At 54.2% G+C, this 53,413-nt stretch carries 60 protein-coding genes, 5 tRNA genes and 1 pseudogene; 10 read left to right on the forward strand and 56 right to left on the reverse strand.

Annotated elements, in window-relative coordinates:
- Positions 1-239: 239 nt before the first annotated feature.
- Complete coding sequence (locus ACP3PW_RS16815; RefSeq protein ID WP_426417898.1) at positions 240-1,034, reverse strand: SDR family oxidoreductase; 795 nt, start codon at positions 1,032-1,034, stop codon at positions 240-242.
- Positions 1,035-1,311: 277 nt separating this feature from the next.
- On the opposite strand from ACP3PW_RS16815, the gene ACP3PW_RS16820 reads away from it, so the two are divergent.
- The 3 genes from ACP3PW_RS16820 (at position 1,312) to ACP3PW_RS16830 (ending at position 2,957) form a co-directional block, all read left to right on the forward strand.
- The gene (locus tag ACP3PW_RS16820; protein WP_426417899.1) at positions 1,312-2,016 is read left to right on the forward strand and encodes a GNAT family N-acetyltransferase; all 705 of its coding nucleotides are present in this window, start codon (positions 1,312-1,314) and stop codon (positions 2,014-2,016) included.
- Positions 2,000-2,449, forward strand: coding sequence for a GNAT family N-acetyltransferase (locus ACP3PW_RS16825; RefSeq protein ID WP_426417900.1), 450 nt, complete (start codon positions 2,000-2,002; stop codon positions 2,447-2,449). The genes ACP3PW_RS16820 and ACP3PW_RS16825 overlap by 17 nt, the downstream gene beginning before the upstream one ends.
- Positions 2,450-2,603: 154 nt before the next feature.
- Positions 2,604-2,957, forward strand: coding sequence for an antibiotic biosynthesis monooxygenase family protein (locus tag ACP3PW_RS16830; protein ID WP_426417901.1), 354 nt, complete (start codon positions 2,604-2,606; stop codon positions 2,955-2,957).
- A gap of 26 nt (positions 2,958-2,983) precedes the next feature.
- Here the strand turns inward: ACP3PW_RS16830 and ACP3PW_RS16835 are convergent, their stop codons facing one another.
- A complete protein-coding gene (locus ACP3PW_RS16835) occupies positions 2,984-3,841 on the reverse strand; it encodes a LysR family transcriptional regulator (RefSeq protein WP_426417902.1) in 858 nt (285 codons plus the stop codon).
- Between the two features lie 112 nt (positions 3,842-3,953).
- On the opposite strand from ACP3PW_RS16835, the gene ACP3PW_RS16840 reads away from it, so the two are divergent.
- Positions 3,954-4,883, forward strand: coding sequence for a DMT family transporter (locus ACP3PW_RS16840; protein WP_426417903.1), 930 nt, complete (start codon positions 3,954-3,956; stop codon positions 4,881-4,883).
- 79 nt (positions 4,884-4,962) lie between these two features.
- On the opposite strand, the gene ACP3PW_RS16845 is transcribed toward ACP3PW_RS16840, so the two are convergent.
- Positions 4,963-5,415: an Lrp/AsnC ligand binding domain-containing protein gene (locus ACP3PW_RS16845; RefSeq protein ID WP_426417904.1), complete on the reverse strand. Its 453-nt coding sequence runs from the start codon at positions 5,413-5,415 to the stop codon at positions 4,963-4,965.
- A gap of 479 nt (positions 5,416-5,894) precedes the next feature.
- Between ACP3PW_RS16845 and putA the strand changes: the two genes are divergently transcribed.
- From putA to ACP3PW_RS16860, 3 genes are all read left to right on the forward strand, one after another.
- Positions 5,895-9,521: a bifunctional proline dehydrogenase/L-glutamate gamma-semialdehyde dehydrogenase PutA gene (gene putA / locus ACP3PW_RS16850; protein WP_426417905.1), complete on the forward strand. Its 3,627-nt coding sequence runs from the start codon at positions 5,895-5,897 to the stop codon at positions 9,519-9,521.
- A gap of 319 nt (positions 9,522-9,840) precedes the next feature.
- Positions 9,841-11,034: a YbfB/YjiJ family MFS transporter gene (locus ACP3PW_RS16855; protein WP_426417906.1), complete on the forward strand. Its 1,194-nt coding sequence runs from the start codon at positions 9,841-9,843 to the stop codon at positions 11,032-11,034.
- Between the two features lie 15 nt (positions 11,035-11,049).
- Positions 11,050-11,250, forward strand: a complete 201-nt coding sequence (locus ACP3PW_RS16860) for a 2-hydroxymuconate tautomerase family protein (RefSeq protein ID WP_426417907.1) — start codon at positions 11,050-11,052, stop codon at positions 11,248-11,250.
- Between the two features lie 29 nt (positions 11,251-11,279).
- Here the strand turns inward: ACP3PW_RS16860 and ACP3PW_RS16865 are convergent.
- Positions 11,280-11,762 (reverse strand): annotated as a pseudogene (locus tag ACP3PW_RS16865) (thioredoxin family protein); the annotation flags it as partial.
- Between the two features lie 70 nt (positions 11,763-11,832).
- Here ACP3PW_RS16865 and ACP3PW_RS16870 point away from each other — a divergent pair.
- Positions 11,833-12,105, forward strand: coding sequence for a hypothetical protein (locus ACP3PW_RS16870; RefSeq protein WP_426417908.1), 273 nt, complete (start codon positions 11,833-11,835; stop codon positions 12,103-12,105).
- A gap of 98 nt (positions 12,106-12,203) precedes the next feature.
- Here the strand turns inward: ACP3PW_RS16870 and ssb are convergent, their stop codons facing one another.
- Together ssb and ACP3PW_RS16880 are read right to left on the reverse strand one after the other, a co-directional pair.
- Positions 12,204-12,803 (reverse strand): single-stranded DNA-binding protein, encoded by a 600-nt coding sequence (ssb, locus tag ACP3PW_RS16875; RefSeq protein ID WP_426417909.1) that lies wholly within the window; start codon positions 12,801-12,803, stop codon positions 12,204-12,206.
- A 25-nt stretch (positions 12,804-12,828) separates the two neighbouring features.
- Positions 12,829-14,184, reverse strand: coding sequence for an MFS transporter (locus ACP3PW_RS16880; protein WP_426417910.1), 1,356 nt, complete (start codon positions 14,182-14,184; stop codon positions 12,829-12,831).
- Positions 14,185-14,344: 160 nt separating this feature from the next.
- On the opposite strand from ACP3PW_RS16880, the gene uvrA reads away from it, so the two are divergent.
- Together uvrA and ACP3PW_RS16890 are read left to right on the forward strand one after the other, a co-directional pair.
- On the forward strand, positions 14,345-17,170 hold the full coding sequence (gene uvrA / locus ACP3PW_RS16885) for an excinuclease ABC subunit UvrA (RefSeq protein WP_426417911.1): 2,826 nt from the start codon (positions 14,345-14,347) through the stop codon (positions 17,168-17,170).
- Between the two features lie 82 nt (positions 17,171-17,252).
- Positions 17,253-17,705, forward strand: coding sequence for a CBS domain-containing protein (locus tag ACP3PW_RS16890; protein WP_426417912.1), 453 nt, complete (start codon positions 17,253-17,255; stop codon positions 17,703-17,705).
- Here the strand turns inward: ACP3PW_RS16890 and ACP3PW_RS16895 are convergent.
- The 50 genes from ACP3PW_RS16895 to birA all read right to left on the reverse strand — a co-directional run bounded on the left by ACP3PW_RS16895 (position 17,702) and on the right by birA (position 53,210).
- Complete coding sequence (locus ACP3PW_RS16895) at positions 17,702-18,574, reverse strand: diacylglycerol/lipid kinase family protein (protein WP_426417913.1); 873 nt, start codon at positions 18,572-18,574, stop codon at positions 17,702-17,704. The genes ACP3PW_RS16890 and ACP3PW_RS16895 overlap by 4 nt on opposite strands.
- Before the next feature lie 85 nt (positions 18,575-18,659).
- A complete protein-coding gene (gene rplQ, locus ACP3PW_RS16900) occupies positions 18,660-19,046 on the reverse strand; it encodes a 50S ribosomal protein L17 (RefSeq protein ID WP_426417914.1) in 387 nt (128 codons plus the stop codon).
- 43 nt (positions 19,047-19,089) lie between these two features.
- Positions 19,090-20,091 (reverse strand): DNA-directed RNA polymerase subunit alpha, encoded by a 1,002-nt coding sequence (locus tag ACP3PW_RS16905; protein WP_426417915.1) that lies wholly within the window; start codon positions 20,089-20,091, stop codon positions 19,090-19,092.
- Positions 20,092-20,121: 30 nt separating this feature from the next.
- Positions 20,122-20,742 (reverse strand): 30S ribosomal protein S4, encoded by a 621-nt coding sequence (gene rpsD / locus ACP3PW_RS16910; protein ID WP_426417916.1) that lies wholly within the window; start codon positions 20,740-20,742, stop codon positions 20,122-20,124.
- Between the two features lie 15 nt (positions 20,743-20,757).
- On the reverse strand, positions 20,758-21,153 hold the full coding sequence (rpsK, locus tag ACP3PW_RS16915) for a 30S ribosomal protein S11 (protein WP_426417917.1): 396 nt from the start codon (positions 21,151-21,153) through the stop codon (positions 20,758-20,760).
- A gap of 65 nt (positions 21,154-21,218) precedes the next feature.
- Positions 21,219-21,575 carry a 30S ribosomal protein S13 gene (rpsM, locus tag ACP3PW_RS16920; RefSeq protein WP_426417918.1) on the reverse strand — a complete coding sequence of 119 codons (357 nt, stop codon included), beginning with the start codon at positions 21,573-21,575 and terminating at the stop codon, positions 21,219-21,221.
- A gap of 151 nt (positions 21,576-21,726) precedes the next feature.
- Positions 21,727-21,843 carry a 50S ribosomal protein L36 gene (rpmJ, locus tag ACP3PW_RS16925; RefSeq protein WP_249696454.1) on the reverse strand — a complete coding sequence of 39 codons (117 nt, stop codon included), beginning with the start codon at positions 21,841-21,843 and terminating at the stop codon, positions 21,727-21,729.
- Between the two features lie 28 nt (positions 21,844-21,871).
- Positions 21,872-23,206 carry a preprotein translocase subunit SecY gene (gene secY, locus ACP3PW_RS16930; RefSeq protein ID WP_426417919.1) on the reverse strand — a complete coding sequence of 445 codons (1,335 nt, stop codon included), beginning with the start codon at positions 23,204-23,206 and terminating at the stop codon, positions 21,872-21,874.
- Positions 23,207-23,641: a 50S ribosomal protein L15 gene (rplO, locus tag ACP3PW_RS16935; RefSeq protein WP_426417920.1), complete on the reverse strand. Its 435-nt coding sequence runs from the start codon at positions 23,639-23,641 to the stop codon at positions 23,207-23,209.
- A gap of 2 nt (positions 23,642-23,643) precedes the next feature.
- A complete protein-coding gene (rpmD, locus tag ACP3PW_RS16940; RefSeq protein WP_426417921.1) occupies positions 23,644-23,829 on the reverse strand; it encodes a 50S ribosomal protein L30 in 186 nt (61 codons plus the stop codon).
- Between the two features lie 4 nt (positions 23,830-23,833).
- Positions 23,834-24,337: a 30S ribosomal protein S5 gene (gene rpsE / locus ACP3PW_RS16945; protein ID WP_426417922.1), complete on the reverse strand. Its 504-nt coding sequence runs from the start codon at positions 24,335-24,337 to the stop codon at positions 23,834-23,836.
- A gap of 10 nt (positions 24,338-24,347) precedes the next feature.
- Entirely contained in the window at positions 24,348-24,698 is a 351-nt protein-coding gene (rplR, locus tag ACP3PW_RS16950; RefSeq protein ID WP_426417923.1) for a 50S ribosomal protein L18, read from the reverse strand.
- 14 nt (positions 24,699-24,712) lie between these two features.
- The gene (gene rplF, locus ACP3PW_RS16955; RefSeq protein ID WP_426417924.1) at positions 24,713-25,246 is read right to left on the reverse strand and encodes a 50S ribosomal protein L6; all 534 of its coding nucleotides are present in this window, start codon (positions 25,244-25,246) and stop codon (positions 24,713-24,715) included.
- A gap of 9 nt (positions 25,247-25,255) precedes the next feature.
- On the reverse strand, positions 25,256-25,648 hold the full coding sequence (rpsH, locus tag ACP3PW_RS16960; protein WP_426417925.1) for a 30S ribosomal protein S8: 393 nt from the start codon (positions 25,646-25,648) through the stop codon (positions 25,256-25,258).
- 30 nt (positions 25,649-25,678) lie between these two features.
- Entirely contained in the window at positions 25,679-25,984 is a 306-nt protein-coding gene (gene rpsN / locus ACP3PW_RS16965; RefSeq protein ID WP_426417926.1) for a 30S ribosomal protein S14, read from the reverse strand.
- Positions 25,985-25,998: 14 nt separating this feature from the next.
- Positions 25,999-26,538, reverse strand: a complete 540-nt coding sequence (rplE, locus tag ACP3PW_RS16970; protein WP_426417927.1) for a 50S ribosomal protein L5 — start codon at positions 26,536-26,538, stop codon at positions 25,999-26,001.
- Positions 26,539-26,556: 18 nt separating this feature from the next.
- Positions 26,557-26,871, reverse strand: coding sequence for a 50S ribosomal protein L24 (gene rplX, locus ACP3PW_RS16975; protein WP_426417928.1), 315 nt, complete (start codon positions 26,869-26,871; stop codon positions 26,557-26,559).
- 15 nt (positions 26,872-26,886) lie between these two features.
- Positions 26,887-27,255, reverse strand: a complete 369-nt coding sequence (rplN, locus tag ACP3PW_RS16980) for a 50S ribosomal protein L14 (RefSeq protein WP_426417929.1) — start codon at positions 27,253-27,255, stop codon at positions 26,887-26,889.
- 47 nt (positions 27,256-27,302) lie between these two features.
- Positions 27,303-27,569: a 30S ribosomal protein S17 gene (rpsQ, locus tag ACP3PW_RS16985; RefSeq protein WP_426417930.1), complete on the reverse strand. Its 267-nt coding sequence runs from the start codon at positions 27,567-27,569 to the stop codon at positions 27,303-27,305.
- A 1-nt stretch (position 27,570) separates the two neighbouring features.
- The gene (gene rpmC / locus ACP3PW_RS16990; protein ID WP_426417931.1) at positions 27,571-27,762 is read right to left on the reverse strand and encodes a 50S ribosomal protein L29; all 192 of its coding nucleotides are present in this window, start codon (positions 27,760-27,762) and stop codon (positions 27,571-27,573) included.
- Entirely contained in the window at positions 27,762-28,175 is a 414-nt protein-coding gene (gene rplP, locus ACP3PW_RS16995; RefSeq protein WP_426417932.1) for a 50S ribosomal protein L16, read from the reverse strand. The genes rpmC and rplP overlap by 1 nt, the downstream gene beginning before the upstream one ends.
- An 11-nt stretch (positions 28,176-28,186) precedes the next feature.
- Entirely contained in the window at positions 28,187-28,870 is a 684-nt protein-coding gene (gene rpsC / locus ACP3PW_RS17000) for a 30S ribosomal protein S3 (protein ID WP_426417933.1), read from the reverse strand.
- 12 nt (positions 28,871-28,882) lie between these two features.
- The gene (rplV, locus tag ACP3PW_RS17005; protein WP_426417934.1) at positions 28,883-29,218 is read right to left on the reverse strand and encodes a 50S ribosomal protein L22; all 336 of its coding nucleotides are present in this window, start codon (positions 29,216-29,218) and stop codon (positions 28,883-28,885) included.
- Between the two features lie 12 nt (positions 29,219-29,230).
- On the reverse strand, positions 29,231-29,509 hold the full coding sequence (gene rpsS / locus ACP3PW_RS17010; protein ID WP_426417935.1) for a 30S ribosomal protein S19: 279 nt from the start codon (positions 29,507-29,509) through the stop codon (positions 29,231-29,233).
- A gap of 19 nt (positions 29,510-29,528) precedes the next feature.
- Positions 29,529-30,356, reverse strand: a complete 828-nt coding sequence (gene rplB, locus ACP3PW_RS17015; RefSeq protein ID WP_426417936.1) for a 50S ribosomal protein L2 — start codon at positions 30,354-30,356, stop codon at positions 29,529-29,531.
- 11 nt (positions 30,357-30,367) lie between these two features.
- Complete coding sequence (gene rplW, locus ACP3PW_RS17020) at positions 30,368-30,664, reverse strand: 50S ribosomal protein L23 (protein WP_426417937.1); 297 nt, start codon at positions 30,662-30,664, stop codon at positions 30,368-30,370.
- On the reverse strand, positions 30,661-31,263 hold the full coding sequence (gene rplD / locus ACP3PW_RS17025) for a 50S ribosomal protein L4 (RefSeq protein WP_426417938.1): 603 nt from the start codon (positions 31,261-31,263) through the stop codon (positions 30,661-30,663). Before rplD ends, rplW begins: the two co-directional genes overlap by 4 nt.
- 12 nt (positions 31,264-31,275) lie before the next feature.
- Positions 31,276-31,914 (reverse strand): 50S ribosomal protein L3, encoded by a 639-nt coding sequence (gene rplC / locus ACP3PW_RS17030; protein ID WP_426417939.1) that lies wholly within the window; start codon positions 31,912-31,914, stop codon positions 31,276-31,278.
- Between the two features lie 118 nt (positions 31,915-32,032).
- The gene (rpsJ, locus tag ACP3PW_RS17035; protein WP_426417940.1) at positions 32,033-32,344 is read right to left on the reverse strand and encodes a 30S ribosomal protein S10; all 312 of its coding nucleotides are present in this window, start codon (positions 32,342-32,344) and stop codon (positions 32,033-32,035) included.
- 174 nt (positions 32,345-32,518) lie between these two features.
- Complete coding sequence (gene tuf, locus ACP3PW_RS17040; RefSeq protein WP_426417941.1) at positions 32,519-33,745, reverse strand: elongation factor Tu; 1,227 nt, start codon at positions 33,743-33,745, stop codon at positions 32,519-32,521.
- A gap of 39 nt (positions 33,746-33,784) precedes the next feature.
- A complete protein-coding gene (gene fusA, locus ACP3PW_RS17045) occupies positions 33,785-35,875 on the reverse strand; it encodes an elongation factor G (RefSeq protein ID WP_426417942.1) in 2,091 nt (696 codons plus the stop codon).
- An 18-nt stretch (positions 35,876-35,893) separates the two neighbouring features.
- Entirely contained in the window at positions 35,894-36,364 is a 471-nt protein-coding gene (rpsG, locus tag ACP3PW_RS17050; RefSeq protein ID WP_426417943.1) for a 30S ribosomal protein S7, read from the reverse strand.
- 91 nt (positions 36,365-36,455) lie between these two features.
- Positions 36,456-36,827, reverse strand: coding sequence for a 30S ribosomal protein S12 (rpsL, locus tag ACP3PW_RS17055; RefSeq protein ID WP_426417944.1), 372 nt, complete (start codon positions 36,825-36,827; stop codon positions 36,456-36,458).
- A gap of 187 nt (positions 36,828-37,014) precedes the next feature.
- Positions 37,015-41,229 carry a DNA-directed RNA polymerase subunit beta' gene (rpoC, locus tag ACP3PW_RS17060; protein ID WP_426417945.1) on the reverse strand — a complete coding sequence of 1,405 codons (4,215 nt, stop codon included), beginning with the start codon at positions 41,227-41,229 and terminating at the stop codon, positions 37,015-37,017.
- A 67-nt stretch (positions 41,230-41,296) separates the two neighbouring features.
- Entirely contained in the window at positions 41,297-45,370 is a 4,074-nt protein-coding gene (gene rpoB / locus ACP3PW_RS17065; RefSeq protein WP_426417946.1) for a DNA-directed RNA polymerase subunit beta, read from the reverse strand.
- Between the two features lie 238 nt (positions 45,371-45,608).
- Positions 45,609-45,980, reverse strand: a complete 372-nt coding sequence (rplL, locus tag ACP3PW_RS17070) for a 50S ribosomal protein L7/L12 (protein ID WP_426417947.1) — start codon at positions 45,978-45,980, stop codon at positions 45,609-45,611.
- A 71-nt stretch (positions 45,981-46,051) separates the two neighbouring features.
- The gene (rplJ, locus tag ACP3PW_RS17075) at positions 46,052-46,546 is read right to left on the reverse strand and encodes a 50S ribosomal protein L10 (protein WP_426417948.1); all 495 of its coding nucleotides are present in this window, start codon (positions 46,544-46,546) and stop codon (positions 46,052-46,054) included.
- Between the two features lie 188 nt (positions 46,547-46,734).
- Entirely contained in the window at positions 46,735-47,430 is a 696-nt protein-coding gene (gene rplA, locus ACP3PW_RS17080) for a 50S ribosomal protein L1 (RefSeq protein ID WP_426417949.1), read from the reverse strand.
- Positions 47,431-47,862: a 50S ribosomal protein L11 gene (rplK, locus tag ACP3PW_RS17085; RefSeq protein WP_426417950.1), complete on the reverse strand. Its 432-nt coding sequence runs from the start codon at positions 47,860-47,862 to the stop codon at positions 47,431-47,433.
- Positions 47,863-47,981: 119 nt separating this feature from the next.
- A complete protein-coding gene (gene nusG / locus ACP3PW_RS17090; RefSeq protein ID WP_426417951.1) occupies positions 47,982-48,515 on the reverse strand; it encodes a transcription termination/antitermination protein NusG in 534 nt (177 codons plus the stop codon).
- Between the two features lie 11 nt (positions 48,516-48,526).
- The gene (gene secE, locus ACP3PW_RS17095) at positions 48,527-48,898 is read right to left on the reverse strand and encodes a preprotein translocase subunit SecE (protein ID WP_426417952.1); all 372 of its coding nucleotides are present in this window, start codon (positions 48,896-48,898) and stop codon (positions 48,527-48,529) included.
- Positions 48,899-48,932: 34 nt separating this feature from the next.
- A tRNA-Trp gene (locus ACP3PW_RS17100) sits at positions 48,933-49,008 on the reverse strand.
- 43 nt (positions 49,009-49,051) lie between these two features.
- A complete protein-coding gene (tuf, locus tag ACP3PW_RS17105; RefSeq protein ID WP_426417941.1) occupies positions 49,052-50,278 on the reverse strand; it encodes an elongation factor Tu in 1,227 nt (408 codons plus the stop codon).
- A gap of 70 nt (positions 50,279-50,348) precedes the next feature.
- Positions 50,349-50,424 (reverse strand) — tRNA-Thr (locus ACP3PW_RS17110).
- A 16-nt stretch (positions 50,425-50,440) separates the two neighbouring features.
- Positions 50,441-50,515: transfer RNA gene (locus tag ACP3PW_RS17115), tRNA-Gly, on the reverse strand.
- 26 nt (positions 50,516-50,541) lie between these two features.
- A tRNA-Tyr gene (locus tag ACP3PW_RS17120) sits at positions 50,542-50,625 on the reverse strand.
- Between the two features lie 96 nt (positions 50,626-50,721).
- Positions 50,722-50,797: transfer RNA gene (locus tag ACP3PW_RS17125), tRNA-Thr, on the reverse strand.
- Between the two features lie 36 nt (positions 50,798-50,833).
- The gene (locus ACP3PW_RS17130; protein ID WP_426417953.1) at positions 50,834-51,532 is read right to left on the reverse strand and encodes an SPOR domain-containing protein; all 699 of its coding nucleotides are present in this window, start codon (positions 51,530-51,532) and stop codon (positions 50,834-50,836) included.
- A gap of 9 nt (positions 51,533-51,541) precedes the next feature.
- Positions 51,542-52,252 (reverse strand): type III pantothenate kinase, encoded by a 711-nt coding sequence (locus ACP3PW_RS17135; protein WP_426417954.1) that lies wholly within the window; start codon positions 52,250-52,252, stop codon positions 51,542-51,544.
- Complete coding sequence (gene birA, locus ACP3PW_RS17140; protein WP_426417955.1) at positions 52,242-53,210, reverse strand: bifunctional biotin--[acetyl-CoA-carboxylase] ligase/biotin operon repressor BirA; 969 nt, start codon at positions 53,208-53,210, stop codon at positions 52,242-52,244. Before birA ends, ACP3PW_RS17135 begins: the two co-directional genes overlap by 11 nt.
- Positions 53,211-53,413 lie beyond the last annotated feature (203 nt).

Consider the following 53,413-nt stretch of genomic DNA (forward strand, 5'->3'; position numbering starts at 1 on the left):
CTGAAAACGCTTTTTAACAAAGCTTCCCGGACAACGAGGCGCGCATTCTACAGCGTTCAATATCGCTGTCAACACACCCTTAAAAGTTCTTCTCAACTCCAGATATCCCCCGCCTGAGCGGTGCCTTGTCGTCGAGAAGGAGGCGCATTATATAGCGATCGACACCATCGTCAAGCGCCTTTTCGAGACTATTTTGAAGATTAGGTATATCTACCTACTCTGCCATTACAGCGCCTCGCTCACGCGCGAGCCACCAGCCGGTAAACCAGGCCCGGCATAAACCGTTTGAGCCACAAAACTTTCATTTCAGCCCCGTCGCCGACCACAATTTCGCGCTTCCGCGCTGCCAACCCCGCGACAACAACTTTAGCGCACCGTCCAACCTCCATTCCTCCATCGACATCACTGTCGCTTTTGCCACAGGATTCACCACGCCCGGTCAGCGCATTGCGCGCCACATCGGTACGAATAAAGCCCGGTACGATCGTCGATACCGACACCCCCTGCGACTCCACCTCTGCGCGCAGTGCATCAAAAAAGCCCAGCACCGCATGCTTGGCTGCGCAATATCCGGTTCGGTATTTCACCCCAACCTTTCCCGCCACTGAGGAGGTAACCGCCAGCTGGCCCTCTCCCCGCGCCAACAGAAAGGGAAGTAACGCCCGGGTGAGTGCTATCTGTCCCAATACATCCACATCCAGCAGACGCCGATAGACCGAGATATCCGTATCCTGGCACAACGACCGTTGTGAAACGCCCGCATTATTGATCAGCAGATCGATGCTGCCACACTCATGCCACACCCGATCAACGATTCCCGGCAAGCTCTCTACCTCTGACACATCCAGCGGCACTACCCAGACCCGATCTGCACTCGCTCCTCTATCTATACACTCCAGGCGCACCCGCTCCAGCTCACCCTTACGCCGCGCCGATAACACCAGGCCGTAGCCCTGCACGGCAAATTCATAACCTAGAGCCTCACCTATTCCGGATGAGGCCCCGGTAATCCATACGATTTTATTGTTATACATAACAGGTTCTCCGCTTATTATGTCGCACGGGTCCATGCTGCTTGGATAGAGCAGTTTCTCTCCTTTATGGTCGACAGCGCCACCTCTGCTAGCGGGGCCATTCGCGAGACTTATAACCACTGTCTCTTTTTTAGCTAAATCCGACTATTTTAAACAGGCTACCCAGCATAACAGCGGATGCCAATAAGCCGTGCCGGGTATGGCGCACAACCAACACCCCACCGAAGGATAGAAAACGATGGCGGAGCGAGTAAACAGCCTGGGTCAAGAGATCGGTATGGCGATCCCGCAGTGGACGGCTAAGCAGAGGCCACAACAGATCGATATGCGGGGCCAATACTGCACCCTGACCCCCTTGAAAATGAATGAGCACGCGGCATCGCTTTATCAAGCATTTTGCGAAGATGCCAAAGGTGCCAACTGGACCTACCTCCCCTACGGCCCGTTCCAGGACTTTGACGGGTTCAACGAATGGCTTTCGGGGTGCACGACAAAGGACCCGCTTTTCTATGCCATAGTCGACAAAAAAACCTCGACGGCCATTGGCCTTGCCAGCTACCTGCGCATAGAGCCGTCGGTCGGCGTTGTAGAAGTGGGCCATATCCACTTTTCGCCGCAGCTGCAAAAAAAACCAATGGCGACCGAATCGATGTACCTGATGATGAAGTACGTTTTTGATCAGCTGGGCTATCGCCGCTATGAATGGAAGTGCGACGCCCTCAATGTTGCGTCCCGAAAGGCGGCACTGCGATTGGGTTTTAAGTTCGAAGGAATATTTCGCCAAGCCACCATCTATAAAGGACGAAACCGGGATACGGCGTGGTTTTCAGTTCTCGACTCAGAGTGGCCCGCTTTGAAAACCGCATTCGAACACTGGCTGAACACCGATAACTTCAGCGCCGAGGGATTGCAAAAACACAGCCTGCAGGACTGCGTGAACGCAACAAAACTGTCGAGGAGAAAACATGAAGATCACAATTAGCACGCTCAGCACCGATGACAAAGAGCTGTGGCAGCGACTCTATCGCGGGTACGCCGATTTCTACCAGATGCCAATGACCCAGCAGACGCTGGACCAGGTCTGGGCATGGATATTCGCCCCCTCACCCCGACTATTCGCGCTCATCGCAAAGGATGAGAACCATAACGGGGTTGGTTTGATGCACTACCGGGAAATGGTATCTCCCCTTCGTGGCAAGCCCGTGGGATTTCTCGACGACCTGTATGTGGTTCCCGACAGTCGTGGGAGCGGCGTCGTCGATAAGCTGTTCGATCGTCTGCAACTAGAGGCACAGCAACAGAACTGGCCCTATGTACGCTGGATTACCGCCGACGATAATTATCGTGGCCGCGCGGTTTACGACCGTCTGGCCGATAAAACCCAGTGGGTGACTTACCAATTGCCCGTGAGCTGATGATCGAACCCGCGTTCGCGGGCAGGGCCTCCTGCCGGTGGTGCCCGGCGGATAAGACCCCGTCAGCTAGCGAGCCACTATAATTGCTACGGCTGCAACCGATGACGGCGCACCTCTTTTAGCCCAAAGCAAGACCAACACCCAGGAACCTTTTATGATCGCAGTGATTTTTGAAGTATCCCCGGCCGAAGGAAAGGCACAGCAATACCTGGACATTGCTGCCAGCCTTAAACCCATGCTGGAGACGATCGATGGCTTTCTCTCTATAGAACGCTTTTCAAGCCTGACCGTAGAGGGCAAGGTGCTCTCACTGTCGTTCTGGCGCGATGAGGCCGCCATCGAAGCCTGGCGAAATCTTGAGGCGCACCGATTCGCGCAGGAGCAGGGGCGCGGGGGTGTTTTCAAACACTACCGCTTACGCGTTGCCAACGTCTGCAGGGATTACGGAATGGAGCACCGTGAGCAGGCTCCCACCGACAGTCGAAAAGCCCATGGCGATAGTCCGTAGGGATTTCGCCATAAATAACATTCAAGCTACAGCGCGGAAAAACCCTGACGGATATATTTAGCCAACTCTCTGGCGATCAGGGAACCGCCCGAATCCGGCATCCGCAGGTTGATATGGTAAGGCGGCAGCGATGGCAATCCGGCTTCCGGACTTATAATGGTCAATCCTTCGGGCACCAGGCAGGAGAGATAGGGGGCAACCGCCATATCGGCTTCAACGGTTGCCAGAATCGACTCCAGATTACCCACACCACAAACCGCAAGCCAATCGATTTCAGCCCGGTTCAAGACCTCCAGGGCGGGAACCCGGAATGCGCAAAATTCAGAACCCAAAGAAACCGGCAAGGGAGCCTTGTAACAGGCCTCACCATTTTTCGCCCCCATCCACACCAGACGATCGCTGAGCAAGTGCCCATCCTTCTTACCGGGCTGACCCTCCGTCGTCAGGGTGAGATCAATTTCACCGTTTTTCAAAGCCACCAGCAGGGTTTCAGTCATATCACTGACGAGAGTTAGCTGTATCTTGGGGTGCTCCCGACTAAAACGTCGCATGATGGGAGGCATCATGGGTCGGATGATATCAAGGGGGACCCCCAGCTTGATCTCACCCGTAAACGCCGGCTGAGTCATCAGTTGCCAGGTTTCATCATTCAGCGATATCAGTCGGTAGGCTCGTGCCATCAGGCGGTCCCCCTCCGGCGTCAGGCAGATCGTTTTGTTACGACGCTCAAATAGCGGGGTGTCGAACAGCGCTTCCAGCCGCCTGATTTTTTGGCTGACTGCCCCTTGGGTAAGATTCAAGGCATGGGCGGCGGAGGTCATGCTCCCGGTTTCAAAAACCGCGATAAAGGTCCGAACAAGACTGATATCAATATTGCGAGCCATAATCATCCATTAGACATTCTAATCATACAAATAAACAAAATTCGTTTTGATAATACATCTTGGGAGCGTATAACAGCAATTTCCAATCCCAATACCCTTAGGTCACCCGCCGATGTTGATGCACACCACCACCCTTTACCTTTCAACGGTATTTATCTGGGGCTCGACCTTTTTTGCGATCAAGTTTCAGCTGGGAGAGGTTGCCACCGAGGTATCCATCGCTTACCGCTTTGCCATTGCCGCGTTCGTCCTGATGCTGTGGTGCCGCCTTATGCGAATGCCGATGCGATTTGGGCTGCGACAACACCTGTGGATGCTGCTACAGGGGCTGACGCTTTTTGGGTTCAATTATATGGTGGTCTACTGGGCGACCTCCGACCTGACCAGCGGACTGATCGCGGTGGTTTTTTCCACCATCGTGTTGATGAACATCGCCAACGGCGCTCTCTTTTTTGGCAAACGCCCCGCCCCCTCGGTGCTGGCTGGCGCGCTGATAGGCCTGGTCGGAATCTGCTTGGTATTCCTGCCCGAATTTGCCTATTTGGACGCCAATGGCGCCGCTCTTAAAGGGATACTATTGAGTGTACTGGGCACCTTTATCGCATCGCTGGGCAACATGGTGTCGGCTCGCAACCAGCTGGCGAACCTGCCCGTCGTGCAGACCAACGCCTATGGCATGGCCTACGGAGCGGCGGCACTGGGGCTCGTCGCGTTGGCCCAGGGAATCCCATTCTCCTATGAGCCGACCCTCGCCTACACCGGCTCGCTGATCTACCTGGCGCTGTTCGGATCGGTGCTGGCATTCGGCGGATACCTGACCTTGCTGGGCCGCATAGGTGCCGAGAAAGCAGCCTATGCCATGGTACTGTTCCCTATTGTCGCGTTGGGCATTTCCACCGCATTCGAGGGTTATCAGTGGTCACTCGAGGCGCTTCTGGGGGTAGCCCTGGTATTTGCGGGCAATGTACTGATCCTTATGTCACGGGAGCAGCTCGCTCGCCTGTACCAACGAGTACGCCCCATGGGCAGAAGCGCCCTGTAGCCCCCACAGGCTAATAGCAAACTGACGGGGTTCGGAGCTGGCGCAAAGCGAATTCGTTGATCACAGTCTGTGGATCCGCCTAGAACCCCGTATCCTTAACATTCTCCATAACAACGAACGTACTGGATTGGAGCACATGGGGTAACTCGGAGATCTGCTCGCCCAGAACCTTGCGGTAGTCCGCCATATCTCGGGTCCGAACCTTCAGCAGGTAGTCGAAGCTCCCCGCTATCATGTGGCACTGCTCCACTGCCGGAATTTTTCTTGCGGCCGCGTTGAAAGCCGACAACGCCTTGCTACTGGTATCGCTCAGCGTCACCTGGGCAAAGGCGATATGGCTCAGGCCAAGCTTGGTTTGATTGACCAGCGCAACGTATCCCATGATATAGCCCTGCTCCTCAAGACGGCGCATACGCACCTGACAAGGGGTCTTGGACAACCCGACCCGGGAAGCGAGTTCGGTGACCGTGATGCGAGCGTTTTGCTGCAACTCGTTGATGATCGCAAGATCCAGCTTATCCAAATCGGCCATACCCCTCCCTAATGAGATCTCTTTATTATGCTCGTGGGCGTCAAATATAAATCATTGTCCTGCAAACTTGGATACCGATAGCCAAAGCGCCTATCTACCCAGCAAGCCACTATAAAGCCTTTCCTGGACAAAAGGTCGCTGAAGTAACCCACACACACACCTTCAACCCTCCATAGACCAAGAGCTGGGCTATAGTATTAGCGATACCCGGTTGCGGGAATGGTGATAACTATCCGACCCCAACCCTCCCTACCGATGCCGACCCGCCTCATCTCCTTGGGTCCAGAAGCCGACCCCACCCCCGGCCGCGATAAACATGAAAGCCAATTTACCCTCTACCACAGAAAATAATTAACAAACAGTCCTGACAGTAAGACAAATATAGACAAAATTATTATTGGATTACAAATCAACAGGAAAATCGTCTTCCTTGATGCCAGTAGAATAATCCAACAATAACCTATAAGGAGGACGAGTAAATGGGACAGTTGCAAGCAGCCGCACCGACAACAACCGAATGCCGAACAGCGATCCGCGATAACTACCTTGCAGACGAATACGTCGTTATCAGCGAGCTCATTGCCAACGCCCGCCTTTCTCAAGCTGATCGCGATGCGATCTCTCTCCGTGCCGCTGACCTGATACGCCGGGTACGCAGCAACTCCAGCCCTACCATGATGGAAAAATTTCTAGCCCAGTACGGCCTGACCACCAAGGAGGGGGTAGCATTGATGTGCCTGGCCGAAGCGCTGCTGCGGGTACCGGATAAGACCACCATCGACGCCCTGATCGAAGACAAAGTGGTCTCGGGCAACTGGGGGGAGCACCGTGGCCAATCCAACTCATCGCTGATCAACTCATCAACCTGGGCACTCCTGATTACCGGCAAGCTCATTGGCCCGGTTGACGGTCATGGGTTACCCCAAACACTGAGAGCGATGATTAAACGTCTGGGAGAACCCGTCGTGCGCACCGCCGTCGCGCAGGCCATGAAGGAGCTGGGGCGCCAGTTCGTTCTCGGCAGGGAGATCAACGAAGCCCTCGGCCGAGCCAAGCGTTACGAGTCCAAAGGCTACACCTACTCCTACGATATGCTGGGCGAAGCCGCCCGCACCGGCGCGGATGCGCTGAATTATCACCAAGCCTATTCCGCCGCCATTAGCGAACTGGCTCCGGCCTGCGGCCATGACGATATCCGCAAAAACCCGGGAATCTCGGTCAAGCTCTCGGCCCTCCACCCCCGCTACGAATTCGGCCAGCGCGAGCGCGTGATGGACGAATTGGTGCCTCGCACCCTCGCACTAGCGAAACAGGCCAGGGACGCCAACATGGGTTTTAACATCGATGCCGAGGAAGCGGATCGCCTGGATCTCTCGCTCGACGTCATTGAGGCGGTTCTGTCGTCCCCCGAACTGGCAGGCTGGGACGGATTTGGCGTGGTGGTACAGGCGTTCGGCCAGCGGGCGTCCCATGTACTGGATTGGCTCTATGCCCTATCCACGGGTCTCGACCGACGCATCATGGTGCGCCTGGTGAAAGGTGCCTACTGGGATGCCGAGATAAAGCGCGCACAGGTGATGGGTCTCGACGGTTTCCCGGTATTTACCCGCAAGGCCAGCAGCGACGTCTCCTATATCGCCTGCGCCAAGAAACTATTGGCCATGACCGACCGCATCTACCCCCAGTTCGCCACCCACAACGCCCACTCGGTGTCGGCCATACTCCAACTGGCTGGCAGCCGCGACTGTTTCGAATTCCAGCGATTGCACGGCATGGGCGAGTCCCTGCATGAAGCCGTGGTCAGCGAAGGGCAGGCCCGCTGCCGAATCTACGCCCCGGTCGGTGCCCACGAGGATCTACTGGCCTATCTGGTACGCCGCCTACTGGAAAATGGTGCCAACAGCTCATTTGTAAACCAGATCGTCGATGATCGCATCGAGCCCGAAGAGATTGCTCAAGACCCCTTTGCTGCAGTGCAGGCGCTGGGCGACAAGCTCTCAAGCCAAGTCATTGCCCGACCGGCAGCACTCTATGGGAAGGGTCGCCGCAACGCCAAGGGATGGGATCTCACCAACCCGGTGGAGGTCGAGGCGATCGAGCAGGCTCGCAACGCCTTCCGCAACCATCGCTGGAACGGAGGGCCTGTACTGGCCGGAACCGTCACCGGGACCGACACTCACGAGGTGCGCAACCCCGCCATTCCCAATGACTTAGTCGGGCAGGTGATTCAAGCCTCAGCCGACGATATTGAAACGGCGATCGCATCCGCGCAACAGGGATTCAAAACCTGGTCATCATTCTCGGCAGAGGAGCGAGGCGCCTGCATCCGCCGGGTGGGTGAACTGTTCGAAACCCACGCACACGAACTCTTCGCACTGGCCACTCGCGAGGCCGGAAAGACCCTGCTCGATGGGGTAAGCGAGATCCGGGAAGCGGTAGATTTCGCGCTTTATTACCCCAACGAAGGGATTCGCAACAAGGATGCCGGAACGCCCCGTGGCGTCATCGCCTGTATTTCACCCTGGAACTTCCCGTTGGCCATTTTTGCCGGTCAAGTACTGGCCGGGCTGGCCGCGGGTAATGCGGTCATCGCCAAGCCCGCAGGGCAGACTGCACTGATTGCCACCCGCGCCGTTGAGCTGATGCACGAGGCGGGCATCCCCAAGGCGGCGATTCAATTGCTGCCCGGCGGCGGTTCGACGGTCGGGACCGCACTCACCTCTGACCCCCGTATTGCCGGAGTCTGCTTTACCGGATCGACCCCGACCGCGCAACGCATAAGTCGGGTCATGGCAGAAACCATGGCACCCGATGCCCCCCTGGTGGCAGAGACCGGTGGCCTCAATGCCATGATCGTCGATTCGACCGCGCTTCCTGAGCAGGTGGTCCGTGATGTGTTGGCGTCCTCCTTCCAGAGTGCCGGCCAACGCTGCTCGGCACTGAGGATGCTCTATGTTCAGAAGGACATTTCCGATCAACTGCTGGAGATGCTGTTCGGTGCAATGGATGAGTTGAAGGTCGGAAACCCATGGGAGCTGTCCACCGACGTCGGCCCCGTCATCGACCTTGCAGCCAAATCAGGCATTGACGCCCATTGCCGGAAATTCGAAGGCATGGGGCGCGTGATCAAGCAGCTTGAGACTCCCGAGGAGGGGTTATTTGTGGCGCCAACGGTCATTCGCCTGAATGGCATTGAGGAGCTCGAAGAGGAAATTTTTGGCCCGGTACTGCATGTCGCGACGTTTGAAGCCCACCAGATCGACCAGGTCGTCGACGCAATCAACGATAAGGGTTTTGGCCTGACGTTCGGCCTTCACACCCGGGTCGACACCCGCGTTGAGCGCATTATAAGCCGCGTCAAAGTCGGTAATATCTACGTTAACCGTAACCAGATCGGCGCCATCGTGGGCTCGCAGCCCTTCGGCGGCGAAGGCCTGTCCGGTACCGGCCCCAAGGCGGGCGGCCCCCAATACGTGCGCCGCTTTATGAAAGAGGAGTCCGCTCCACAGCAGGCCACCCTAACCGAGCCCTCCGTGACCGCTGATCAGCTACAGCAGGCTCTCAGCCGTTTAAGCGCAACAGACTGGGCTAACCCGGAACAGCGCAGCGACAAACTGGCCTCCACATTCGGCCCGGTGCCCCCGGCGCTGGATGCATCCTATAGGGAGATGCCAGGACCCACCGGCGAGCTGAATCGACTCTCCTGCTGCCCTCGCGGTGTCATCCTCTGCCTGGGCCCCGATACGCAATCGGCCCTGACACAAGCGGGCATCGCATTATCCCAGGGCAATTACGTGGTGGCGGTGGCGCCAGGTATCGAGGCGGCCATCGCCTCCGCGACGGAATCCGGGGTACCGGTGATCGGCATCGACGGCCTACTGCAGCCGAGCGCGCTGGCAACCAGTGTCTGTTTTGAGGCAGTAGCCAGCGCAGCCGACCCCCAAACCCTGCGCGAATACCGCATCGCCCTTGCCAAAAGAGAGGGCGCCCTGCTGCCGCTAATTACCGAGCACAACAGGCCTGAACGATTCGTGATTGAGCGTCACCTATGCATCGACACAACCGCCGCCGGAGGTAATGCCAGCCTTATCGCAGCATCCGAATAGGCCACCGCGACCACATTGCCCGGCACCGCCGGGCAATCTCTTCAAGCGCTACGGGTGCCCCTCAGTTTTTGCTTGATCAAGCCCATAAACAGAAACCTGACCTCGGCCTTTGAGTCAGGCCCCGACGATCCCTTTATCATTTTGTTCATGCCAGCAACATGCTGGCATGCCTCTGTTCGCCCCCGGAAAAAGAGGAACAGTGAGTTCACTGGCAAAAAAATCAAAATTCTAAAAAATAGAATGCTTTGTCCTTTAACATTCTATTGAATAGATACCCACCTGCATTCACCTTCCACTCGCGACACTCCAGAGACCCTTTATGAGCGACCCGGTACAACGACTCAAGGTACTTAGTGCCGGGGTGCTGAGCCTGATATTGATGCTGGGGATCGCTCGCTTTGCCTACACCCCGCTACTCCCCATCATGCAACAGCAGGCCGGCCTGGGGATATCCGAGGGCGGTTGGCTGGCAGCCATCAACTATCTGGGCTATCTGTGTGGCGCCCTCATCGCGGCGTTTATCAGCAACCTGGTCCTTAAAGACCGCCTTTACCGTCTTGGCCTGGTGGTCGCACTTCTCACCACCGCCGGCATGGGGTTGACCGACAACATCTGGCTCTGGTCCGCGCTACGGTTTCTGGCGGGGCTCAGCAGCGCCGCCGGCATGCTGCTGGGTTCCGGATTGATTCTTAACTGGCTGATTCGCCACAATCATCACAGTGAGCTGGGAATCCACTTCAGCGGCATCGGCCTGGGCATTGCCCTGTGCGCGATCGCCGTGGAGTTAATGAGCCAGTACATCGACTGGAGCCAAATGTGGCTGCTACTGACCTTGATCGGCGCGCTGATTCTGATCCCTGCGTGGGCGTGGCTGCCCCCACCCGACACGGCGGCGGTGACCAGCAGCGGCAAGATGATGGTAGACACTCCCCCCAGCCGAGCCTTTATGCGCCTCTTTACTCTCGCCTATTTCTGCGCCGGGGTAGGCTATGTAGTCAGTGCCACCTTTATTGTCGCCATCGTCGACCAGCTGCCCGGCCTGGAGGGAAAAGGTGCCTGGACCTTTATGGTGGTCGGGCTAGGGGCTGCACCCGCCGCGATTTTGTGGGACCTCGTCGCGCGCAAACTCGGCAACCTGAACGCGCTGATTAGCGCCAGCGTGCTGCAGATTGTTGGCATCCTGCTACCGGTTATCGAGCCCAATCTCATCTTGTCGATGATCGGTGCGCTGCTGTTTGGTGCCACCTTTATCGGCATCGTCAGTTTAGTGCTCACCATGGCGGGCCGCTATTATCCTACCCGGCCCGCCAAAATGATGGGCAAAATGACCCTCTCATACGGCGCTGCCCAGATTATCGCCCCCGCCATTACCGGGCTTCTAGCCGAGTACAGCGGAAGCTATAGTGATGGCCTCTACCTTGCCGCCGCAATGATGGCATTGGGTAGCGTACTACTGCTGATGCTCAAGACCCTTGAGCGCAATGAATCCCGGGCGCCAGCACCCGACCACTAACCCTGGAGAAAAGCGATGCCTTACGTCAATATCAAAATCACCCGCGAAGGTGCAACCCCCGAGCAGAAAGCAACCCTTATTCAAGGGGTTACCGAACTGCTGCGCGACACTCTTGGGAAGAACCCGGCCACCACGGTGGTGGTCATCGACGAAGTAGACACCGACAACTGGGGCATCGGTGGAGAGGTGGTAACCGAGCTTCGTAAACGAAGCTAGCGATTGCTCCACTCGATGAAGGGGGTTCGTTAGGATCGCCATTTGATAGAGCAGCCCATACTGGGAAGCTGAACCGTCGGACCTCGGTTCGTTGCTGCAATCAGCTCCATGGCATTGACCAGTTCCGGCACTCGATTGGTAGCGTCGTCCATGGGGGCATCATCCAGCCGCCCTCGATACTGCAGCTCGCCTTTACGGTTAAATCCAAAAAAATCCGGCGTGCAGATCGCACCATACTGCTTACCGACCGACTGATCCTCATCGATCAGGTAGGGAAAGGTAAAGCCATACTGACGGGCAAATTTCTTCATATTTTCTGGTGAGTCCGCCTCCACCCGAGCGTAGTCGTTCGACATGATCGCCAACACATTGATACCTTCGTCCATCAACCGTTGGCTATCCTCTGCGAGGCGCTGTCCGATACGCTGAACATAGGGGCAGTGGTTGCAAATAAAGGCAATTAGTAGCCCTTTATCTCCCAGATAGTCACTCATGGTAAAACTGTCACCATGGGCATTTTTAAGAGCGTTAAAATGTTAGGCATCATAGAGTGATATAAGAAACATTCCAGCAACCGCTCTAATGCTTTTATCGGCAAACCCCTTAGCTGAAGAGTACTCCCTTGAAATACACAAGACATGCTCACCTACTGGTAACGACCTTGAGTTTTCGTATGAAGCGAAAGAGGGCGAGCGTAAACTCGACACTGCCAGGGAGCTTTCCGTCGTAAAGAGTGACCTGACTATTCTTGTGTTAGAAAACAGGGTTTATTTCAGCGGCACTGATCGGCTACACCTGCTGCAAGCTACGGGGAGTCTCTATTGGTCCCAGTTCGCTTATTCCGGTGTGCTTTAAGGAAAGTGAAGCGACGGTAAAATAATATGGAATCATAAAAAAGCCCCGCAGGGCGGGGCTTTCAAGGATATTCTTTACTCTTTAACCTAAGGTAACCATCAGAACGGGATATCGTCATCGAAATCATCAAAGCCACCGGGAGCCGGCTGCTGGGCTGGCGCGGGCTGCCCTTGGGGCTGCTGATATCCACCTTGGGGCTGCGGTTGGCGCTGCTGGGGAGCCGGTTGCTGGTACCCTCCCTGAGGCTGGTTCTGCTGGGGCGCGGGCTGCTGATAGCCGCCCTGAGGTTGATTCTGCTGGGGCGCTTGCGGCTTAGCCGGCTGCTGATACCCGCCACCCTGGGATGCATTGTCACCACGCCCGTCCAGCATCTGCATCTGGCCGTTGATATCGACCACGACTTCGGTGGTGTAACGATCCTGGCCCTGCTGATCCTGCCATTTGCGAGTCTGCAGCTTACCCTCCAGGTACACCTTGGATCCCTTTTTCAGATACTGACCTGAGATCTCCGCCAGTTTGCCGAACATCACCACTCGGTGCCACTCGGTCTTCTCCTGCGGCTGCCCGGTAGTTTTGTCTTTCCACTGCTCGCTGGTTGCTACACTGAGGTTGGCAACCGCATTTCCGTTGGGCATATAACGCACCTCGGGATCCGCCCCCAGGTTGCCGACGATAATGACCTTATTTACACCACGCATGAAACTCTCCTGATACTCCAATCACTTATTCCACAGCCACACCAAGCGCCACTAGCGCTTCGGTATCCAACTGCTCGTTATCTACCTTGAGATAGGCTGCCGATTCATCACGAATAACAACCACCTCAACTACTCCCAATACCTTCGCCAAGGCCGCACCGATACTGTCCGGGTCGTCATCCATGCCATCCAAACCTACCACCATACTGCTCAGGTAGGGGGGCTGATCCATGGTAGCACTGAATACCAGCCAAAGCGCCGACCCAATCGCGGCCAAGACAAACACACCATCAAAGCCATAGGACTGGAAAATCACGCCCCCGGCCATTCCTCCCAGCGCCGCCCCCAGAAACTGGCTCGTGGAGTAAACGCCCATGGCAGTCCCTTTGTTACCGGCCGGCGCGAGTTTGCTAATCAACGAGGGCAGCGTCGCCTCTAACAAATTGAACGCCATAAAGAACAAAAACAGGCTGCCTATCATGGGCCAAAGCGAAGTATGACTCCATAGCAGACTCAGCTCACTCAGTGTTAGCAGGGCAACGGCGCCGACAAAGACGCTTTTTAGCTTGCGCTTTTTCTCACCGATAATGATGAAAGGCACCATAGCCACAAACGCGGTCAGCAAGCACAGGAGGTAGACCCACCAATGCTGCTCCCGAGGTAGCCCCGCCTCTCCTTGCAGCGCCAGCGGCACAGCAACAAACAGCGCCATCAACACGCCATGCAATACAAAGATGCCAAAATCCAACCGCAGCAACTGCCTATTGCCCAGGGTTGCCCACACCTGACTGGTTACGGTCAAGGTATCGCTGTGAGAGCGCAAAACACGTGGCGTGGGCACGACCCAGAGAATAATCCCCAGCGCCACCAGCGATAACAGCGCCGTGACCATGAAAAGCCCCGTCAAACCAAACCAGTCCGTAATCAATGGTCCGACCACCATCGCTACACAAAAGGAGAGACCGATACTCATCCCAACGGTTGCCATGGCCTTGGTACGGTTTTGCTCCCGGGTCAGGTCTGAAAGCAGTGCCAGAATGGTACTGGCGATTGCGCCGGCCCCCTGAAGGCAGCGCCCGGCAATGACGCCGTAGATACTCTCGGCTCCTGCGGCTAGCAAACTGCCCGCAGCGAAGATAATCAGGCCCGCAATAATGACCGGCTTGCGCCCGACGCGATCGGAGATCATACCGAAGGGAATCTGTAACAGCGCCTGGGTCAACCCATAGCCCCCTATCGCCACCCCGATCAGGGCGGGGGTTGCACCCTTGAGGTCACCACCGTAGACCGCAAGCACCGGCAACACCATGAACAGACCCAGCATCCGAAATGCAAACACGGACGCTAGCGAGGCCGTCGCCTTGAGTTCCGCTCTGTCCATAGAATACCCGTCCACTTCACTTCATAGCCAAAAGGGGGGAATTTTAGCAGCTAATACCCTCAATCACTAACGCAGATTTACCACGAGTCGGGCTGCTTGGGGTCGGCAAACGGAGTATACTCGGCGGTTCGGTTGACGCCAGGCCAACACAGGAGAGATCGTGGAAAATATCGTCGTACGGGGTGCCCGCACCCACAACCTGAAGAACATCGATATCGAAATCCCCCGCGATAAGCTGGTCGTTATTACCGGGCTATCCGGCTCCGGCAAATCTTCGCTGGCCTTTGACACCCTTTACGCAGAGGGGCAGCGGCGCTACGTCGAATCGCTCTCTACCTACGCACGCCAGTTTCTGTCGATGATGGAAAAGCCCGATATCGACCATATCGAAGGACTCTCCCCAGCAATCTCCATCGAACAGAAGTCAACCAGCCACAATCCCAGGTCGACGGTAGGCACCATTACCGAGATCTACGATTACCTACGCCTGCTGTTTGCGCGCGCAGGAACCCCCCGCTGCCCCGACCACGACCTGCCACTGGAAGCCCAAACCATCAGCCAGATGGTTGATCAGGTACTTGCGCTGGAGGAGGGCACCAAACTGATGCTGCTGGCACCGGTAGTGCAAGAGCGCAAAGGGGAGCACCTTCACGTGTTTCATGAGCTGCGCACCCAGGGCTTCGTTCGAGCACGGGTCAACGGCATTGTGGTTGACCTCGACCAACCCCCTACCCTGGACAAACGTAAAAAGCACAGCATCGAAGTGGTTGTTGACCGGTTCAAGGCCCGGGGCGACCTGCAGTTGCGGCTGGCAGAATCCTTTGAGACCGCCCTCAACCTTACAGACGGTATCGCCCTGGTGGCGTTTATGGACGGCGACCAGAAGGAGATGGTGTTCTCCGCACGCTTCGCCTGTCCAACCTGTGGCCACAGCATTAATGAACTCGAGCCGCGCCTGTTCTCGTTTAACAACCCCGCCGGTGCGTGTTCCTCTTGCGACGGCCTCGGTGTAAAACAGTTTTTTGATGGCTCACGCATCATATCCCACCCCGACTCCACCCTCGCCGAGGGCGCCATTCGGGGATGGGATCGACGCAGCGTTTACTACTTCCAGATGCTGGTTTCCCTGGCCAAGCACTACGGCTTCGATATCGACACGCCCTTTGGTGAGCTCAGCGAGCAGCACCGGGAACAGATACTTTACGGCAGTGGTGACGAGCAGATCAGCTTCAATTACGTCAACGACCGCGGCGACGTCATGCAACGCAAGCATCGCTTCGAGGGGATCATTCCCAATATGGAGCGCCGCTATCGCGATACCGACTCCCAAAGTGTGCGCGAGGAGCTGGCCAAGTACCTCAGCACCCAACCCTGCCCCTCCTGCAAGGGGAGCCGTTTACGACGAGATGCTCGCCATGTCTTTATCGCCACAGAAAACCTCCCGGATATCACCTCCCGTCAGGTGGGCGCTGCTCTCGAGTATTTCGACCAGCTTAAACTCCCGGGCCGCAAGGGTGAGATCGCGGACAAAATTTTAAAAGAGATCCGTGAACGACTGCAGTTTCTGGTGAATGTAGGCCTTAACTACCTGACCCTCGACCGCAGCGCCGACACCCTCTCCGGTGGTGAAGCGCAACGCATTAGACTGGCAAGCCAGATCGGTGCGGGGCTGGTAGGGGTTATGTACATTCTTGATGAGCCCTCAATCGGACTCCACCAGCGAGACAATGAGCGCCTGCTCAACACCCTGACCCACTTGCGGGATCTCGGCAACACGGTAATCGTGGTGGAACACGACGAGGATGCTATCCGACTCGCCGACCATGTTGTCGATATCGGCCCCGGCGCTGGCGTCCATGGTGGCGAGATCGTTGCCCAGGGCACTCCAAAGCAGGTCATGGGCAACCCGGCATCCCTGACCGGGCAGTACCTGACAGGAATAGAAAAGATCGCTATCCCCAAGCAGCGCACCCCGGCCGATGAAAAACGGATGCTTAAATTATTCGGGGCCAGCGGCAACAACCTAAAGAAGGTGGACCTGAGCATTCCGGTTGGCTTGATGACCTGCGTAACGGGAGTCTCCGGATCAGGCAAGTCCACCCTGATCAACGGCACGCTGTACCCTATCTGCGCGACAGAACTTAACGGTGCCACCACCCTTACTCCCGCGCCCCATAAACGGGTGAGCGGGCTGAATCAGTTCGACAAGTGCATCGATATCGACCAAAGCCCCATCGGTCGCACCCCTCGCTCCAACCCCGCCACCTATACAGGTATTTTTACCGGCATCCGGGAGCTATTTGCAGGCACCCAGGAATCCCGCTCACGGGGTTACAAACCCGGACGTTTCAGCTTCAACGTCAAGGGGGGGCGCTGCGAATCCTGCCAGGGCGACGGTGTCATTCGCGTGGAGATGCACTTCCTACCCGACATCTATGTCCCCTGCGATGTCTGCAAGGGGAAACGCTACAACCGCGAAACCCTGGATATCCGCTACAAGGGAAAAAGTATCGACCAGGTACTGGAGATGACCATTGAGGACGCTCTCGTGTTCTTCGATGCGGTGCCCGCAATCCGGCGCAAACTACAAACCTTGATGGATGTCGGGCTGACTTACGTTCACCTTGGGCAAAACGCCACCACGCTGTCCGGCGGGGAGGCTCAACGGGTCAAGCTTGCCAAGGAGCTATCCAAGCGCGATACCGGCAAAACCCTCTACATTCTTGATGAGCCAACTACCGGCCTTCACTTTCACGATATACGCCAGCTATTGGGGGTACTGCACCGCCTGCGGGACCATGGCAATACCGTCGTCGTGATAGAGCACAACCTTGATGTTATAAAAACCGCTGACTGGGTGGTCGACCTTGGGCCGGAAGGAGGCGATGGAGGCGGGGAGATCGTCGCTACTGGCACACCGGAAGAGATTGCGAATCACGGCGCCTCGCATACCGGACGCTTCTTAAGGCCCATCCTCGAGCGTTAACAGGGAATTGACGGGGTGGTCTCTCCAGGCGCGCGTAAAGTGAGCTATGTTTGTATAAAGACCTCAATTTCGGAGAAAACAGATGCGCCAGCAAACCGTCGCCGAGATTATGACTCAAGAGGTGATCAGCTGCGTGGAGAGTGACTCCCTAAAGCTGGTTAATGGACTAATGACCCAGCATAACATCCGCCACCTGCCGGTTATCGACAGTAAGGATGCCAGATTTCTTGGGCTACTGTCTCAAAAGCACGTCTTGCGCGAAGCCTTCTACCTGGCGAAATCCAGCGGCCAGGTAGATCTGTCGACCTTTGGAAGCCGAGTGCGCGTCGCCGAGGTGTACTCCAGCGGCATCGTTACCGCCAGCCCGGACACCTCCCTGGAGGAAGCGGGGCGTTTTTTTCTCAACAGCAAGCACGGCTGCCTGCCTGTACTCGACAACGGAAAACTGGTGGGTATGGTTACATCGGTCGACTTCGTTAGGCTATGCGTCGACCTGCTTCATGAACGCTCAACCCAGACCCCAGCGGACAGTTAAGGACCGCAGATCACCGGCATCCCCTGCGCTGCGCAGCTTACCGTTACCGGCAGCGCCCCCCATACATCACCATCGAGCTGCAACCGCTCCTCTGGGTTGAGTCTCTCGACGCTAAGGTGGGAGGCGGTCACGGAGCGCACGCGAGGATTTTTCTCAAGCCTCCCGAAAGGTAACGACCAGAGCGCGGCAAGCAGCGAGCCCGGACTCGATGCCTTAATCAACACCACCTGAAAGGCATTCCGCTGGAGCGTCATCTCCCGTGCAATGACATAGCGCCCTGCGTAATAGCAGCCATTGCTGACAAGCAACGAATCGGCGTCATACTCCACACCATCGGCGACCACCCGGTAACCACGCCCCCTCCATCGAAACAACGGCTTAATGGCCGCCCACCCGTAAGCCAGCTTGCCAAAGCGCTTTTTAATGGCCAGGTCCACCGCGCCCACGACCGCCGCATCAAATCCCACCCCCAGGGAAAACGCGAGCCGGCGGCCATTCACGGTCGGCCAGTAACACAACCGGGTGCTCCCTTCATGGATACGGGAGGCAAGCGCTTTTGCCGACTGTGGCAACCTCAACTCCCGCGCAACAACGTTGGTGGTTCCCAAAGGGATAATGGCAAGCGTGAGTGGCACCTGTCGAGCCGATAGCCCGTTGATCACCTCGTTGACCGTACCATCTCCGCCCGCGGCAATAACGATGGAGGCGCTACCACTGTATGACTGAACATAGTCCTGAGCGTCACCGGCGGCGCGGGTCTGGTAAAGATCCACCGACCAGCCCCGGACTTTAAGATAGGCCAGGGTAAGATCAAGCAGCGCCCGTTTTCTACGACCAGCCGCTGGGTTAAGCACCACCAACAATTGCATCGAACACCTAGCTGTTGACGACATTCTCTATCCCCCAGAAACAAAAAAGCCGAGCAGATGCTCGGCTTTTTTGTAGTGTTTCCACTTACTCGTCGTCAGCAGCCTCTACAGGCTCTGGACGATCGACCAACTCAACGAAGGCCATAGGAGCCTGGTCGCCGGTACGGAACCCACACTTAAGAATGCGGATATAACCACCGGGACGCTCCGCGTAACGAGGACCGATCTCACTAAACAGCTTGCCAACAGCAGTTTTGTCGCGCAGGCGATCGAACGCCAGACGACGGTTAGCTACTGAATCAAGCTTAGCCAGTGTGATCATAGGCTCAGCTACACGACGCAGCTCTTTCGCCTTGGGTAACGTGGTCTTGATCACTTCATGCTCGACCAATGAGCAGGTCATGTTTTGAAACATAGCCTTGCGGTGCGAGCTGGTACGGTTAAGCTTTCTACCACTCTTGCGATGACGCATAACTCTAATTCCTTACCAGAGTACTAATCTGGTTACAAAGACGTTAGGCAGAAATCCTATCGTCGTTCTTCAAACTTGCAGGCGGCCAGTTGTCCAACCGCATTCCCAGTGACAGACCGCGCGATGCGAGCACGTCTTTAATCTCGGTAAGAGATTTCTTACCCAGGTTAGGCGTTTTCAGCAACTCAACTTCGGTACGCTGAATAAGGTCACCGATGTAGTAGATATTCTCTGCCTTGAGGCAGTTGGCGCTACGAACAGTCAGCTCCAGATCATCTACAGGGCGCAACAGGATAGGATCAACTTCATCCTCCTTTTGCTCCGGTACCGGCTCACCAGGTCCTTTCAAGTCAACAAACGTCGCGAGCTGCTGCTGCAAAATAGTAGCAGCACGACGAATGGCTTCTTCAGGATCCAGTGTGCCGTCGGTGTCCAGGTCCAGCACCAGCTTGTCGAGATCGGTACGCTGCTCTACACGGGCGCTGTCGACAACATAAGCCACACGGTGTACGGGGCTATAGGTTGAATCGATTTGCAAACGACCGATAGAACGGGTTTCGTCCTCATCACTGACACGAGAATCTGCGGGCTCATACCCACGACCGCGCATTACCTTGAGCCGCATATTCAGCTCTCCGGCCGGGGCCAGGTTAGCAATAACGTGATCCGGATTTACGACCTCAATGCTGTGATCAAGCTGGATATCAGCTGCAGTCACTGCACCTTCGCCTTTCTTGGAAAGAGTCAGGACAGCTTCATCACGCTCGTGCATTTTGATCGCTACGCCTTTCAGGTTAAGCAGGATCTCAATCACATCCTCCTGCACCCCTTCTAAGGCACTGTATTCGTGCTCTACGCCATCGATCTCAACCTCTACCACGGCACAGCCGGGCATGGAGGAGAGCAAAATGCGGCGCAGGGCGTTACCCAAAGTGTGGCCGAACCCCCTTTCGAGGGGCTCCAACGTCACTTTGGCTCGGGTAGCGCTAATCTCCTGAACGTCGATACGCTGGGGAGTTAGAAAATCGGTTACGGAACTCTGCATGGATGTAATACCCTACTTAAAGTCTATTCCTTACTTGGAGTAAAGCTCGACGATCAGGTTTTCGTTGATCTCAGCTGACAGATCGCTGCGCTCAGGAATGGATTTGAAAACGCCCTCTTTCTTGCTGGCGTCTACATCAACCCACTCCAGGCTGCCGCGCTGGGCCGCCAACTCAAGAGAAGAAGCGATACGCAACTGGCTCTTGGATTTTTCGCGAACAGCAACAACATCACCGGCCTTTACCTGGTAGGAAGGAATATTCACTGCCTTACCATTTACAGTAATAGACTTGTGGCTCACTAGCTGACGAGCTTCGGATCGGGTAGAACCGAATCCCATACGATAAACAACGTTATCGAGACGAGACTCAAGAAGCTGAAGCAGGTTTACACCCGTTGCGCCTTTAAGGCGATCGGCTTCTTTGTAATATCCGCGAAACTGCTTTTCAAGCACGCCGTAAATACGACGAACTTTCTGCTTTTCACGAAGCTGAAGACCATAATCAGACAGTCGAGTACGACGCTGACCATGCTGCCCTGGAGGGGTTTCGAGCTGACACTTTGAGTCGAGCGCGCGAACGCCGCTCTTCAAGAACAGATCAGTACCTTCGCGACGAGACAGTTTACACTTGGGACCTATATATCTAGCCATTTAAACGTCTCCTGCTTACACGCGGCGCTTCTTGGGTGGGCGACAACCGTTGTGCGGAATTGGCGTCACATCGGTAATGTTAGTAATTTTGTAACCACAAGAGTTTAGAGCACGTATAGCAGATTCCCGGCCTGGGCCAGGTCCCTTCACACAAACGTCTAAATTCTTCAGACCGTATTCAGCGGCCGCATTTCCTGCACGCTCGGCAGCTACCTGAGCTGCGAACGGGGTGCTCTTACGAGAACCACGGAAACCAGAACCACCCGCGGTGGCCCAGGACAATGCGTTACCCTGACGATCGGTAATGGTCACGATAGTATTGTTAAAAGAGGCGTGAATGTGGGCTACCCCGTCAACGACCGTCTTTTTAACCTTTTTACGTGATCTAGTACCTGGCTTTGGCTTTGCCATATCAGAATCATTCCTATATTAAAATTTGACCTACAGCTTGCTGTTAACGGCAAGCGCAGGACTGATTACTTACGAATCGGCTTACGAGGACCCTTACGAGTACGCGCATTGGTTTTGGTACGCTGACCGCGAAGTGGAAGACTGCGGCGATGACGCAGACCACGGTAGCAACCCAAATCCATGAGCCGTTTGATGTTCATGCTGACTTCCCGACGCAGATCACCTTCGGTGTTCAGCTTGGAAACCGCACCGCGGAGGATGTCAACTTGATCTTCGCTCAGAGTGCTGATCTTGGCTACCGGATCGATACCGGTTTCCGCGCACAGCTGCTGAGCAGTTGTTCTACCTACACCATAGATATAGGTAAGAGAGATAACAGCGTGTTTGTTATCTGGAATATTGACGCCAGCTATACGGGCCATCCAGTTTACTCCATATTTTTACGTACAAAGGCAGCCCCAAATAATAGGGGGCATCCCAAAAGGCGGGACAGCATACCTTCTGATGATTAATAAATCAACCGCCCGACCAATTTAAGTGGCCGGGCGGCAAACTTACGGATCTGTTATCTATCTAGCCCTGGCGCTGCTTGTGGCGAGGCTCAGCACTACAGATAACACGGACGGAACCGTTGCGACGAATGATCTTGCAGTTTCTGCAGATCTTCTTCACTGAAGCACGTACTTTCATAATCTACTCCAAAGCTAACCGGTTGGGTTTAGCGCAGCAATCCGCCGCTGCCATAGCCCTTCAAGTTAGATTTCTTCATCAAGGATTCATACTGATGTGACATCAGGTGTGACTGTACCTGCGACATAAAGTCCATCACCACCACAACCACGATCAACAATGAAGTTCCACCAAGGTAGAACGGCACGTTCCAAGCGACCACCAGGAACTGCGGAAGCAGACACACAGCGGTCATATATAGCGCACCGAACAAGGTCAGCCGGGTCAACACACTATCGATATAGCGTGCAGACTGCTCACCGGGACGAATACCGGGAATAAAGGCGCCCGACTTCTTCAAGTTGTCGGCCACATCATTCGGGTTGAACACCAGCGCAGTATAGAAGAAGCAGAAGAAGATGATACCCGCCGAGAACAGAACAATGTTCAACGGCTGGCCAGGACCAATCGCCAAGGCGAAATCCTGCAACCACTCCATTCCTTCAGCCTGACCAAACCACTGCCCGATCGAAGCCGGGAACAGCAGAATGCTGCTGGCAAAAATAGCCGGGATAACCCCTGCCATATTCACTTTCAGCGGCAAGTGACTGGTCTGCGCAGCAAATACCTTACGGCCCTGCTGACGCTTCGCGTAGTTAACGGTAATACGACGCTGTCCCCGCTCGACGAAGACAACGAAACCGATAACCACGATAGCCAGTGTAGCGATCGCCAACAGGGCGATGATATTAATATCACCCTGCCGAGCCGACTCGAAAGACTGCCCGATTGCGCCGGGCAAGCCTGCTACGATACCTGCGAAGATCAAGATTGAGATACCGTTACCAATCCCTTTCTCGGTCACTTGCTCGCCCAGCCACATCATAAAGACGGCACCGGTAACGAAAGTCGTGATGGCGACAAAGTAAAAGCTGGCGTCAGCACTAAAGGCTATTCCCTGTCCCGCCAGACCCGCCGTCATACCGAAGCCCTGCACCAATGCTAAAAGCACGGTACCGTAGCGAGTATATTGACTGATCTTGCGACGACCGGATTCGCCCTCTTTCTTAAGCTGCTCCAACTGCGGACTGACAACGGACATCAACTGCATGATGATCGATGCCGAGATGTACGGCATGATACCCAGGGCGAGAACAGACATTCTCTCCAGGGCACCACCCGAAAACATATTGAACAGGCTAAGGATCGTCCCTTCGTTCTGGTTAAACAGCTGCGCCAACCGGTCCGGGTTAATACCCGGAACAGGAATATGCGCACCGATCCGATAAACGATGATTGCCAATAAGACAAATCTCAGGCGAGCCCACAATTCAGTGAGGCCGCTCTGGTTACCCATTGCAGGGGTTGATCCTTTCTTAGCCATTTATTCCTCGATCTTACCACCGGCCGCTTCAATAGCAGCGCGAGCACCTTTGGTTACCATGAGCCCTTTAAGGGTCACAGCCTTGGTGATCTCACCAGACAGCACTACCTTTGCGCGTCGAATGCTGCCGTTGATGATGTCAGCTGCCTTAAGGGCATCCACATCAATTACGTCAGCGTCAACCAGCGCCAGCTCGTTCAAACGAACTTCGGCAGTTACACGAGCCAGACGAGAGGTAAAGCCATACTTGGGCAGACGACGAGCCAGCGGCTGCTGACCCCCTTCAAACCCAGGCTTCACACTACCACCTGAACGGGATTTCAGACCTTTGTGACCACGGCCACAGGTCTTACCTAATCCGCTACCGATACCGCGACCGACACGCTTGCCGGATTTGCGACTACCAGGAGCAGGTGCAAGGGTATTCAGTTGCATAATTACTCTCCCTCAACCTGTACCATGTAAGATACTTTGTTGATCATACCGCGCACTGATGGAGTGTCTTCCACTTCAACAGTGTGACCAATACGGCGCAGCCCAAGACCAAGGACACAAGCCTTGTGATTCTTCAGGCGTCCGTTGGTTGAGCGGACCAGAGATACTTTGATCATTTTCTCAGCCATCTTCCTACCCCAGAATATCTTCGACAGACTTACCGCGCTTAGCGGCGACTGACGCTGGTGCGCGCATCTCTCTCAAACCCTTGAAGGTCGCATAAACGACGTTCACCGGGTTGGTAGAGCCGTAGCACTTAGCCAGTACGTTGTGGACACCAGCAACTTCCAGCACAGCTCGCATCGCGCCGCCGGCAATAACACCGGTACCGTCAGATGCTGGCTGCATGTAAACCCTGGATGCGCCGTGGCGGGCCGTAACGGCGTACTGCAAAGTAGTACCGTTGAGATCCACCTCAATCATATTGCGACGGGCATTTTCCATCGACTTTTGGATAGCAACCGGCACTTCACGTGCCTTGCCGCGACCGAAGCCAACCTTACCGTTACCATCTCCGACCACGGTCAGAGCAGTAAAGCTAAAGATTCGGCCACCTTTAACGGTCTTGGCAACACGGTTAACCTGAACCAGTTTCTCGATGTAACCGTCGTCACTTTTACGTTCGTTGTTCGCCATAACTCTACCCTTAGAATTCCAGACCACCGTCGCGAGCGGCATCTGCTAGAGCCTTCACACGACCGTGATACTTGTAACCGGAACGATCAAACGCAACCTGCGTAATCCCTGCTGCCTTGCCACGCTCTGCGATCAGAGCACCGACTTTTCCGGCTGCATCAATATTACTGGTTGCACCTTCACGCAGTTCCTTATCCAGCGTAGAAGCACTGGCCAACACTTTGTCACCTTCGCCAGCAATAAGCTGCGCGTAGATGTGTTGATTGGAACGATGTACGCTGAGACGAACCGCGCCGAGTTCACGCATTTTAAAGCGAGCACGGCGGGCACGACGCAAACGGGATTCTCTTTTAACGCTCATATCTATGCCCCACCTTACTTCTTCTTAGCCTCTTTACGACGTACATGTTCGTCAGCATAACGTACACCCTTACCTTTATAAGGCTCAGGCGGACGGAATGCGCGAATTTCAGCCGCGACCTGTCCAACCAACTGCTTGTCGATACCACTGATGACAAGTTCAGTCTGGCTTGGTGTTTGTGCAGTTACGCCTTCAGGAAGGACGTAATTGACCGGATGGGAAAATCCGAGGGTAAGGTTCAGGGTGTTTCCCTGAGCCGCCACACGATAACCAACACCGACCAACTGCAATTTTTTCTCGTAACCCTGAGTTACGCCAACAACCATGTTGTTGACCAACGCGCGGGTAGTACCCGCCAACGCACGAGACTGCTTCGCACCATCGCGTGGAGCGAAGGTGAGTACACTTTCTTCCTGCTTAACTTCGACATTATTATGAATGCCCAGTTGCAGAGAACCCTTGCCACCCTTAACAGACAGATCCTGGCCGTTAAGAGTAATTTCTACACCGCTTGGGATCGCTACTGGGGCTTTTGCTACTCGAGACATAGTTCCCCCTTAGAATACGGTGCACAAAATTTCGCCACCCACGCCAGCGGCGCGTGCAGCACGATCGGTCATAACACCACGGTTAGTGGAGACGATGGCAACGCCTAAGCCGCCATTGACCTTTGGGAGTTCACCCTTACCGGAATAGGCGCGTAGACCAGGACGGCTTGAACGTTTGATCTGCTCAATGACCGGGTTGCCTTCGAAGTACTTAAGCTCGATGCTCAGTACCGGCTTGGTTTCGCCTTCTACTGTAATGTCTCCCACATAGCCTTCATCTTTCAGGACCTTGGCCACAGCGACCTTGATCTTGGATGAGGGCATGCTGACAGAGGCTTTCTCTGCCATCTGGGCATTACGGATACGAGTCAGCATATCTGCTAACGGGTCCTGCATACTCATGTCTATATTCTCCTAAACTAAATTCGGTAATTACCAGCTGGCCTTAACCAGACCTGGGCAATCACCACGCATTGCAGCTTCGCGCAACTTAATTCGGCTCAAACCGAACTTGCGAAGGTAACCGTGTGGACGACCGGTTATCCGGCAACGGTTACGCTGACGAGCAGGGCTTGCGTCACGCGGCAATTTCTGCAGCGCAATTTGGGCATCCCACTTCTGTTCGTCGGTCGCATTCGCATCGGCCAGCACAGCCTTGATAGCAGCTCGCTTGGCGGCGTACTTTTCAACAGTACGCGTACGCTTCAGCTCACGCTGTTTCATTGAAATTTTTGCCATTAGACTAAGCCTTCCTAGGTTCTAAACGGGAAGTTGAACGCTTTTAACAGCGCCCGACCTTCGTCATCGTTACGAGCAGTGGTAGTCACGGTGATGTCCAGTCCACGGATAGTATCGATTTGATCGTACTCGATTTCCGGGAACATGATCTGCTCCTTGACGCCCATGCTGTAGTTTCCACGACCGTCGAATGACTTCGGATTCAGGCCACGGAAATCGCGGATACGAGGAATAGAGATAGACAGCAGGCGATCAAGGAACTCATACATGCGCTCACCGCGCAGAGTTACTTTAACACCAATCGGCCAACCTTCACGAACTTTAAAGCCCGCTACAGATTTACGCGCCAATGTCACAACTGGCTTTTGACCGGAGATTTTCTCCATGTCGGCCAGCCCGAAATCGACAACCTTCTTGTCCGCTACCGCCTCACCAAGACCCATGTTAAGGGTAATCTTGGTGATTTTCGGCACCTCGTTTACATTCGCCTGACCCAGCTCTTCTTTCAGCTTGGGTATCAGCTCATTGTTATAAAACTCTTTTAATCTTGCCATGATCGTTACCTAGCCAAATTAACCGTCAATTTTGGACTTGGTGGACTTAAAGACCCGGACTTTGTCCTTGCCTGCGCCATCAAAACCAACACGGTCAGCTTTTTGAGTTTCGGGGTTAAAAATGGCGACGTTAGAAGACTCAATTGCGGCCTCCTTCTCTACGATGCCACCAGGCTTACCCATAGTCGGGTTGGGCTTGGTGTGCTTCTTCACCATGTTAATGCCAGACACGATAAGCTTGCCGTCGTCTTTTACCTTAACGACCTTGCCACGCTTACCCTTGTCTTTGCCCGTGATAACGATGACTTCATCGTTCTGTTTAATCTTACGCATTTTCGAATCCTCTCCTTACAGCACTTCAGGTGCGAGAGAAATAATCTTCATGAACTGTTCACCTCGCAGTTCACGAGTCACAGGTCCGAAGATACGTGTACCAATCGGCTGATTGCTTGCATTCAGCAGTACCGCGGCGTTGCCATCAAAGCGGATCAAAGATCCGTCTGGACGACGTACACCCTTGCGAGTACGCACAACTACAGCGTTCATTACCTGGCCCTTCTTGACCTTACCACGAGGAATCGCTTCCTTAACGGTCACTTTGATGACATCACCAACACCGGCATAACGACGGTGGGAGCCACCCAGGACCTTGATACACATGACTCGACGAGCGCCACTGTTATCAGCAACATCAAGCATTGATTGTGTTTGAATCATCTTCTTTCTCCGTACTCGGACCTTATCAGCCCGAGACTTGATCCAATTTAGATCTGAGTAGCTTTTTCGTCGACAGAAACCAGCTCGAAGAACTTAGTCTTCGACAATGGCTTGATCTCACGAATAGTCACTACATCACCAATATTGCACTCATTATTTGCGTCATGGGCATGCAACTTAGTAGAGCGCGTCATGTACTTACCGTAAATGGCGTGCTTTACCTGGCGCTCAACGAGAACCGTAATGGATTTCTCCATCTTGTTGCTAACAACCCTACCGCTAAGAGTGCGCACTTTCTTTTCTGTGTCTGCCATCTTAGTTTCCTGCTTTCTCATTAAGCACAGTTTTTACCCGAGCGATATCGCGCTTAACCTGTGGCAGCAAATGAGACTGGCCAAGCTGGCCGGTCGCAAGTTGCATGCGGTAGTTAAACTGATCTCGGCGCAAAGCCAGCAGCTGAGTATTCAGCTCCTCGACAGATTTTTCACGCAGTTCTGTTGCTTTCATCACATCACCGTCCGCTTAACGAAGGTGGTTTCAACAGGCAGCTTAGCTGCAGCCAGAGCAAAAGCTTCACGAGCCAGCTCTTCGGAAACACCTTCCATTTCGTACAAAACACGGCCTGGTTGAATCTGGCAAATCCAGTATTCAACGTTACCCTTACCCTTACCCTGACGCACTTCAAGCGGCTTACCGGTAATCGGCTTGTCGGGGAAAATCCGAATCCAGATCTTACCACCACGCTTGATATGACGACTCATGGCACGACGCGCTGCTTCGATTTGACGAGCAGTGATTCGACCACGACCAGTTGCTTTCAGAGCAAACTCACCGAAGCTTACTGTGCTTCCCCGGTGAGCCAGACCGCGGTTACGGCCCTTCTGTTGCTTACGAAACTTCGTACGCTTTGGCATTAACATGTGCGTACTCCTTATTTAGCCGTTTTCTTCTTGGCGGGCTTAGGTGCTTCAGCTTCTTGCTGCTGGCCACCAATCACTTCGCCTTTGAAGATCCAAACCTTAACACCCAGGAGGCCGTACGTAGTCATCGCTTCGTAGCTGGCGTAGTCGATGTCTGCACGGAAAGTGTGCAGAGGTACTCGACCTTCCCGGTACCATTCGGTGCGGGCAATCTCAGCACCACCAAGGCGGCCGCTGATCTGAATTTTAATACCCTTGGCACCTATACGCATGGTGTTCTGCACAGAACGCTTCATGGCACGACGGAACATCACACGACGCTCCAACTGACCACAAATGTTCTGAGCAACCAACATGGCGTCTAGCTCAGGCTTACGAACTTCCTCGATGTTGATGTGCACTGGCACACCCATCATCTTGGAAATGTGAGCGCGCAGCTTCTCTACATCTTCACCTTTCTTGCCAATCACGATACCGGGACGGGCGGTGTGGATAGTGATGCGTGCGCTCTGTGATGGACGATGAATGTCCACACGGCTAACGGAGGCGCTCTTCAGCTTCTCCTGGATGTATTCACGAACCTGCAGATCTGTAATCAGCTTGTCCGCGTACTCCCGGCCGTCCGCGTACCATACAGAAGTATGGTCCTTGACGATACCGAGGCGAATACCAGTAGGATTTACTTTCTGACCCATCTGATCGACTCCTTATTTCTCAGCAACCTTGACAGTAATGTGGCAAGACCGCTTGATAATGCGATCAGCTCGACCTTTGGCACGAGGTCTAATGCGCTTCAAAGATCTTCCCTCGTCTACAAAGACGGTGGTGACTTTAAGCTCATCGACATCGGCCCCCTCGTTGTGCTCAGCATTAGCGATGGCAGACTCAAGAACAACCTTGAGCAGCTCGGCCGCTTTTTTATTGCTGAAACTCAAAATATTGAGCGCTTCATCAACCGCTTTCCCGCGAATCTGGTCTGCAACCAAGCGAGCTTTTTGGGCCGAAATGTTAGCGCCTTTGTGCATAGCAGCTACTTCTTGCATTTCAATGCCCTCTTAGCGCTTCTTGGCTTTCTTATCCGCTGCATGACCGCGATAGGTGCGGGTAGCGGCGAATTCGCCCAGCTTGTGACCAACCATATCTTCGCTAACGAAGACGGGTACGTGTTGACGTCCATTATGAACCGCGATGGTCAAACCGACCATTTGAGGCAGAATCATAGATCGACGCGACCAAGTTTTAATGGGACGCTTTTCGTTTTTCTCAACGGCATCCTCAACCTTCTTCAACAAATGAAGGTCAATAAATGGACCTTTTTTTAGTGAACGTGGCACTGTCGGTTCCTCTATTTAATTACTTAGACCCGCGACGGCGAACAATCATCTTGTCCGTGCGCTTGTTGCTGCGAGTCTTGCGACCCTTAGTAGGTACGCCCCAAGGTGTCACAGGATGACGACCACCGGATGTACGACCTTCACCACCACCGTGCGGGTGATCAACCGGGTTCATGGCAACACCACGAACGGTCGGACGAACACCACGCCAGCGACTAGCACCAGCCTTACCAAGAGAACGAAGGTTATGCTCGCTGTTAGAGACCTCACCCAGTGTGGCAACACACTCAGCAAGAACCTTACGCATTTCACCACTGCGAAGACGCAGAGTTACGTAAGAACCTTCACGAGCCACCAACTGAACAGAAGTACCGGCACTACGCGCAATCTGCGCGCCCTTACCTGGCTTCAGCTCGACACAATGAATAACGCTACCAACAGGAATGTTACGCAGAGGCATGCAGTTGCCCGCCTTAATAGGTGCATCTGCACCCGTGATCAGCTGATCACCTGCTTTAACACCCTTGGGCGCGATGATGTAACGACGCTCACCATCAGCATAACAAAGCAGAGCGATGTGCGCGGTACGATTAGGATCGTACTCGATACGCTCTACAGTCGCCGGGATTCCGTCTTTGTTACGACGAAAATCAACCAGACGATAATGCTGCTTGTGACCACCACCGATATGACGGGTAGTGATGCGTCCGTTGTTGTTGCGACCACCATTTTTGCTCTTCTTTTCTAGCAGAGGAGCGTAAGGCGCACCCTTGTGCAGATCGGGGTTAACGATCTTGACAACAAAGCGGCGACCAGCGGAGGTGGGTTTACATTTTACAATAGCCATAACGTTACCCCTTACCCTGCATTAGCAAAGTCGATGTCCTGACCCTGCTCCAGACTGACGTAAGCCTTTTTCCAGTCGACACGCTTGCCCATACCTTTGGCAGTGCGCTTGGTCTTGCCGTTCACATTAGCTGTGGCGACAGACTTAACCTTCACTTCGAACAGTTGCTCGACGGCCTTCTTAATCTCCAGCTTGGTCGCATCCTTAGCTACCTTGAACACGTACTGACCATTGGCCTCAGCCAGGATCGTCGCCTTCTCGGAAATGTGTGGACCTTGCAGTACCTGGAAAACTCGTTCCTGATTCATCCCAGCATCTCCTCAAACTTCTTAAGAGCAGCAACGGTCGCTACTACTTTTTCGTAGGAGACCATGCTGACAGGGTCAGCTGCATTAACGTCACGAACATCAACGTGAACGATATTGCGAGCACCCAGATACAGATTCTCATCGACTGAGTCAGCGATGATCAGTGCTTTTTCAACACCGAGCTCTTTCAGCTTGGCGATGACTTCTTTGGTCTTGGGAGCAGAAACTGCGAAATCCTCAACCACCACCAGGCGATCCTGACGAACCAGCTCAGAGAGAATGGTGCGCATTGCAGCGCGGTACATCTTCTTGTTGAGTTTCTGGGTGTGATCTTGCGGCTTGGCAGCAAAGGTTACACCGCCGCTGCGCCAGATAGGGCTACGGATAGTACCGGCACGGGCACGACCTGTACCTTTCTGCTTCCAAGGCTTACGTCCACCACCGCGCACTTCACTGCGGGTCTTCTGGGCACGAGTACCCTGACGACCGCCAGCAAGATAGGCAGTAACGGCCTGATGAACCAGAGTTTCGTTAAACTCACAAGCGAAGGTGCTATCGGATACCTGTAGGGTTCCTGCACCATTTACATTCAAATCCATGGCTTAATCCCCTTAGGTGCGCGCTTTAACGGCAGGCAGAACAACAACATCGCCACCTGGAGCACCAGGTACCGCACCCTTAATCAGCAGAAGATTACGCTCAGCGTCAACGCGAACCACTTCCAGAGACTGGACGGTTACACGCTCAGCACCCATGTGTCCTGACATCTTCTTGCCTTTGAACACACGACCAGGAGTCTGGCACTGACCGATAGATCCAGGCGCACGATGCGACAAGGAGTTACCGTGAGTGGCGTCCTGCATACTGAAGTTCCAGCGCTTGATGGCACCGGCAAAGCCTTTACCTTTAGACTGGCCACTAACATCTACTTTTTGACCGGCTTCAAAGCGGTCTACAGAAAGCTGATCACCTACCTGGAAAGTCTCTTCACCTTCCACACGAAACTCCCACAGACCACGACCGGCTTCGGTATTGGCCTTGGCGAAATGCCCTGCCATCGGCTTACTAACCCGAGTAGCACGACGAGCACCGGAGGTCACCTGAATAGCAGCATAGCCATCGGTGTCCGCGGTTTTCACCTGAGTGATTCGATTAGGATCAACTTCAACAACGGTGACGGGTATAGATACGCCGTCTTCGGTAAAAATACGGGTCATGCCGCACTTCTTGCCGACTAATCCAATAGTCATTGATTTAACCTCATATGTGTACGGGGCTTTAACCCGCTATGGCCGCCCATCTCAGAGCGTTACACCAAAAAATACACCCGCAGTGCGAGTGCACATTGAACGATTAACTGGAGAATAATTACGCCAGACTAATCTGAACCTCAACACCAGCCGCCAAATCAAGCTTCATCAGCGCATCTACGGTCTTTTCAGTAGGCTCGACGATGTCGAGCAGGCGCTTGTGAGTGCGAATCTCATACTGGTCACGCGCGTCTTTGTTGACGTGCGGAGAGGTCAGGATGGTGAAACGCTCTTTTTTGGTTGGCAGCGGGATAGGACCACGCACCTGCGCACCAGTACGCTTGGCAGACTCAACAATCTCTTGAGTGGACTGGTCGATCAGGCGGTGATCAAACGCCTTCAGGCGAATACGAATTTGCTGGCTTTGCATAATGCAAATAACTCCACGATTAAAGAACTAGGCTAGACACACGATGTTGCCATAGCAAAAGGAGGCGCAGATTCTACAGACGCCCCAGATCGCTGTCAAGCACACAGACAAAGAGAGGCCCCGCACAGGGCGGGGCCTCTCTTATATTTACGTTTTAACTAAAAGGTTACTTTCTTATTCGATAACCTTAGCTACAACGCCCGCACCTACGGTACGACCACCTTCACGGATGGCGAAGCGCAAACCGTCGTCCATCGCAACCGGGTTGATCAGGGTAACAACCATCTGCACGTTGTCACCTGGCATTACCATCTCAACACCCTCAGGCAGCTCGCAAGAACCGGTGATGTCAGTGGTACGGAAGTAGAACTGTGGACGGTAGCCCTTGAAGAAAGGAGTGTGACGACCACCCTCTTCCTTGCTCAGAACGTACACTTCAGATTCGAACTTGGTGTGCGGAGTGATAGAACCGGGCTTAGCCAGAACCTGACCACGCTCAACGTCGTCACGCTTGGTACCACGCAGCAATACACCTACGTTCTCACCCGCACGACCTTCGTCAAGCAGCTTACGGAACATCTCAACACCGGTACAGGTAGTGGTCTGGGTCTCGCGGATACCCACGATCTCAACAGACTCACCCACCTTAACAATACCGCGCTCAACACGACCGGTTACTACAGTACCGCGACCAGCGATTGAGAACACATCCTCGATCGGCATAATGAAGGCGCCATCGATGGCACGCTCAGGCTGGGGAATGTAGGAATCCAGAGTCTCAACCAGCTTACGTACCGCACTGGTACCCAGCTCGTTGTCATCTTCGCCGTTCAACGCCATCAGGGCAGAACCCGGAATGATGGGAGTGTCGTCGCCTGGGAACTCGTACTGATCAAGCAGCTCACGCAGCTCCATCTCAACCAGCTCCAGCATCTCTGCGTACTCTTCGCTGTCCGCGCCGCCGCAATCTTCCGCCAACAGGTCAGCCTTGTTCAGAAAGACCACGATGTAAGGTACACCTACCTGACGAGACAGGAGGATGTGCTCACGGGTCTGAGGCATAGGACCGTCGGTCGCACCACACACCAGGATCGCGCCATCCATCTGCGCAGCACCGGTAATCATGTTCTTTACGTAGTCGGCGTGCCCAGGGCAGTCAACGTGCGCATAGTGACGCTCAGGAGAATCATACTCAACGTGAGAGGTGGCGATGGTAATACCACGCGCACGCTCTTCCGGCGCGTTATCGATCTGATCAAACGCCTTCAGCTCACCAGAACCCCAAACCTCGGCACACACGCGAGTCAGGGCAGCGGTCAGAGTAGTTTTACCGTGGTCAACGTGACCGATGGTGCCGACGTTTACGTGCGGCTTATTACGCTCAAAAGTTTCCTTAGCCATTGCTAAATATACCTTTCTTAAATAGTTTCAAACAAAAATTTAGGCTTGCTTGCTTACCGCTTCAGCGATGCTGGATGGCGCTTCTGCATAGCACTCAAATTCCATGGAGTAGGTCGCACGACCCTGGGTAGCGGAACGCAAGTCAGTTGCGTATCCAAACATCTCACCCAGTGGCACCTGCGCATTAATCACCTTGCCGGAAGAGCTATCTTCCATCCCCTGCACCAGACCACGACGACGGTTCAGGTCACCCATCACGTCACCCATGTAATCTTCAGGAGTTACCACTTCAACCTTCATCATCGGCTCAAGCAGTACGGGATTCGCCTGCGGCGCGTACTTCTTCAAAGCCTGGGATGCAGCAACCTTAAACGCCATCTCGTTGGAGTCGACTTCGTGGAAGGAGCCATCGTACAGGCGAGCCTTAAGACCCAACAGAGGATAGCCGGCAATGACGCCGTTTTTCATCTGCTCTGCAATACCCTTCTCAACCGCAGGGATGTACTCCTTGGGAATCGTGCCACCAACAATCTCGTTGATAAACTCCAATCCCTCTGTCTCAGAGGGGGAGAACTCGATAACAACGTGACCGTACTGACCGCGACCACCGGACTGACGCGCAAACTTGTGGTTCGCATCGACCGTAGCCTTGATCTTCTCGCGGTAGGCGACGCGAGGCTTACCAATGTTGGCCTCGACACTAAACTCACGACGCATACGATCAACGATGATATCGAGGTGAAGCTCACCCATACCCGAGATGATGGTTTGGCCTGACTCCTCGTCGGTCTCGACACGGAAAGATGGATCTTCCTGGGCCAACTTGCCCAGCGCAACACCCATTTTCTCCTGATCCGCTTTGGACTTCGGCTCAACGGCAACAGAGATAACCGGCTCGGGAAACTCCATACGCTCAAGAGTGATGTGAGAATCAAGTGCACACAGAGTGTCGCCCGTGGTCACATCCTTAAGGCCGATCGCTGCGGCGATATCACCAGCAAGAACTTCTTTGATCTCTTCCCGGTTGTTCGCGTGCATCTGCACCATACGACCGATCCGCTCTTTCTTGAACTTAATCGGGTTGTATACGGAGTCACCGGAATTCAGGGTGCCGGAATAGACGCGCATAAAGGTCAGATTACCAACGAAGGGGTCGGTAGCGATCTTGAACGCCAGCGCAGCAAAGGGTGCCTTATCGTCAGCGCCACGCTCTTCTGTGGTTTCGCCGTCATCAAGAACACCTTCAATAGCCTTAACCTCTGCAGGTGAAGGCATATACTCGATTACCGCATCCAGCACGGCCTGTACACCCTTGTTCTTAAATGCAGAACCACCGAGGATAGGCACGATTTCGCTCGCCAAGGTACGCGCACGGATGCCCGCCTTGATCTCCTCTTCGGTGAGAGTTTCACCTTCGAGGTACTTTTCCATCATCTCTTCGGTAGCTTCCGCCGCCGCTTCGACCAGCTCCTCGTGCATGGCTTCACACTCTTCCAGCATATCTGCCGGAATATCGCCATACTCGAAAGTAATACCCTGATCAGCTTCGTTCCAAAGGATCGCCTTCATCTTCACAAGGTCGACTACGCCCTTGAACTCGTCCTCGGCACCGATAGTCATGTGCAGCGGTACTGCAACCGCACCCAGACGCTCTTTAAGCTGGTCTACAACCATCTTAAAGTCAGCGCCAGCGCGGTCCATCTTGTTGACGAATACCATGCGAGGCACGGAGTACTTGTTCGCCTGACGCCACACGGTTTCGGTCTGGGGCTGAACACCGGAAGATCCACACAGCACTACGACAGCACCATCAAGCACACGCAAAGAACGCTCTACCTCGATAGTAAAGTCAACGTGCCCAGGGGTGTCGATGATATTGACACGATGGTCCTGGAACTGCTTATTCATGCCACTCCAGAAACAGGTAGTCGCAGCAGATGTGATAGTGATACCACGCTCCTGCTCCTGCTCCATCCAATCCATGGTCGCCGCACCATCATGTACTTCACCAATTTTGTGAGATACACCGGTGTAGAACAACACACGCTCGGTAGTAGTGGTCTTTCCCGCATCAACGTGGGCAACGATACCGATGTTACGATATCGGGAAATAGGGGTTTTACGAGCCACGAGATTATCCTCGAAAAATTAGAAACGGTAGTGAGAGAAGGCTTTGTTAGCCTCAGCCATACGGTGAACGTCTTCACGCTTCTTAACCGCAGCACCCTTACCTTCGGCAGCATCGGCAATTTCACCCGCCAGACGCAGCGCCATTGATTTCTCACCACGCTTACGGGAGAAATCTACCAGCCAGCGCATAGCCAGTGCCGTACGGCGAGAGGGACGAACCTCAACCGGTACCTGATAGGTCGCACCACCCACACGGCGAGACTTAACCTCTACCATGGGCGCAATGGACTCCAACGCTTTTTCGAACAGCTCCAATGGATCACCTTTGGTGCGCTCTGCAACCTTGTCCAGAGCGCCATAGACGATACGCTCTGCAACAGATTTCTTACCACTGATCATTACGTGGTTCATAAACTTGGCCAGCGTTTGATTCCCGTACTTTGGATCCGGGAGAACTTCGCGCTTAGCGACAACTCTTCTTCTTGGCATGATAAGCCCTCTAAAAATTTAGGTCTTCAGGTCTGGCCTGAGTACTGCCGTTACCGGCGACGCTCAGCCTTACTCTTATCAACAGATAAAATTACTTCGGACGCTTGGTACCGTACTTGGAACGACCCTGCTTACGGTCGTTAACACCCTGGGTATCCAGGCTTCCGCGAACGGTGTGATAACGTACACCCGGCAAGTCTTTTACACGACCGCCGCGAATCAGTACAACACTGTGCTCTTGCAGGTTGTGGCCTTCACCACCAATGTACGAGGTTACCTCGAAGCCGTTGGTCAAACGCACACGACATACCTTACGAAGCGCAGAGTTCGGCTTCTTTGGGGTAGTTGTATAGACGCGAGTGCACACGCCACGACGCTGAGGGCAAGCCTGCAGTGCGGGTACGTCACTCTTTGCGACTCTGCGTTTACGCGGGCTACGAACCAACTGGTTAATAGTTGCCATGTAAGCAAACTCCAATAGTTAACAAATAGGGGCCAGAGCCCATTTAAAACCAGCTAAACCGAAATTTAGCCATGTTAAAGGACGCGAGATTCTATAGATCACGCGAACCTGAGTCAAGAGAAAGCCCGGAATCCGATGGTTAATCGGTCCGGGCCATACTCTTCTACTTCTTTATAGCGATTTGAACTTAGCTATCGCTAGAGTTCAGCGCTTCGCTCAACGCCTGCTCTACGTCACTCAAACTGACACTTGCAGTGCCGGTCGCCTGACCCTCTTCCTGGCGCTTGATACGGCGCTCCTTGTGATACGCGAGGCCGGTACCAGCCGGAATCAAACGGCCAACGACCACGTTCTCTTTCAGGCCGCGCAAGAAATCACGCTTGCCGGTTACAGCCGCCTCGGTCAGTACTCGCGTAGTCTCCTGGAAGGAGGCCGCAGAGATAAAGGACTCCGTCGCCAACGACGCTTTGGTGATACCCAGCAACACACGCTCACCCTTGGCCGGGATCTTGCCCTCAGCCACAAGCTCCTCGTTATGCTCGAGGAAACGCACATACTCAACCTGATCGCCACGAATGAAGCTTGAGTCGCCCGTATCGGTGATCTCAATCTTCCGCAACATCTGACGCAAAATGGTTTCGATGTGCTTATCGTTGATCTTTACACCCTGCAGACGGTAAACGTCCTGGATCTCGTTGACGATGTACTTGGCCAGCTCACTAATACCCAACAGGCGCAGGATATCGTGTGGGTTGGACGGGCCGTCGGAGATAACCTCACCCTTGACCACCTTCTCACCCTCGAAGACGTTAAGGTGACGCCACTTGTGAATCAGCTCCTCGTAAGGATCTCCACCGTCGGACGGGGTGATAACGAGACGCTTCTTACCTTTGGTCTCCTTACCGAAACTCACCATTCCGCTCACTTCAGCGAGAATAGAGGACTCTTTCGGCTTCCGCGCTTCAAACAGATCGGCAACCCGTGGCAAACCACCGGTAATATCCTTGTTGCCCGAGCTTTTCTGCGGGATACGGGCAATAACATCACCCACTTCAACCTGGGCACCGTCGCTCAGGTTAAGCAAGGAATCCGCTGGCAGGAAGTACTGCGCAGGAGCGTTACTGTCGGCAAGCTTGAGTTCGTTACCCTCATCATCGACCAGGCCAACGGCGGGACGAATATCCTTACCGGTCGCAGGACGATCCTTGGGATCAATAACCTCAATGTTGGACAAGCCGGTCAGCTCATCGGTTTTCTTGTTGACGGTGATGTTCTCTTCCATACCAGACAGAGCCACTTTACCGGCAATCTCGGTAATGATCGGGTGGGTGTGGGGATCCCACTTCGCCACTACATCACCGGCATTGACCGAAGCACCATCCTTAAGCAGGATATTGGCACCGTAAGGAAGCTTGTAACGCTCACGCTCACGACCGTATTCATCAGCTACCGCAAGCTCACCGGAACGAGACACGGCAACCAGAGATCCATCCTTACGCTCAACCGTTTTCAGGTTGTGCAGGCGCACCGCACCGCTGGTCTTAACCTGGATGCTATCAGCCGCAGAGGTCCGCGACGCCGCACCACCGATGTGGAAGGTACGCATGGTAAGCTGGGTACCCGGCTCACCAATCGACTGGGCAGCAATAACACCTACAGCCTCACCGCTATTTACCTGATGCCCACGACCCAAGTCACGCCCGTAACACTTGGCACAGACGCCATGACGGGTTTCACAGGTGATGGAGGAGCGTACAAACATCTCATCGACGTTCATCCTTTCCAGCTTTTTCACCCAATCTTCGTCTATCAGGGTGCCCGCCTCTACGGCTATTTCAGACTCGGTGCCAGGCTTAATAACGTCCTGCGCAACGACACGGCCCAGGATTCGCTCACCGAGAGGTTCTACTACATCACCACCCTCGATATGAGGCGCCATCCACAACCCGTGATCGGTTCCGCAATCAACCTCGGTAACCACCAGATCCTGCGCCACATCGACCAGTCGACGGGTCAGGTAACCGGAGTTAGCCGTTTTCAGTGCGGTATCCGCCAAACCTTTACGCGCACCGTGAGTCGAGATGAAGTACTGAAGCACGTTCAAACCTTCACGGAAGTTCGCCGTAATGGGCGTTTCGATAATGGATCCATCAGGCTTGGCCATCAGGCCACGCATACCCGCCAACTGTCGGATCTGGGCTGCGCTACCCCGTGCTCCGGAGTCTGCCATGATGTAGACAGAGTTGAAGGATTCCTGCTCCTCCTGCTTGCCTTCACGGTTGGTAACCGTATCACTACCGAGGTTATCCATCATCTTCTTAGCCACGAGCTCGTTAGCGCGGGACCAGATATCGATAACCTTGTTGTATTTCTCGCCCTGAGTTACCAGACCGTTGCGATACTGATCCTCGATTTCACGAACCTCTTCGGAGGCATCTTCGATGATCTGGTTCTTTTCATCCGGAATCACGAAGTCGTTAACACCGATGGATGCGCCCGACTTGGTCGCATAAGCGAAGCCGGTATACATCAGCTGGTCCGCGAAGATAACAGTCTCTTTAAGACCTACGTTGCGGTAGCAGGTGTTGATCAGGTTGGAGATCGCCTTCTTTTTCATCGGCTGATTAATCAGTTCGTAAGGGATTCCATCGGGGCAAACATCAAACAGCAACGCACGACCAACGGTAGTCTCAACCAGCTGGAGCTGGGGAGTCTTGTTACCCTCGGCGTCGATGGTCACTTCGCTAACACGTACCTTACAGCGAGTGTGCAGCTCAACATTGCCGGTACGGTAAGCGCGCTGCGCCTCCTTGATATCGGCAAAGACCATGCCCTCGCCCTTGGCGTTGATGCGCTCGCGGGTCATATAGTAGAGGCCCAACACCACGTCCTGCGAAGGCACGATGATAGGATCACCACTGGCAGGCGCCAGAATGTTGTTAGTCGACATCATCAGGGCACGGGCTTCGAGTTGCGCCTCGATGGTCAGCGGTACGTGCACCGCCATCTGGTCACCGTCAAAGTCGGCGTTATAAGCCGCACAGACCAAGGGGTGCAACTGGATAGCCTTACCTTCAACCAGCACCGGCTCGAATGCCTGGATGCCCAAGCGGTGCAGGGTCGGCGCTCGGTTCAGCAGTACCGGGTGCTCACGAATAACCTCGTCGAGGATATCCCACACCAGGCCCTCTTCGCGCTCCACCATCTTTTTAGCCGCTTTAATGGTGGTAGCAGCACCACGCGCTTCCAGCTTGCCAAAAATGAAAGGCTTGAACAGTTCCAGCGCCATCTTCTTGGGCAGGCCACACTGATGCAAACGCAGCGTGGGTCCAACCACGATAACGGAACGGCCAGAGTAATCGACCCGCTTACCCAGCAGGTTCTGGCGGAAACGACCCTGCTTACCCTTGATCATATCGGCAAGGGACTTCAATGGACGCTTGTTGGAACCGGTAATGGCACGGCCACGGCGACCGTTATCGAGCAACGCATCCACAGATTCCTGCAGCATACGCTTCTCGTTGCGCACGATGATATCCGGCGCGCTCAGGTCCAACAGGCGCTTGAGTCGATTGTTACGGTTAATTACCCGACGGTACAGGTCGTTCAGGTCGGACGTCGCGAAACGACCACCATCCAGAGGTACCAGCGGACGCAAATCGGGTGGAAGTACCGGCAGAACCTTGAGTACCATCCACTCCGGGTCATTACCGGAGCTGTGGAACGCCTCGATCAGCTTCAGGCGCTTGCTGAGCTTTTTGATCTTGGTTTCGGAACTGGTAGCCGGAATCTCCTCACGCAAGCGAGCAATCTCTTCGGCCAGGTCCATATCACCCAACAGGGCCTGAACCGCTTCGGCACCCATTTTGGCTTCGAAGTCATCGCCGAACTCTTCCAGCGCTTCGTAATACTCTTCGTCGTTGAGCATTTGACCCTGCTCAAGACTGGTCATGCCTGGATCCACTACGACATAGGACTCAAAGTAGAGCACTCGTTCGATGTCACGCAGGGTCATATCCAGCATCATGCCGATGCGGGACGGAAGCGACTTCAGGAACCAGATATGCGCTACAGGGCTCGCCAGTTCGATGTGACCCATACGCTCGCGACGTACTTTGGCCAGCGCGACTTCGACGCCACACTTCTCACAGATAACACCACGGTGCTTGAGGCGCTTGTACTTACCGCACAGACACTCATAGTCTTTAACCGGGCCAAAAATCTTGGCACAGAAAAGCCCGTCACGCTCGGGCTTGAAGGTCCGATAGTTGATGGTTTCCGGCTTTTTAACTTCACCAAATGACCAGGAACGGATCATTTCCGGCGACGCCAGTGAGATCCGAATGGAGTCAAACTCCTCGGTTTGTCCCTGGGTTTTCAGTAGATTCAATAAATCTTTCAAGATCGTATCTCCTCGCGGGGTTGGCTAAGGGCTGTCAGTTCAGTGACAGCCCCCCGCGTTTCGCTGCTTACTCGGTTTCCAGTTCTATATCGATGCCAAGAGACCGAATCTCTTTCACCAGAACATTGAACGACTCAGGCATGCCGGGCTCCATTCTATGGTCACCATCGACGATGTTTTTGTACATCTTGGTACGACCATTAACGTCATCCGACTTGACGGTGAGCATCTCTTGCAGAGTATAGGCGGCGCCGTAAGACTCTAGTGCCCACACCTCCATCTCTCCGAAACGCTGACCACCAAACTGCGCCTTACCACCTAGCGGCTGCTGGGTAACGAGGCTGTAAGAACCGGTAGAACGAGCGTGCATCTTATCGTCAACCAGGTGATTCAGCTTCAGCATGTACATGTAACCGACGGTGACAGGTCGATCAAACTGATCTCCGGTACGCCCATCAAACAGTGACATCTGGCCAGACTCTGGAATACCCGCCAGCGCAAGCAGCTCCTTGATCTCACTCTCACGAGCACCATCAAAGACTGGAGTCGCCATCGGAACGCCATCACAAAGATTGCGAGCAAGGTCGAGCACTTCGGCATCATTCAACTCGTCCAGGTTCTCGTCACGACCACCAACACCGTTGTAGATCTTGTCGAGGAACTTGCGAACGTCAGCGATACTTTTCTGCGTCTGGATCATCTCGTCGATCTTGCGACCCAGACCCTTTGCAGCCATACCGAGGTGAGTTTCAAGAATCTGACCCACGTTCATTCGCGACGGTACACCCAATGGGTTGAGCACGATATCAACTGGCTCACCATGCTCATCGTGAGGCATATCCTCGACAGGCATGATGACAGAGATAACACCCTTGTTACCGTGACGTCCGGCCATCTTGTCACCTGGCTGGATACGACGCTTGATCGCAAGGTAAACCTTAACAATCTTCTGCACACCCGGGGCGAGGTCATCGCCGGTCTGCAGCTTCTTCTTCTTGTCTTCGAAACGATCGTCAAGCATCTCGCGACGCTCTTTAAGCTGCGCTTCAGCCAATTCCAGCGCTTCGTTAAGCGCATCATCAACCATTCTCAACTTGAACCACTGCCCGCGATCGAGACCTTCAAGATATTCCTTAGTCAGGACGTCGCCCTTCTTCAGGTCTGGACCGCCATTGACCTTTTGGCCAACCAGGGTGTCCTGCAAACGCTCGAAGGTTGCTTGCTCAACAATGCGATACTCATCGTTCAGGTCCTTGCGGATCTCATCAAGCTGGGTTTTCTCAATGGAAAGCGCGCGCTGGTCTTTATCAACACCATCGCGGGTAAAGACCTGCACATCAATAACGGTGCCCTTGACCGAGGTCGGGACTCGCAGCGAGGTATCTTTAACATCAGAGGCTTTTTCACCAAAGATCGCACGGAGAAGTTTTTCCTCCGGAGTGAGCTGGGTCTCGCCCTTGGGCGTTACCTTACCAACCAGAATGTCACCCGCTTCCACTTCAGCGCCCACATAAACAATCCCGGACTCGTCCAGTTTGTTAAGTGCATGCTCGCCTACGTTGGGAATATCGGCAGTAATCTCCTCCGAACCCAGCTTGGTCTCACGGGCTACACAGGTTAGCTCCTGAATATGGATGGTAGTGAAGCGATCTTCCTGTACCACTCGCTCAGAAACCAGAATGGAATCCTCGAAGTTGAAACCGTTCCAGGTCATAAACGCAATGCGCATATTCTGGCCCAGCGCCAATTCGCCAAGATCCACGGAAGGTCCGTCGGCCAGCACATCTTTACGCTCGACTTTATCACCCGCTTTGACCAGTGGACGCTGATTAATGCAGGTATTTTGGTTGGAGCGGGTGTACTTGACCAGATTATAGATATCCACACCGGCTTCACCGGCCTTGATCTCTGAGGCGTCGACACGAACCACAATACGGCTTGCGTCAACAAACTCAACAACACCACCGCTTTTGGCAACCACACAAACACCGGAGTCGGTTGCAACCGCACGCTCGACACCCGTACCGACCAGCGGCTTTTGCGAGCGAAGGGTTGGCACTGCCTGGCGCTGCATGTTGGACCCCATCAAAGCACGGTTAGCATCATCGTGCTCGAGGAAGGGAATCAGTGACGCCGCTACCGATACAACCTGACGCGGGGAGACATCCATGTAATTAACACGATCAGGCGTCATAAAGGTAAATTCGTTAAGGTGACGAACACTTACCATTTCGTCGACCAAGCTACCTTTTTTATCCAGAACCGCGTTAGCCTGGGCGATAACAAAGGCAGACTCTTCGATGGCAGACAGATAGTGAATCTCGTCCGTTACCTTGCCATCAATAACCTTACGGTAGGGGCTCTCGAGGAATCCGTACTCGTTGGTGCGCGCATAGCTCGCCAATGAGTTGATCAGACCAATGTTCGGTCCTTCAGGGGTCTCGATTGGGCAAACACGACCGTAGTGAGTCGGGTGTACGTCTCGAACTTCGAAACCGGCGCGCTCACGAGTCAAACCACCCGGACCCAAGGCCGAGACACGGCGCTTGTGGGTAATTTCGGAAAGAGGGTTGTTCTGGTCCATAAACTGGGACAGCTGGCTGGAGCCAAAAAACTCCTTGATGGCTGCCGCTACCGGCTTGGCATTGATCAGATCCTGCGGCATCAAGCCTTCGGACTCTGCCATGCTCAAGCGCTCTTTTACCGCACGCTCAACACGCACCAGACCAACGCGGAACTGGTTCTCGGCCATTTCGCCAACAGAGCGGATACGACGGTTACCGAGATGATCGATATCGTCGACAATGCCCTTACCGTTACGTATGTCGACCAGAGTCTTAAGCACCGCAATGATGTCATCATTGTCGAGCACCCCGGCACCAACATCAGAGTCGCGACCAATACGGCGGTTAAACTTCATCCGACCTACGCCGGACAGATCGTAACGATCCGTGCTGAAGAACAGGTTGGTGAACAACGTTTCTGCAGCTTCCTTGGTAGGAGGCTCGCCAGGACGCATCATGCGGTAGATTTCTACTAACGCTTCCAACTGATTGGTGGTTGTGTCTGCAGCCAGAGTATCGGAGATAAACGATCCGCAATCCAACTCGTTGGTGTAGATCACCTCAAGTTCGGTAACGTTCTTTTCGCGAATAGTTTCAAGCACCTCAAGGGTGATTTCGGTATTACATTCGAACAGAATCTCACCGCTGGCTTTATCCACCAGACCACGAGCAAGGCGCTTGCCTAACAGGTATTCTACAGGCGAGTCGAGCTTATCGATCTTGGACTTTTCGAGCTGCTTGATATGGCGGGCCGTAATACGACGACCTTGCTCAACAATCAGCTTGCCGGACTTATCTTTGATATCAAAGCTGGCGGCTTCACCGCGCAGGCGCTCAGGTACCAGCACCATTCTAACGCCATCGTCAGTTAGCTCAAAACCGGTGGTATCAAAGAAGATCTGCAGAATCTCTTCAGAAGACAGGCCCAACGCGCGCAGCAGGATGGTCGCCGGCAATTTACGACGACGGTCGATTCGAGCGAATACCAGATCTTTGGGATCGAATTCGAAGTCGAGCCATGAGCCGCGATAAGGAATCACTCGAGCATTGTAAAGCAGCTTGCCCGAAGAGTGCGTCTTACCGCTGTCATGACTAAAGAAAACGCCGGGTGAACGGTGCAGCTGAGATACGATAACCCGCTCGGTACCATTAATTACGAAGGTACCGTTCTCGGTCATCAGGGGAATTTCCCCCATGTACACTTCCTGCTCCTTGATGTCCTTGATCGCCTTGTTAGAGGACTCCTTATCGTAAATGATAAGGCGAACCTTAACGCGCAAGGGTGCGGAGTACGTAACGCCCCGGAGCTGACACTCCTTAACGTCAAACACTGGCTCACCTAGGCGATAGCCAACATACTCCAGTGCAGCACTGCCGGAATAGCTGACAATAGGAAACACGGTTTTGAATGCGGCATGCAAGCCACGCTCGGCCAACTCCTCCTGAGAGGCACCGGTTTGTAAAAAGTTGCGATAAGAATCCAACTGGATAGCCAGCAAATAGGGCACGTCCATAACGTGCGGCAGTTTGCTGAAATCCTTGCGGATGCGTTTTTTCTCAGTGTACGAGTAAGCCATTAATGTTCCCCAGCTTAGCCACCTAGCGAATCGATTCGATCGAGTCACATCATCGGACCATCGAATTTCTCAAAAGGACGAAGTATCGCCCCAAAACCGTTACAGCTGTTCTACCTCAAAGAGGCCCGAAGCAACTCCAGTAAAACTACTGGACTTACAACGGAAAAAGGCCAGTGCCCAAAAGGGCACCAGCCATAAGCACCAATTAAAAAATCAGGCTTTCGGTGATCACAAGCAGTTACTTGATCTCTACCTGGGCGCCTGCTTCTTCAAGCTGCTTCTTAGCTTCTTCGGCGTCAGCCTTGCTAACACCTTCCTTCACTACTGAAGGAGCACCGTCAACCATGCCCTTGGCTTCTTTCAGGCCAAGACCGGTGATAGCACGAACCGCCTTGATAGCGTTTACTTTCTTATCGCCAGCAGAGGTCAGTACAACGTCAAACTCGGTCTGCTCTTCAGCAGCCGCACCGCCAGCGTCGCCGCCAGCAACAGCAACAGCAGCTGCAGCGCTAACACCAAACTTCTCTTCCATTGCTTCGATCAGTTCAACAACGTCTTTTACAGACATCTCTGCTACGGCGTTGATGATATCTTCTTTAGTAAGAGCCATTTCTCTATTCCTAAACGTATTGAGCGTAATGCTCGTTAATCTGTTTCAGGCTGCCATCCCATAACGGGATATCAGGCAGCTTGCTCTTGTTTTTGGTCGCGGATGGCGGCAATGGTACGAACCAGCTTTCCTGCTGCTGCTTCTTTCATTACGCTCATCAAGCGTGCAATTGCTTCGTCGTAAGTCGGCAGTTTGGCCAATACGGCCACATCAGCCAACTCGCCTTCAAAAGCTGCTGCTTTTACCTCGAACGCAGAATTTTCCTTTGCAAAATCGGACAGCACGCGTGCAGCGGCGCCGGGATGCTCGGTAGAAAATGCGATCAGGGTAGGACCTACAAACGTCTCAGTGAGACATTCGTAGGCAGTGCCTTCTACTGCACGACGAGCCAGGGTGTTACGAACGACTTTAAGCCAAATGCCGTTCTCACGCGCCTGGGCACGTAGAGCAGTCATGTCAGTTACGGTTACGCCACGAGAATCGGCAACAACCGCTGACAAAGCACTGTTAGCAGCTTCCTGGACTTCGGCAACAATTGCCTTTTTGTCTTCTAGTCCTAAAGCCACGGATCTACTCCAGTTGGTTTAACAAAGACCCCTAAGGGTCATCCACTCGGTGTGGCAACTCAGAATTCTGAATCGGGGTCACACCATCTGCGCAGGTATTACATTAAGCCTTGCGGCGCCTGCGGTCTTTGACAGCTCCTGCACAAGGCAGGAGCCCCAAAGATTGATTACAGCCTTTTGGGCCGCAATTAAAACTCTAGTGAAGACTGATCGATGACCAGACCCGGGCCCATGGTGGTGGACAGGGTAACCTTCTTCACATAAACACCCTTGGCTGATGCAGGCTTGGTCCTTTTCAGGTCAACCAGCAGCGCGTCGAGGTTTTGCTTGATAGCGGCGGCGTCAAAACCGACCTTGCCGATACCCGCATGGATAATGCCGTTTTTATCGGTACGATAGCGAACCTGACCCGCCTTGGCGTTGCGTACAGCGGTCGCAACGTCAGGGGTTACAGTACCAACCTTGGGGTTAGGCATCAGACCACGAGGGCCCAGAATCTGACCCAACATACCGACGACACGCATAGCGTCCGGAGAGGCGATAACCACGTCAAAATCGAGGTTTCCAGCTTTTACCTGCTCGGCGAGATCGTCCATACCGACGACATCGGCACCAGCTTCTTTAGCCGCATCAGCGTTAGCGCCTTGGGTAAACACGGCAACGCGAACCTCTTTACCAGTACCCGCTGGCAATACGGTAGCGCCGCGAACAACCTGATCGGATTTGCGGGGATCAACACCCAGGTTCACGGAAACGTCGAGAGACTCGGTAAACTTAACGGTAGAAAGTTCACTCAACAGTGCAACAGCATCTTCCAACGGATACTGCTTGAGTCCGTCTACTTTTTCGTTAATCGCCTTGGCGCGCTTAGTCAACTTGGCCATTTACACACCCTCCACGTTAAGACCCATACTACGGGCAGTACCCGCGATGGTGCGTACAGCTGCATCCATATCAGAAGCAGTCAGATCTGGCTCTTTAGTCTTGGCGATCTCTTCCAGCTGCTCGCGAGTTACCGTTCCCACCTTATCGGTATTAGGACGCGAAGAACCCTTCTTCAACTTCGCAGCCTTCAGCAGCAATACAGCAGCAGGAGGCGTCTTGGTCTCAAAGGTAAAGCTGCGATCAGCGTAAACTGTAATAACAACGGGAGTCGGAAGACCCGCTTCAACACTTTGGGTTTTGGCGTTGAACGCTTTACAAAACTCCATAATGTTAACGCCGTGCTGACCCAAAGCGGGACCCACTGGCGGACTTGGGTTAGCCTGACCTGCAGCAACCTGCAGCTTAATGTAAGCCTGGATTTTCTTAGCCATAGTTACCTCTACATTGGGTGCAAACGCCTTTCGGCTCCCCGGTTAACACGCCTGAATTCATCAGACGACACAACCCCGCATCGCCATAGCGATGCAGGGTACACACATCCAGTTCGAGCCTAGCCTTTTTCTACCTGGCCAAACTCGAGCTCTACCGGAGTAGAGCGACCAAAGATCAGTACCGCGACATGCAGCCTGCTCTTTTCATAATTCACTTGCTCGACCACACCATTAAAGTCAGCAAAAGGCCCGTCAACAACCCGTACCATTTCGCCCGGCTCAAACAATGTCTTCGGCTTCGGCTTCTCGACACCGTCTTCGACGCGCTGCAAAATAGCGTTCGCCTCTTTTTCGGTAATCGGGGCTGGCTTATCGGCAGTACCGCCAATAAAGCCCATAACACGCGGCGTATCCTTAATCAGATGCCAGGTGTCGTCATTCATTTCCATCTGCACTAGTACATAGCCAGGAAAGAACTTGCGCTCACTTTTGCGCTTCTGGCCACCACGCATCTCGACCACTTCCTCGACAGGAACCAGCACTTCACCAAACTGGTCCTCCATTCCGTGCCGCTCAATACGCTCTTTAATCGAACGCTGAACCTGCTTCTCGTAACCGGAATAGGCGTGCACAACATACCATCTTTGAGTCATCTGTGGTGCTCCTACCCAATCAACAGGTTGATAATCCAGCTCAGCAGGGAATCAAGCCCCCACAAGAGCAACCCAACAACCAGTACCGCACCAACAACAATCAAGGTTGTTTGGGTGGTTTCCTGACGACTAGGCCATACAACTCGACGAACCTCGGTGCGAGACTCTTTCAGCAACTCAAACGCCGCATGCCCTTTTGCAGTCTGGGCCGCCACGACAAGCGCAAGCACCCCCAAAACCAACAGGGCCAGCACTCGATACAGAAGAGACTCATCCGCATAATGCTGATTTCCGTACGCACCAACCACAACAATAGCCACCACAACCAGCCACTTCAGTGCATCGAAGCGACTTTCACTTTGAGTTTCTAATTTTGCAGCCATACAAGGAACACCCGAAAATCACACATCTAAATAATGGCAGGCCAGGAGGGAGTCGAACCCCCAACACCCGGTTTTGGAGACCGGTGCTCTACCAATTGAACTACTGGCCTACAGATACGGGAGAGCAACGCCCTCCCGAAACCCTCTTACTCTTTACTCGATAACCTTGGCTACAACGCCCGCACCTACGGTACGACCACCTTCACGGATGGCGAAGCGCAAACCGTCGTCCATCGCAACCGGGTTGATCAGGGTAACAACCATCTGCACGTTGTCACCTGGCATTACCATCTCAACACCCTCAGGCAGCTCGCAAGAACCGGTGATGTCAGTGGTACGGAAGTAGAACTGCGGACGGTAGCCCTTGAAGAAAGGAGTGTGACGTCCACCCTCTTCCTTGCTCAGAACGTACACTTCAGATTCGAACTTGGTGTGCGGAGTGATAGAACCGGGCTTAGCCAGAACCTGACCACGCTCAACGTCGTCACGCTTGGTACCACGCAACAATACACCTACGTTCTCACCCGCACGACCTTCGTCAAGCAGCTTACGGAACATCTCAACACCGGTACAGGTAGTGGTCTGGGTCTCGCGGATACCCACGATCTCAACAGACTCACCGACTTTAACAATACCGCGCTCAACACGACCGGTTACTACAGTACCGCGACCAGCGATTGAGAACACATCCTCGATCGGCATAATGAAGGCGCCATCGATGGCACGCTCAGGCTGGGGAATGTAGGAATCCAGAGTCTCAACCAGCTTACGTACCGCACTGGTACCCAGCTCGTTGTCATCTTCGCCGTTCAACGCCATCAGGGCAGAACCCGGAATGATGGGAGTGTCGTCGCCTGGGAACTCGTACTGATCAAGCAGCTCACGCAGCTCCATCTCAACCAGCTCCAGCATCTCTGCGTACTCTTCGCTGTCCGCGCCGCCGCAATCTTCCGCCAACAGGTCAGCCTTGTTCAGGAAGACCACGATGTAAGGTACACCTACCTGACGAGACAGGAGGATGTGCTCACGGGTCTGAGGCATAGGACCGTCGGTCGCACCACATACTAGTATCGCGCCATCCATCTGCGCAGCACCGGTAATCATGTTCTTTACGTAGTCGGCGTGCCCAGGGCAGTCAACGTGCGCATAGTGACGCTCAGGTGAATCATACTCAACGTGAGAGGTGGCGATGGTAATACCACGCGCACGCTCTTCCGGCGCGTTATCGATCTGATCAAACGCCTTCAGCTCACCAGAACCCCAAACCTCGGCACACACACGAGTCAGGGCAGCGGTCAGAGTAGTTTTACCGTGGTCAACGTGACCGATGGTGCCGACGTTTACGTGCGGCTTATTACGCTCAAAAGTTTCCTTAGCCATGGAGACCTCTCCGTCAAACTGTAAAACCAAAAAACAAGGACAGAACCCGGTTCTGCCCTTCCTGAAATAATGGAGCTCAAGAGCGGATTTGAACCGCCGACCTCACCCTTACCAAGGGTGTGCTCTACCAACTGAGCTACTTGAGCCCTACAACCTGTTGCCTGGAGCGGGTAGCGGGAGTCGAACCCGCGTCATCAGCTTGGAAGGCTGAGGTAATAGCCGTTATACCATACCCGCCTACATCAACAGCTTATAATACCTAATGGTGGTGGGGGCTGGATTCGAACCAGCGAAGCTTTCGCGTCAGATTTACAGTCTGATCCCTTTGGCCACTCGGGAACCCCACCCAAAAGGAGGCGATATTCTGCTTACACTCCCCCGCCTTGTCAACCGTTTTGTCGACAAATAGATGTCTTTTAAAACAGAATGTTATGACAGGAAAATGGTGCCGGCACCAAGAGTCGAACTCGGGACCTACTGATTACAAGTCAGTTGCTCTACCAGCTGAGCTATACCGGCATGGTGCTCTCAATCGCGGGCGCAATTCTAAGGGAACTATTGAGCCGATGCAACGGCTTTGCAGAGATTCTGCTCTTTTTCGATAAACTGATAATCTTTGGCGATTTTTTCCCACACATCCTCGCCAACTCGACGTGCCTCAGCATCGGTAACCGTCACCCAAAACTCATCCCGATAGCGCTCGACCAATTTCATCTCGGCTGCGTACCCAGCACCCTGCATACGTGTCAGCACGCGCTCGGCGGAGGCCTTTTTAGTGAACAAGCCCAGGGATATTCCATTTTCCATCTCTCCCTGGGTCACAACGAAGCTATCGATCTTTTGCCGCTGCAACTCCTTGAGCTGCCTCAGCGCCTCCTCTCGAGACACCAAAGGCTTCATATACACCCAGAAATCAGGCTCGCCCGCCACCTTTACGGTTTGCACTTCGCCGCCCACATTCAACGCCGTTAGTCGTTGATGCAACGTCTGCGCACTTTCAACCGCCTGAAAAGGCCCCAGGTAGATGCACATACCCGTATCCTCTACGGCAGCTTGCTGGGGGACGACAGGCTGCGGCTGACGCGGCTTGCGCTTGAGTTTTTGCTCTTCGGTCAATAACAACAGCGGCTCACCGCTGCCCTGAGCCGACACAGCCTGCTCAGGACGGTAGTCGACAACCCGCGAATCGAGATACCACTGATAACTAAAGAAGACACCATTGGCCAGTAGAAGGATCAACAGAATCCAGCGCATACCACATCCCTATCCAGGCATCGCTACAGCGATACCATCCAATACCAGGTGAGGATAATACGCCTCCTCACACCCCATAAGCCGAGCAAACACGTTGCCATCCCCTCCGGTAATTAGCAACCGCCGACCCTCAACCTCGTGCAGTATATCCACAATCAGCGCCTTTAAAAGCCGCAGCACGCCATGATCAACCGCCTCCACGGTGGAGCGCCCAGGGGCCAACGCCAACCGTGACGCGCCATCGACCTTTACCCGGCCCGTATTATCGAACAGGGATCTACGCATCATAGCAACACCGGGAACAATGTAGCCGCCCAGATGATTCCCCTGTACCCCGAGGAGGTCGAGGGTAACCGCACTTCCGCAATCGACCACCACGAGTTCAGCCTCCGGAAAAAGCTGGCGTGCCCCGAGAAGCGCCAACCAACGATCAACCCCCAACAGGGTTACATCGTCATAGATCAAATCAACTCCAGCGAACTGATCCTCAACCTGAACCCGCTCCACAACTCCCGACCAAGCCGAGCCAATAGCCGACAACAGCAGCGCCAGCTTTTGCTCGCCTATAACAGCCCCAAGGCAAAGCCTTTGCGGAGAGCTGGACAACAACAAAGAGCAGAGCGCTCCCAGATCATCATAGGATGCAGCACCCAGTTGGAGTTCGCTTCCACGAACCCGCCACTTTACTCGGGTATTACCCGCATCCAGATCAACAATCACGACGCCCCCGACGCAAACTCACCTCTCCTCCCCGATAACTAATCACCCCATCCGGGGTTTCAACTCGCAGCGCACCGTGCAGGTCAACCCCACGACAAACACCACTAACCCACTGATCCGCACCCATTTGCACCGATACATCATGCCCATTGAATGCATCGTACCGAGACCATTCCTGCGCAAAAGAGGAAAAGCCACTGACCTCAAACACCTCCAGCATTGCGAGCAACTCCTCTATCAGCGCACCGGCCAGGCGGTTTTTTTCCACCGGCCGAGCAGCGACTTCGGCAAGATCCGCACAAGGCTGAGAGACAGACTGCCGCTGGGCATCTGTTAACCGCAGGTTCACGCCAACCCCAATAATCACCCGGCACTCCCCGGCGGGATCACCACTGATCTCCAGCAGGATGCCCGCGACCTTACGCTCACCCCACAGAAGATCGTTCGGCCACTTCAATTGCAGCGGCGCCGAGACCTGCCTATTGATCGCTCGCATTACCGCCAACCCTACAGCCAGACTCAGCCCTTCCAGTGCAGCCGCACCCTGAGAGAAGCTCCATACCGTCGATAGATAGAGGTTCGCACCGAAAGGGCTACACCAGGCGCGCCCCCGGCGACCGCGACCTGCACTCTGATGCTCAGCCAGACAAAAATATCCCACCCCCGCGCCTGCACGGGACAACAAGTACTGGTTGGTCGAGTCCACCGAAGAGAGCAGCTCAAGCTGCAACCCCGAAGGCGGCTGCACCATGGCCGAGAGTATCTGATCGCGATCGAGCAACTCTGTACCGGGAGACAACCTATACCCTCGCCCTTTGACCGAGTCCAGCGCCAATCCCAACTCCTGCAGCCGCTTTACCTGCTTCCAAACGGCCGCGCGACTGACCCCCAGGCGCGCACCAATTGCGTCACCCGAGTGAAAGGCTCCATCCTTTAATATTTCCAGCAAGGCATCCACACCAACTCTCCTACATTATTGGCAGAGTGTAACAGCTCCCTCAACCACTGCTAAGACACCCACGACCCGGCATCAGCCGCCAGCACGCCCTAACGCCCATAAAAAAACCCCGACCTGTTTCCAGATCGGGGTTTCGAATAAAAGCCTGACGATGACCTACTCTCACATGGAGAAACTCCACACTACCATCGGCGCTAAGAGGT

Origin of the sequence: Aestuariirhabdus sp. LZHN29, assembly GCF_049985285.1 — a bacterium.
Classification (GTDB): domain Bacteria; phylum Pseudomonadota; class Gammaproteobacteria; order Pseudomonadales; family Aestuariirhabdaceae; genus Aestuariirhabdus.

Coding starts and splice junctions, on each gene's coding strand:
- rpoB (WP_426417946.1), bottom strand. CDS start 45,370: ATGGCTTACTCGTACACTGAGAAAAAACGCATCCGCAAGGATTTCAGC.
- ACP3PW_RS16825 (WP_426417900.1), top strand. CDS start 2,000: ATGAAGATCACAATTAGCACGCTCAGCACCGATGACAAAGAGCTGTGG.
- rpsN (WP_426417926.1), bottom strand. CDS start 25,984: ATGGCAAAAATTTCAATGAAACAGCGTGAGCTGAAGCGTACGCGTACT.
- ACP3PW_RS16895 (WP_426417913.1), bottom strand. CDS start 18,574: ATGCAATTGTTGGTGGTGCTTAACCCAGCGGCTGGTCGTAGAAAACGG.
- secE (WP_426417952.1), bottom strand. CDS start 48,898: ATGGCTGCAAAATTAGAAACTCAAAGTGAAAGTCGCTTCGATGCACTG.
- rpsH (WP_426417925.1), bottom strand. CDS start 25,648: ATGAGTATGCAGGACCCGTTAGCAGATATGCTGACTCGTATCCGTAAT.
- rpmC (WP_426417931.1), bottom strand. CDS start 27,762: ATGAAAGCAACAGAACTGCGTGAAAAATCTGTCGAGGAGCTGAATACT.
- rplF (WP_426417924.1), bottom strand. CDS start 25,246: ATGTCTCGAGTAGCAAAAGCCCCAGTAGCGATCCCAAGCGGTGTAGAA.
- ACP3PW_RS16860 (WP_426417907.1), top strand. CDS start 11,050: ATGCCTTACGTCAATATCAAAATCACCCGCGAAGGTGCAACCCCCGAG.
- rpsE (WP_426417922.1), bottom strand. CDS start 24,337: ATGGCGAACAACGAACGTAAAAGTGACGACGGTTACATCGAGAAACTG.
- rplL (WP_426417947.1), bottom strand. CDS start 45,980: ATGGCTCTTACTAAAGAAGATATCATCAACGCCGTAGCAGAGATGTCT.
- rpsM (WP_426417918.1), bottom strand. CDS start 21,575: ATGGCCCGTATAGCTGGCGTCAATATTCCAGATAACAAACACGCTGTT.
- tuf (WP_426417941.1), bottom strand. CDS start 50,278: ATGGCTAAGGAAACTTTTGAGCGTAATAAGCCGCACGTAAACGTCGGC.
- ACP3PW_RS16880 (WP_426417910.1), bottom strand. CDS start 14,184: ATGGACAGAGCGGAACTCAAGGCGACGGCCTCGCTAGCGTCCGTGTTT.
- rplE (WP_426417927.1), bottom strand. CDS start 26,538: ATGGCAAGATTAAAAGAGTTTTATAACAATGAGCTGATACCCAAGCTG.
- rpsD (WP_426417916.1), bottom strand. CDS start 20,742: ATGGCTAGATATATAGGTCCCAAGTGTAAACTGTCTCGTCGCGAAGGT.
- rplB (WP_426417936.1), bottom strand. CDS start 30,356: ATGGCTATTGTAAAATGTAAACCCACCTCCGCTGGTCGCCGCTTTGTT.
- ACP3PW_RS16820 (WP_426417899.1), top strand. CDS start 1,312: ATGGCGATCCCGCAGTGGACGGCTAAGCAGAGGCCACAACAGATCGAT.
- rplN (WP_426417929.1), bottom strand. CDS start 27,255: ATGATTCAAACACAATCAATGCTTGATGTTGCTGATAACAGTGGCGCT.
- rpsC (WP_426417933.1), bottom strand. CDS start 28,870: ATGGGTCAGAAAGTAAATCCTACTGGTATTCGCCTCGGTATCGTCAAG.
- ssb (WP_426417909.1), bottom strand. CDS start 12,803: ATGCGTGGTGTAAATAAGGTCATTATCGTCGGCAACCTGGGGGCGGAT.
- rplX (WP_426417928.1), bottom strand. CDS start 26,871: ATGCGTAAGATTAAACAGAACGATGAAGTCATCGTTATCACGGGCAAA.
- rplQ (WP_426417914.1), bottom strand. CDS start 19,046: ATGCGTCATCGCAAGAGTGGTAGAAAGCTTAACCGTACCAGCTCGCAC.
- rplP (WP_426417932.1), bottom strand. CDS start 28,175: ATGTTAATGCCAAAGCGTACGAAGTTTCGTAAGCAACAGAAGGGCCGT.
- ACP3PW_RS16855 (WP_426417906.1), top strand. CDS start 9,841: ATGAGCGACCCGGTACAACGACTCAAGGTACTTAGTGCCGGGGTGCTG.
- rpmD (WP_426417921.1), bottom strand. CDS start 23,829: ATGGCTGAGAAAATGATCAAAGTATCTCTGGTCCGCTCAACCAACGGA.
- rpsG (WP_426417943.1), bottom strand. CDS start 36,364: ATGCCAAGAAGAAGAGTTGTCGCTAAGCGCGAAGTTCTCCCGGATCCA.
- rplO (WP_426417920.1), bottom strand. CDS start 23,641: ATGCAACTGAATACCCTTGCACCTGCTCCTGGTAGTCGCAAATCCGGC.
- rpsJ (WP_426417940.1), bottom strand. CDS start 32,344: ATGCAAAGCCAGCAAATTCGTATTCGCCTGAAGGCGTTTGATCACCGC.
- rplA (WP_426417949.1), bottom strand. CDS start 47,430: ATGGCCAAGTTGACTAAGCGCGCCAAGGCGATTAACGAAAAAGTAGAC.
- ACP3PW_RS16870 (WP_426417908.1), top strand. CDS start 11,833: ATGCTTTTATCGGCAAACCCCTTAGCTGAAGAGTACTCCCTTGAAATA.
- rplC (WP_426417939.1), bottom strand. CDS start 31,914: ATGACTATTGGATTAGTCGGCAAGAAGTGCGGCATGACCCGTATTTTT.
- ACP3PW_RS16835 (WP_426417902.1), bottom strand. CDS start 3,841: ATGGCTCGCAATATTGATATCAGTCTTGTTCGGACCTTTATCGCGGTT.
- ACP3PW_RS17130 (WP_426417953.1), bottom strand. CDS start 51,532: ATGCGCTGGATTCTGTTGATCCTTCTACTGGCCAATGGTGTCTTCTTT.
- rplR (WP_426417923.1), bottom strand. CDS start 24,698: ATGAGCGTTAAAAGAGAATCCCGTTTGCGTCGTGCCCGCCGTGCTCGC.
- ACP3PW_RS16830 (WP_426417901.1), top strand. CDS start 2,604: ATGATCGCAGTGATTTTTGAAGTATCCCCGGCCGAAGGAAAGGCACAG.
- rpsK (WP_426417917.1), bottom strand. CDS start 21,153: ATGGCAAAGCCAAAGCCAGGTACTAGATCACGTAAAAAGGTTAAAAAG.
- rpsQ (WP_426417930.1), bottom strand. CDS start 27,569: ATGGCAGACACAGAAAAGAAAGTGCGCACTCTTAGCGGTAGGGTTGTT.
- nusG (WP_426417951.1), bottom strand. CDS start 48,515: ATGACTCAAAGATGGTATGTTGTGCACGCCTATTCCGGTTACGAGAAG.
- putA (WP_426417905.1), top strand. CDS start 5,895: ATGGGACAGTTGCAAGCAGCCGCACCGACAACAACCGAATGCCGAACA.
- rplD (WP_426417938.1), bottom strand. CDS start 31,263: ATGGATTTGAATGTAAATGGTGCAGGAACCCTACAGGTATCCGATAGC.
- rpmJ (WP_249696454.1), bottom strand. CDS start 21,843: ATGAAAGTACGTGCTTCAGTGAAGAAGATCTGCAGAAACTGCAAGATC.
- ACP3PW_RS16815 (WP_426417898.1), bottom strand. CDS start 1,034: ATGTATAACAATAAAATCGTATGGATTACCGGGGCCTCATCCGGAATA.
- tuf (WP_426417941.1), bottom strand. CDS start 33,745: ATGGCTAAGGAAACTTTTGAGCGTAATAAGCCGCACGTAAACGTCGGC.
- rplV (WP_426417934.1), bottom strand. CDS start 29,218: ATGCAAGAAGTAGCTGCTATGCACAAAGGCGCTAACATTTCGGCCCAA.
- ACP3PW_RS16845 (WP_426417904.1), bottom strand. CDS start 5,415: ATGGCCGATTTGGATAAGCTGGATCTTGCGATCATCAACGAGTTGCAG.
- rplK (WP_426417950.1), bottom strand. CDS start 47,862: ATGGCTAAGAAAATCCAGGCTTACATTAAGCTGCAGGTTGCTGCAGGT.
- ACP3PW_RS16890 (WP_426417912.1), top strand. CDS start 17,253: ATGCGCCAGCAAACCGTCGCCGAGATTATGACTCAAGAGGTGATCAGC.
- rplW (WP_426417937.1), bottom strand. CDS start 30,664: ATGAATCAGGAACGAGTTTTCCAGGTACTGCAAGGTCCACACATTTCC.
- ACP3PW_RS16905 (WP_426417915.1), bottom strand. CDS start 20,091: ATGCAGAGTTCCGTAACCGATTTTCTAACTCCCCAGCGTATCGACGTT.
- rpsL (WP_426417944.1), bottom strand. CDS start 36,827: ATGGCAACTATTAACCAGTTGGTTCGTAGCCCGCGTAAACGCAGAGTC.
- secY (WP_426417919.1), bottom strand. CDS start 23,206: ATGGCTAAGAAAGGATCAACCCCTGCAATGGGTAACCAGAGCGGCCTC.
- ACP3PW_RS16840 (WP_426417903.1), top strand. CDS start 3,954: ATGTTGATGCACACCACCACCCTTTACCTTTCAACGGTATTTATCTGG.